Here is a 57,671-nt window from a genome sequence, read left to right on the forward strand (position 1 = left end):
CACTAATGAAGAAGTTAAAGAATTAGTTGAAAAGAACGTTTTCGATAAGTAAGTCGATAGCGAACGCACAATTAGTTGTGATAAAGCACGTTTAGAGTCTTTGGACTGTAGACGTGCTTTTTTATACATATAAAGTACCGAATAGACTCAAGTAGTTTTAAGCGGCTTAAATACGTGGGCAAAAAACTGGTTAACGAGATAAAAACGTCTTTGTGTTGACTATTATGGAGAATATAGGATAATAAAATAAGTTAGAAACGAAAATACGTTTTTAAAGGGAGACGCTGATGCTAATAGATTTTAAAGTAACTAATTTCAGATCTTTTAAAAATGAGCAAGATTTTTCGATGGAAACTGGAAAAAGGTTAAGAAAATTGCAAACATCCAATACCATAGTTTCACAGAGACAAAGACTGCTAAAATCGGTCTTGGTCTTTGGTGCGAATGCAAATGGCAAAACTAATCTGATCAAAGCTTTGTTAATGTTGAAACGGTTAGTGATTAATCCCACGACAGACGAATTACAACATTTAAATACCGATACTTTTGGCTATAATAAAGAAAATAGCAAATTTGAAATTTCTTTTATAGCGAATGAGCAACAATATGACTATCTTTTAGAATACAATTCAGATGAAGTTGTCCATGAAAAGTTAGTAACAGCGGGTCAAGTAATCTTTAATCGGCAAAAACAAAATTTTGTGACGATACCGACACAATTGCGTGCACTGACTGAAAACGTCCGAAAAAATCAACTGTTATTATACTTTGCACAACAAAATAATGAAAAATTTGCTAAAGCAGTTTACAAATGGTTTGTTGAAGATTTAATTATTGTTAGCACTGATCGAATTAAAAATGAACAATTCAAAATGCTGCAGGATGAAAGCTTCAAAACTAGATTTTTGCACTTTTTACAAGCAGCCGACTTTAACATTGTTGATGTTGAAGTTAAGGAAAGAGATGAAAAAATTCCCATACCAGCCTTTCTGCTCAAACAGTTAAATTCTGAAAGTGAAACCGATGAAGAAATTAAGTACATGCATTCAGTTTCATATGATGTCTACGCGACACATCAAGCTGAGAACGGCTCATTTTCGGTCTATTTTAATAATGAAAGTACTGGAACACAAGTCTTTATGTTTTTGGCACTTTATATGCTTAGTAATAGTGAAAAAACGCTGATGATTGACGAATTCGACAGATCATATCACTTGGAACTCGCGCAAGCACTATTGAGGTTGATCAATAATGCTCATCAAACGAATCAGTTTATTTTAACCACACATGAACTATCGCTTTTAGATGCGGGATTACGACAAGATCAGATTTGGTTTGCTGAAAAAAATAGATTCGGCGAGAGTGAACTCTTTAGTATTTTTGATTTCGACGATCCCGCACTTAAGCGAAGCGATTTTAATTATAAGAAGCGGTATTTAGAAGGGGTTTACGGTGCAACACAATTAGTAAATAATAAATTACTTTTGGAGGCACTGATAGGGAATGAGCAGAGAGAAGCGAAGTAGAAAACTTAAGCCTAGAATTTTTTTCTTTGTTGAAGGCAAGACAGAAAAAGTCTTTTTTGACGCTTTATCTCAGCATTATCGGCTTATTGCCGCAAAAACGGTTAAGATTATTGATGCGAGTGGTTCAGACTGGGTTGACAAGGTCGCTAATATGATGAAGAATAATCCTAAATTACGACCTGATGAAAAAACACAAGTCTATATTATCTTTGATAGAGACGATCTTTCCGTAGAAATTGTTAGTAAAATGCAACGTAAAGCCAAAAAAATGGCGATACGGATAGCTGATTGTCAGTTGGGATTCTCTAATCGTTCGTTTGAAGTTTGGCTATTAGCACACTATCGAAAAATGACGGTCAGAGTAGAGGATACACGGCATTTATGTGCAGAATTATCTCAATTTTGGGGGTATGTGTATGTTAAGGGCGATAGTCAACAAATGGAAAGTATTTTAAAGGATGACAAGGTGTTTCAAGCCATTGATAATACGCAAACATTGACAAGTCTGTCAATAGATAAACAGTCCACCAATATCGGGACGATCGTGAGTACCGTCATTAGTTAAAACAGAATTGGATTTAATTGAAAATTGAATTCTTGATAAAAGCCCGCGCTTAGTCTCTTTTGGACGATAAGTGCGGGTTTTAGTCAATCATGCTGATCACAGGGAACTCTTAATTTATCTTAAGATTATTTGCAACTCTGATACCGAACCAATATAATTGTTATAATTAATTATTGAGACTGAAAGGACGCGCTCAATCAGGTGGACTTAAGGACTGATTGAAGCAACGATGACTAATGGTGGTTTAGTTAGTGGTCGGAAATAAAGGGAGAATCTACGTGAATATCGGGATATTTACAGATACGTACTATCCACAAGTTAGTGGGGTAGCAACGTCGATCAAAGTGTTGCGTAATCAACTCGAGCGAGCTGGTCATCAAGTGTACATTTTTACGACCACCGATCCGCATGTTGATAAGAATATTTATGAGCGGAATATTTTCCGTTTCACAAGTATTCCTTTCGTGTCATTTACAGATCGCCGGATTGCCGTGCGCGGCTTATTTAAAGCCTATCAGGTTGCGAAGGATTTGGGCTTGGATATTGTGCATACCCAGACTGAATTTTCGATGGGCATGATTGGTAAATTTGTTGCCAAGCAGTTAAAAATCCCGTGCATTCATACCTATCACACGATGTATGAAGATTATTTGCATTATATTGCCAACGGTAAGCTCTTAAAGCCGTATCACGTGAAAGAAGCCACACGGGCCTATTGTTACCATCTGAATGGTATTGTGGCACCCAGTCATCGGGTTTCAAAAACGTTAAAGGGTTATGGCGTCAAAGCGCCGATCCGGATCATTCCGACTGGGATCGACATCAATCAATATGAGCAAACACCAGATGCCGATTATCGCCAAAAATTAGGTTATGCGGCGGATACACCAGTGTTATTGTCCTTGAGCCGATTAGCGTATGAAAAGAACATTCATGAGGTCATTGCCGCGTTACCCGCTGTGATTGACCAAGTGCCCAACGTGCAACTATGTATCGTCGGTGACGGCCCTGCTCGTGAGACCTTAGAGAATCAGGCGAAGGACGCCGGTTTGAGTGAACATGTGCAATTTACTGGTGAAATTGATAATGATGAAGTGTATAACTATTATCAGATGGCGGATCTGTTTGTGTCAGCCTCTAATTCGGAATCCCAAGGGTTGACGTATATTGAAGCGATGGCAGCCGGGCTGAAAACGGTCGTGGCAGCCAGTCCGTATACGGACCAACTATTAGATGATCCCTCGTTGGGGACAACTTTTAGTAGTGAAGCCAACTTAGTGCGTGATGTGGTTCGTTATTTACAACATCCACATGCGTTTGATGATCCCAAACCACGGCAGAAGAAGTTGTATCAAATTTCGGCCGAATATTTTGGAAAACAGGTCATTAATTACTATCAAGATGTGCAACTGGCCTATTCAGAGACGAATAAGTCGGCGAATGTGAGCGATTAAGGGGACGAATTATGCTAAACATCACCATGTTTTCGAAGGCTGACTCAGTTAAGGGTCAAGGGGTCGGTAGCGCGTATTTAGAATTAATGCGATTACTGCAGACGCATTGGCGCGATGAATTTAAGATCAAAATTAACCGCTACGGGCGTTCGGCAATTTCACATTATCATACGGTCAATCCGATGTTTTATCTCTCGACATTTATGCCGAATCGGGGTCGGAAAATTGGTTATGTGCATTTTTTGCCAGAAACTCTCGAAGGCAGTTTAAAATTGCCTAAACCTTTTCAAGCGATTTTTAATCGTTATTTGATTTCGTTTTATAAACGGATGGATCATATCGTGGTCGTGAATCCCACGTTTATCCCGAAGCTGGAAGCCTACAATATCAGCCGTGCGGATGTGACCTATATTCCCAATTTTGTCAGCAAACGTGAATTTTACGAGATGACAGCTGCAAAACAATTAAAGTTGCGGCAACAGTACGGCTATGACCAAAATAAATTTATGATTTTGGGAACCGGCCAGATTCAGGATCGCAAAGGGGTTCCGGACTTTATTGAACTCGCGCGACGTAATCCTGATATCCAATTCGTTTGGGCGGGTGGCTTCTCGTTTGGACGGATTACGGACGGTTATCAGGCACTGAAGAAAGTTGTCGACAATCCGCCGGCTAACTTGTCATTTCCTGGTATCGTTGATCGTGAGAAGCTCGTTGACTACTACAATATGGCGGACTTGTTTTTGTTGCCGTCATACAACGAACTGTTTCCAATGTCCGTACTGGAAGCTTTCAGTTGTGGGACACCAGTTTTGTTGCGTGACTTAGATTTATACCGGGCAATTATTGACGGCTATTATCAGGCGGCGACGGATGTGAATGACATGCAAAAACAAATCGATCATTTACGTGATAATCCGGCTGGCATGCAGTTTTTGCATGATAAGGCAGTTCTGGCCTCTCAGGATTATTCCGAAGACCGGTTGGCGCGGGTTTGGCATGACTTTTATTTACAACAAGCAAAAGAGGGCTAGCCATGACTAGAAAAAACATGTGGTCATTACTGGTCATGGTGTTACTTGGTGTGGGGATCTCATGGTATTCCTTACGTAACGTCAACCTTGGTAATATGATGACCGATATTGCTCAACTAAATTGGTGGTGGCTCCTCGTGGCGTTAGGCTGTGTTGGGCTATATTTTGGCCTTGAAGCGGTAGTCGTCCAAAAGTTCGTGCGCCATCGTTATAAGAACTATTCTTTTCGTAGCGCGCTCAGAGTGCCATTGGCTGAACAGTTATTTAATGGGATAACGCCATTTTCATCAGGCGGTCAACCGGCACAGATTTTTGTGATGGCACAGTCAGGTATTGATGCTGGCCGTGCCAGTTCCGTGGCGCTGATGAAGTTTGTCGTGTTTCAGGCCATGGTCGTCCTGAACTTCTTGTTTGCCATGTTAATTGGGTTTCATTACTTAGCCGAGAAGTTAAGTTACCTTTCACTGTACGTCTTTTTCGGTTTTTTGATTCATTTTGCCGTCATCGTGGGCTTATTACTCGTGATGTATTGGTATAATTTCACCAAGCGAGCGGTAAAAGTGGTCTTGATTCCGGTTGGCTGGTTTATGAAAGCCGAACGTTTTGCACAGTTTCAAGCAAATATCAGTGAAAAAATTGATTCCTTTTATGAGGAAAGCTTGCGAATGACCAAGGATTGGCGGATGTTGGTCGAAGTTTCAGTGATCACCTTCTTGCAACTATTGTTCTACTATCTGATTCCGTATTTCATTATGCGTGCGATGGGCTATACCGGGGTTAACGTGATCATGGTGACCAGCTTGAATGTGCTGATTTTCTTAGTGACGTCATTGTTCCCGATTCCCGGTGGCGCGGGTGGTGCCGAATTTGGGTTTACGGAATTATTTGCCAAATTCATTCCTAGTCATAGCAAACTGATTCTTGCCATGCTGATTTGGCGTATTTTAACGTACTATCTGGGACTGTTTTTGGGGATGATTGCGATGGCAATGAAACCTGAAAAAGCTGAAGAAATTAAACCTGACCAATTGTCAGAAAAATGATGGAGCGCTAGCAATCAGCCAGCGCTTTTTAGTCTTTAAAGGGGGGCTTATGTTGAAGTTTAGATTGTGGGGGACCGTGCTGTGGTTAGGGCTCGCCTTGATTGTTTGGGGACAATGGCCGCTGAGAGCAACGGCGGCTACTGATCCGGCGACTGAGGTTAAAGCTGCCTACGTGGTGGATGCCAACTCAGGCCAAGCCATTTATGCGGATCACGCGGATAAAAAGTTGCCCATTGCCTCACTGAGCAAGTTGATGACCTTGTATTTGGTCACGCAAGCGGTAAGAAAAGGTCAAGTGAAGTGGACGGACAATGTGCCAATTAGTGCTGACGTTCGTAAATTAGCCGCCAGTCCGACCTTATCGACGATGCCGATGGCTAAAGATGAAAAATTTACTGTAAAAGAATTGTTCGCCGCCACACTTGTGGGGTCTTCCAATAGTAGTGCCATTGCGCTAGGAGAACTGATTGGTGGCAGTAATGCGAAGTTTATTCAATTGATGAATCAGCAGGCAGCTCGTTGGCAACTCGCGGCCCATTTTGTGAGTGCGTCGGGATTAGATAATACCGACTTAATCCGCTATCACTATAATTTACCGGGAACGAGTAATCAAGCCCAAAATCTCGTTTCGGCTCGGGCGATTACGACCGTTGCGCGTCAGCTGATCAAGGACTATCCGGCCGTGATTGACATTGCGAACCACGGCTCGATTAAGATTCATCGTTATCGCGTGGCGACCTTGGTCCAAATTTTAAAGGGGCAGAAGCACTATGATGCTGCGGTGCCGGTAGATGGTTTAAAAACAGGCTATACGGCGCAAGCCGGCGCTTGTCTGGTCGCCACGTTTAAGCAAGGCGGTCGCCGATTAATTGCCACAACGCTAGGTGGAACTTGGAAATATACGGCCAATGCCAAATTACGGTTACAGACGCAACAACAAGAACGGTATCACAATGTTGCACCAGCAACGATGAAATATCGTTTGCCGGGAACGCAGACAACGTTAAAATTGGTCGCCAAGTCATCGGTGAAGCGTTGGGAAAATGTACAACAACCGTTCCGGCAAACCCAGACAGCGGCGGTACCCGTACAGCGTCAGCAAGTAAATTATTTGGCTGCCAACACCACGGTCATGCGGTTACGATTGACTGATCCGAATTCTGGGACGGTCACGACGGTGGCTTATGTTTCACCAAAAGCTCAAATGATTCCTGGTCCGATGCAACAAGTTGCCAAAGCAACAGCGACTAAGCACCAATTAAACTTACCGTTAGCCTTTGCAAATTAAAAAGGATTCGACTGACCATTTGGGGCCAATTGAATCCTTTTTTTGTGGTGATTAAACTTGTTTATTTTCAGGTGCTTGCATGTAGGCAGTTAACCGATCCATTGCTTTTTGTAGCTTTTCCATGCTGGCAGCATAGCTCAAGCGGACGTAGCCTTCACCCTCAGCGCCAAAACCAGTGCCTGGGATAATGGCGAGATGATTTTTGCGCGCTAAATCTTTACAGAAAGCCATTGAGTCTTGATTGAAACCGGCGGGAATTTTGGCGAAAATGTAGAACGCGCCGGTTGGGCGAGCAATCTTGAATCCTAAGCCGTTCATGACTTGATAAACAAAGTCACGGCGCTTTTGATATTCTGCGCGCATTGGCAACGCGTCATCAATCCCGTTGGTCAAGGCTTCGATACCAGCCTTTTGGGCAATCGTTGTAGCGGCCGTGACATAGTATTGATGCACTTTCTTCATTTGGGCGGTGAGTTCCTTGGAAGCGAATAGGAACCCGATCCGCCAGCCGGTCATGGCATGTGACTTTGACAGGCCATTGATTAAAATGGTTTCTTCTGGAATGTAGTTTGCGATGGAGACATGGTCACTGCCATAAGTCAGCTCACTGTAAATTTCATCAGAAACGACCCATAAGTTGTGTCGCTTGAAGCAGGCTGCTAAAGCTTTAACCTCATCTTCAACGTAGGTGACCCCCGTTGGATTGTTCGGATAGTTTAAAACGATGCCTTTGAAATGTTCGTCAGGATGGGCAGCAATGAAATCATCGACCATCTTAGGGGTAATGACGAAATCATTAACGCCAGTGTCCATGAATAATGGCGTGGCGCGAGCTTCCTGAATAATTGGAATGTAGGCCGGGAAGATCGGTGAGGGGATGATGATGGCATCACCGGGGTTACAAATCGTCGTCAAGGCAGTTGCAATGGCTTCGGTGGCACCAACTGTGACCAAAACTTGATCTTTGGCATCGTAGTGATTGCCGTACTTTTTAGCTTGGAAGTTGGCGGCAGCTTCGCGTAATTCTAATAAGCCGGCCATCCCAGTATAGTGTGAAAAGTTGTGGTCGATGGCGTCTTTAGCGGCGTCTTTGACGTGTTGAGGGGTGTTAAAATCAGGTTCCCCAAGGGTGAGCTTCACCATATCGGGGATCGCACTAACTTCTTCATCAAATTGACGGATTGTCGAAACTTGAATTTGTGCAATAGTATCGTTAAGATCATCTCTGAATAGTGTCATGATTAAGACTCCTTTATATTTTTATAACTTGTCTTAATTTTATCACAACTGAGTACCGACTAAGTGGGACATTGCGGTATAATTGTATTGTGAAATTTTACTTTGAAACGGGGCTTTCTGTTAAAAAGGCGTGTTATTAGTCCCATTTTTTGCTAGAATAAAAACAAAACTTAAGGAGCGAGATTATTATAATGGAAAAATCTGAATTATCTGCGATTCTCAAACGACTTGAAGCGATGCGAACGACTGAAGCAACTGAGGTACAATCCCGTCGTTTTGAAAAGGAAGGCGTTGAACGTGGGCAAGTCGCTTACGACCCAGCAACGTCAACTTATACTTTACAAGAATTCAACCCAGATCAAACTTTTGAATTCGATAACATCGACTTAGTTGCAATTGAACTATACGATTTGTTAACGGACAATTAACATTTCCGCCAATTAGATATTTTATAGACTGATCCATATTATGCGTTGAAACTTGAAGAATTGTTGAAGAATTCTTCAAGAGATTGCGATTTAGCACTCAACCGTTATAATATGGATTTGTTAATAGCAATGACGGAGGAATTATGATGCCCAAATTTATAAAAAACACGGTTGGCAAGGTCAACACCACGCTTGGCTTTTTTACCCTGACCGTGGTCTTATTTTGGCTAAAGACGTATATCGCATATCAGCATGAATTTACGTTGGGGGTCAAAGGGACGGTCCAACAATTTCTACTGATTTTAAATCCATTTCCAACAGCCATTGTGCTACTTGGGATTGCGTTATATTTCCGTGGTCGCTTACGGTATTGGTTGTTAATGATCATTGATACCTTACAGACGACCTGGCTTTTTGCCAACATTTTGTATTACCGAGAGTTTTCGGACTTCATGTCTGCTGGCGTGATTAAGAGTTCTGGGGCGGCAAGTAATAATTTAGGGACCAGTTTGGGCCAGATTATTCATGCGACCGACTTCTTAGTTTATGCGGATGTGGTGCTCCTAATTCTGTTGTTAGTTTTCAAGGTTATTCGTATTGATCCGCGGCCGTTTAAGATTCGGTATGCGGCGACGATGACCATGATTGGGGTGGCCTTGTTTGCCGTCGATCTAGGCATGTCGGAACACGATCGTTCTGACTTACTGACACGGACGTTTGATAATAATTATATTGTGAAGTATTTAGGCCTGAACACCTATGCGGGTTATAGTTTCTATCAGACTGAAAAGGAAAGCGCTACGCGTGCCCAAGCCAGCAGTAGTGATATGAAGAGTGTCCTCGCCTACTTGAAGAAAAATCAGGCAGGTGAAAACGTGAAGTACTTTGGCAAAGCCAAAGGAAAGAACGTTTTCGTGATCCATTTGGAAAGTTTCCAGCAATTTTTGATTGATTATAAGGTCGACGGTAAGGAAGTTACGCCGAACCTGAACAAATTCTATCATGATAAGAGCACCCTCAGTTTTGATAATTTCTATCACCAAGTTGCCCAGGGGAAAACCTCTGATGCCGAAATGATGATGGAAAACTCGTTGTTTGGGTTACCAACTGGTTCAGCGATGACTCAATATGGGACTTCGAATACGTTCCAAGCGGCACCAGCTATTTTAGCGCAAAAGGGTTATACGACCGCTGCGTTTCATGGTGACGTCGCCAGTTTCTGGAACCGTGATAACGCCTATAAGTCTTGGGGTTATGATTATTTCTTCTATTCATCTTATTATAAAGAGAAGGCTGATTATAAGATTGGCTATGGCTTGAAGGATAAGATCTTCTTCAAGGACTCTGTTAAATATCTTGAAAAGTTACCTCAGCCATTTTATGCCAAGCTGATCACGTTGACGAACCACTATCCTTATCCATTGGATAAACAAAACGTCAGCATCCAGAAGACGACGACGGGGGATTCCACGGTTGATGGCTATGTCCAAACGGCCCATTATCTGGATCAGGCATTCGCTGAATTTGTCAGTTATCTGAAGAAGGCTGGCCTGTATAAGAATAGTATGATTGTCTTGTATGGGGATCATTACGGGATTTCAAATAATCACCGTGCAGCCATTGCGCAACTATTAGGTAAGAAGTCGATCACTAACTTTGACCTAGCACAGTTCCAAAAAGTGCCATTTATGATCCATTCTGAAGGAATCAAGGGTGGGGTTAACCACACATATGGTGGTGAAATTGATGCTTTACCAACCATATTTGATTTATTAGGAATCAAGAATAAGGGCTATATTCAATTTGGGACTGACTTATTGTCGAGCAAGCATGATCAAACCGTTGCCTTTCGAAATGGGGACTTTGTCTCGCCGACCTATACGAAGTTGGGGAGCACCGTCTACAATTCTAAGACTGGTAAGAAGCTGACTGATATGACGGATACCCAAAAGAAGACAGTCAAGCAGATGCAAAATCATGTCACGACTGAACTCTCACTTTCTGATCGCGTTATTCAAGGAGACTTACTTCGCTTCTATACGCCTAAGGGCTTTAAGAAGGTCAATAAGTCTGACTATAACTATAAGGTCACTAAGACGCTGAAATCATTGAAAGAACTTCAAAAAGAGAAGAAGACGAGTGTCTTGTCGAAGAATAAAGGCAAGTCAACGGTGGATCTCTATCAAACGGATGCACCAGAACTATCTGATTCAAGTAGTTCTAGTAGCAGTTCAAGTAAATAAGCTTTCTGATGTGGGAACGATTACTTCGGTAGTCGTTCTTTTTTATGCCTTTAGGTTGAGTGGAGCGTGCTAAAGCGTACGAAAAAAATCCGGCGGCTATGTAGGTGGATAACAAAGTGGTTAAACCAAAGCGCCTCCAAGCGAATTAGCATGTAGGTGTCGAAGCCAACATTACTAAATCGAAAGGAGACGCTTGAAATGGCGAATAAGCTAAATAGTCTTGCACCGTACCAAATGGTTGTGCAAGTGCCATATCGTATTCACTCCAAAGTATAGAAGAAGACTGATTTATAATCAATATCGTCGTGACTGACAGAGGCATATTAAATTATTGTGCTTCATGAAGTGAGGAGGTTATTTTTACAGGCTATATTGGACAGATGGGTTGTGGTTAGAAGACAGAATGGTCACACTGAATTAAAACATAATTGTGACAAGTGGCTGGATCGTGTGACTGAGGAAGTTGCGGTACTAAGCTTATTCGGCGTTTACTGAAGTAAGATGGGGTGCGTCTTGTGGTAGAACTACCGCTTGAAATCATGATTGAAACGCCGTAAGATGTGTCACGTGACGATATTTGGTTAATTTTTGATCTTTTTCAAAATTAATTGGTTAAAATGCTTGACCCATGTCTCGATTATTGATATTATATTTCTTGTCGTTAAGAACGGCATGCAACATTACTCATGATTTTGAATATATCAGGACGTTTGAAACGTTATCTTGAATTTTTATTCAAAATGATTTATAAAAAGTTGTTGACATGTTCTTCTGATGATGATAAACTTTAATAGTTGTGTTGAGGAATTCAACCAACAAATTAGACCTTTGAAAACTGAACAAAGTTTCGACAAATCAAATGTGTAGGGTCTAGCAATCCTTGTGATTGTTAGCAAAACATTTGCGAAGTCAATTCGTGAAAACAATTAATAAATTTGAACCAACTTTTTAAATGAGCTTTTTTAGAACTCATCATTAATTTGAGAGTTTGATCCTGGCTCAGGACGAACGCTGGCGGCGTGCCTAATACATGCAAGTCGAACGAACTCTGGTAATGATTGGTACTTGTATCATGATTTACATTTGAGTGAGTGGCGAACTGGTGAGTAACACGTGGGAAACCTGCCCAGAAGTGGGGGATAACACCTGGAAACAGATGCTAATACCGCATAACAACTCGGACCGCATGGTCTGAGTTTGAAAGATGGCTTCGGCTATCACTTTTGGATGGTCCCGCGGCGTATTAGCTAGATGGTGGGGTAACGGCTCACCATGGCAATGATACGTAGCCGACCTGAGAGGGTAATCGGCCACATTGGGACTGAGACACGGCCCAAACTCCTACGGGAGGCAGCAGTAGGGAATCTTCCACAATGGACGAAAGTCTGATGGAGCAACGCCGCGTGAGTGAAGAAGGGTTTCGGCTCGTAAAACTCTGTTGTTAAAGAAGAACATATCTGAGAGTAACTGTTCAGGTATTGACGGTATTTAACCAGAAAGCCACGGCTAACTACGTGCCAGCAGCCGCGGTAATACGTAGGTGGCAAGCGTTGTCCGGATTTATTGGGCGTAAAGCGAGCGCAGGCGGTTTTTTAAGTCTGATGTGAAAGCCTTCGGCTTAACCGAAGAAGTGCATCGGAAACTGGGAAACTTGAGTGCAGAAGAGGACAGTGGAACTCCATGTGTAGCGGTGAAATGCGTAGATATATGGAAGAACACCAGTGGCGAAGGCGGCTGTCTGGTCTGTAACTGACGCTGAGGCTCGAAAGTATGGGTAGCAAACAGGATTAGATACCCTGGTAGTCCATACCGTAAACGATGAATGCTAAGTGTTGGAGGGTTTCCGCCCTTCAGTGCTGCAGCTAACGCATTAAGCATTCCGCCTGGGGAGTACGGCCGCAAGGCTGAAACTCAAAGGAATTGACGGGGGCCCGCACAAGCGGTGGAGCATGTGGTTTAATTCGAAGCTACGCGAAGAACCTTACCAGGTCTTGACATACTATGCAAATCTAAGAGATTAGACGTTCCCTTCGGGGACATGGATACAGGTGGTGCATGGTTGTCGTCAGCTCGTGTCGTGAGATGTTGGGTTAAGTCCCGCAACGAGCGCAACCCTTATTATCAGTTGCCAGCATTAAGTTGGGCACTCTGGTGAGACTGCCGGTGACAAACCGGAGGAAGGTGGGGATGACGTCAAATCATCATGCCCCTTATGACCTGGGCTACACACGTGCTACAATGGATGGTACAACGAGTTGCGAACTCGCGAGAGTAAGCTAATCTCTTAAAGCCATTCTCAGTTCGGATTGTAGGCTGCAACTCGCCTACATGAAGTCGGAATCGCTAGTAATCGCGGATCAGCATGCCGCGGTGAATACGTTCCCGGGCCTTGTACACACCGCCCGTCACACCATGAGAGTTTGTAACACCCAAAGTCGGTGGGGTAACCTTCGGGAGCCAACCGCCTAAGGTGGGACAGATGATTAGGGTGAAGTCGTAACAAGGTAGCCGTAGGAGAACCTGCGGCTGGATCACCTCCTTTCTAAGGAATATTACGGAAACCTTACACATGATTGTTGAAACTTTGTTTAGTTTTGAGAGGTCTAACTCTCAATTTAATAACGCTTTTGGGCCTATAGCTCAGTTGGTGAGAGCGCACGCCTGATAAGCGTGAGGTCGATGGTTCGAGTCCATTTAGGCCCATCGAGAACGCATAGTTCTTGTATCACTATGGGGAATTAGCTCAGCTGGGAGAGCACCTGCTTTGCAAGCAGGAGGTCAACGGTTCGATCCCGTTATTCTCCATTGACGACATTGGTCGTCAACGAAACTTGTTCTTTGAAAACTAGATAATATCAAATATATTTTTTCATAATGAAACCGAGAACACCGCGTTTTTTGAGTTTTTTAAAAGAAGTTTAATCGCTAAACTCAATTAATCGTATTTTCCTTTGGAAAATAAGGTTAAGTTAACAAGGGCGCATGGTGAATGCCTTGGCACTAGGAGCCGATGAAGGACGGGACTAACACCGATATGCTTCGGGGAGCTGTACGTAAGCTATGATCCGGAGATTTCCGAATGGGGCAACCCAGCAGTTTTAATCAACTGTTACCGCTAGATGAATTCATAATCTAGTCGGAGGTAAACGCTGTGAACTGAAACATCTCATTAGCAGCAGGAAAATAAAGAAATTTCGATTCCCTAAGTAGCGGCGAGCGAACGGGGAACAGCCCAAACCAGAGAGCTTGCTCTTTGGGGTTGTAGGACTGAACATTTGAGTTACCAAAAAGTTTGATAGTCGAAGGATTTGGGAAAATCCGCCATAGATGGTGATAGCCCAGTAGATTAAATCAAGCTTTCTCAGTTCAGTATCCTGAGTACGGCGGAACACGTGAAATTCCGTCGGAATCTGGGAGGACCATCTCCCAAGGCTAAATACTACCTAGTGACCGATAGTGAACCAGTACCGTGAGGGAAAGGTGAAAAGCACCCCGGAAGGGGAGTGAAATAGTTCCTGAAACCATGTGCCTACAATAAGTCAGAGCGCGTTAATGCGTGATGGCGTGCCTTTTGTAGAATGAACCGGCGAGTTACGATCCCGTGCAAGGTTAAGACTGAAAAGTCGGAGCCGTAGCGAAAGCGAGTCTGAAATGGGCGTTTTTAGTACGAGGTTGTAGACCCGAAACCAGGTGACCTATCCATGTCCAGGTTGAAGGTGCGGTAAAACGCACTGGAGGACCGAACCCGTGTAAGTTGAAAATTGCTGGGATGAGGTGTGGATAGCGGTGAAATTCCAAACGAACTTGGAGATAGCTGGTTCTCTCCGAAATAGCTTTAGGGCTAGCCTCGGATTAAGGATCATGGAGGTAGAGCACTATTTGGACTAGGGGCCCGTCTTGGGTTACTGAATTCAGATAAACTCCGAATGCCATTGATTCATATCCGGGAGTCAGACGATGAGTGATAAGATCCACCGTCGAAAGGGGAACAGCCCAGATCACCAGTTAAGGTCCCTAAATGTATACTAAGTGGAAAAGGATGTGGAGTTGCATAGACAACTAGGATGTTGGCTCAGAAGCAGCCACCATTTAAAGAGTGCGTAATAGCTCACTAGTCGAGTGATCCTGCGCCGAAAATGTACCGGGGCTAAGTATACTACCGAAACTGTGGATGTGACCATTAGGTCACGTGATAGGAGAGCGTTCTAAGGGCGGTGAAGCAAGACTGTAAGGACTTGTGGAGCGCTTAGAAGTGAGAATGCCGGTATGAGTAGCGAAAGATGGGTGAGAATCCCATCCACCGAATGACTAAGGTTTCCTGGGGAAGGCTCGTCCTCCCAGGGTTAGTCGGGACCTAAGTCGAGGCCGAGAGGCGTAGACGATGGATAACAGGTTGATATTCCTGTACTAGTTAAATGCGTTTGAACGATGGAGGGACGCAGTAGGCTAAGATGTGCATTCTGTTGGATTAGAATGTCCAAACAACAAGTCTTGTGAAGAGTCAAATGCTTTTCACTTTAAGGACAAGTTGCGATGGGGAGCGAAATTTAGTAGCGAAGCGTCTGATGTCACACTGCCGAGAAAAGCTTCTAGTGAGTATTTAACTACCCGTACCGCAAACCAACACAGGTAGTCGAGGAGAGAATCCTAAGGTGAGCGAGTGAACTCTCGTTAAGGAACTCGGCAAAATGACCCCGTAACTTCGGGAGAAGGGGTGCTGATCGAAAGATCAGCCGCAGTGAATAGGCCCAGGCGACTGTTTATCAAAAACACAGGTCTCTGCAAAATCGTAAGATGACGTATAGGGGCTGACGCCTGCCCGGTGCTGGAAGGTTAAAAGGATGGGTTAGCTTCGGCGAAGCTCAGAATTGAAGCCCCAGTAAACGGCGGCCGTAACTATAACGGTCCTAAGGTAGCGAAATTCCTTGTCGGGTAAGTTCCGACCCGCACGAAAGGCGTAACGATCTGGGCACTGTCTCAACGAGAGACTCGGTGAAATTATATTGTCCGTGAAGATGCGGACTACCCGCGACAGGACGGAAAGACCCCATGGAGCTTTACTGTAGCTTGATATTGAGTGTTTGTACAGCTTGTACAGGATAGGTAGGAGCCATAGAAACCGGAACGCTAGTTTCGGTGGAGGCGTTGGTGGGATACTACCCTCGCTGTATGACCACTCTAACCCGCGCCACTAATCGTGGCGGGAGACAGTGTCAGGTGGGCAGTTTGACTGGGGCGGTCGCCTCCTAAAAAGTAACGGAGGCGCCCAAAGGTTCCCTCAGAATGGTTGGAAATCATTCGCAGAGTGTAAAGGCACAAGGGAGCTTGACTGCGAGACAGACAGGTCGAGCAGGGACGAAAGTCGGGCTTAGTGATCCGGTGGTACCGTATGGAAGGGCCATCGCTCAACGGATAAAAGCTACCCTGGGGATAACAGGCTTATCTCCCCCAAGAGTCCACATCGACGGGGAGGTTTGGCACCTCGATGTCGGCTCATCGCATCCTGGGGCTGTAGTCGGTCCCAAGGGTTGGGCTGTTCGCCCATTAAAGCGGTACGCGAGCTGGGTTCAGAACGTCGTGAGACAGTTCGGTCCCTATCCGTCGCGGGCGTAGGAAATTTGAGAGGAGCTGTCCTTAGTACGAGAGGACCGGGATGGACATACCTCTGGTGTACCAGTTGTGCCGCCAGGCGCATCGCTGGGTAGCTACGTATGGATCTGATAAACGCTGAAAGCATCTAAGTGTGAAACAGACCTCGAGATGAGATTTCCCATTCCTATATGGAAGTAAGACCCCTGAAAGATGATCAGGTAGATAGGTTAGAAGTGGCAGCACGGTGACGTGTGAAGCGGACTAATACTAATCGGTCGAGGACTTAACCAAGCAATTGGTGTTCAGGTTCATAGGAGAAATTATTTGATATTAGCTAGTTTTGAGGGCACAAGTTCTCAATAGTGTGGCGACGATGGCAAGAAGGATACACCTGTTCCCATGTCGAACACAGAAGTTAAGCTTCTTAGCGCCGAGAGTAGTTGGGGGATCGCTCCCTGCGAGGGTAGGACGTTGCCATGCGAATATTCCGACATAGCTCAGTTGGTAGAGCGCTTGACTGTTAATCAAGATGTCGACGGTTCGAGCCCGCCTGTCGGAGTTATCTACGTAAGCCATGGAGAGTTGTCCGAGTGGCTGAAGGAGCAGCATTGGAAATGCTGTAAACGGGTTATACCTGTTTCAAGGGTTCGAATCCCTTACTCTCCGTTAAGTTAGATACTATATGACCCCTTGGTCAAGTGGTTTAAGACACTGCCCTTTCACGGCAGTAACATGGGTTCGAATCCCGTAGGGGTCATCATGGAGGATTAGCTCAGTTGGGAGAGCGTCTGCCTTACAAGCAGAGGGTCACAGGTTCGAGCCCTGTATCCTCCATATGATGAGATTTCATTCATCAGAAAAATTTAATAAACTTCATCATGAAAGATTTTGGCTCGGTAGCTCAGTCGGTAGAGCAATGGATTGAAGCTCCATGTGTCGGCGGTTCGATTCCGTCCCGCGCCATTTATGGAGGGGTAGCGAAGTCTGGCTAAACGCGGCGGACTGTAAATCCGCTCCTTCGGGTTCGGTGGTTCGAATCCACTCCCCTCCATTTTTCATAGGGATATAGTTCAATGGTAGAACAATGGTCTCCAAAACCATCGATGTGGGTTCAACTCCTACTATCCCTGCCATGATGGCGGTATTGGCGAAGTGGTTAACGCACCGGATTGTGGCTCCGGCACGCGTGGGTTCGATTCCCACATACCGCCCTTTGATTGGGTTATAGCCAAGTGGTAAGGCAATGGACTTTGACTCCATCATGCGCTGGTTCGAATCCAGCTAACCCAATTTGGGTTGGGCAAAATGATGGTGGTATAGCCAAGTGGTAAGGCAGAGGTCTGCAAAACCTTCATCACCGGTTCAAATCCGGTTACCACCTTTTCCTGATGGGAATAGTAACCTAATCAGCAATAAGTCCAATTCTTTATTATGCCGGCGTGGCGGAATTGGCAGACGCGCTGGACTCAAAATCCAGTTCCCGTTGAGGGAGTATCGGTTCGACCCCGATCGCCGGTATCATTGTAGTAGTAACGTATTTATTACGTTACTACTTTTTTTTTACAAAAAAACTATTTTAAAGGATCATCGATAATTATTTAATTTTTTGCTAGATGATTGGAGATCGTAAGAGGAGGTCGGTATCGATATGAGTAAAACAAAAGTTATCGTGATTAGTGGGGTCACAGCAGGCGGGAAGACGACATTGGTGACTGCTTTAAGCCAATGCATTGATAATGTCTGTGTCCTGTCGTTTGATGATTATAGTATTGATGCATTACCGTCTGCGCCAACCGTCAATCAAATGGTGGCGAATTTTCATGAAGCGGTCAATCAATATGATATTACAGCGTTAATGACAGACTTAGTATTAGCGATGGAGACTAATCAGTTTAGCGTTATTTTGATTGATTTTCCATTTGGCTATGTTCATGCTGTGTTAAGACCTTATATAGAGACGGTCATCTATTTACGAACGCCACTAGATATTGCATTTGCCAGACGATTAATCAGAGACTTTTCCGAAAGTAGTCAAAACGAGATTATGACTTGGACGAGAACGTATTTGAATGAGGTTCGACCACTGTTTTTAGCACATGACCAGCTTGTCTCAGCTACAGCTGATTATGTCTTGGATGGCACTGCTAGCACAGCGGAACAAATTACTCAGCTAAAAGGCTTTAATGTCATTTAGGAATCCATGCACTAGACAGGGGAAAGTAAGCTGAATAGCTGTCTGAAGTGTCTGTTAATTGTCATAGTTGGCGCATACAAATAAATCGAGTAGGCGACCGTGCTTTTAAGAAAATGTAACCGTTGTCCAATGTCTGAATTCGACAGTGTGCGCGAATCTTCATTCAGTCACTGGGCCTGGCTATACTTAAAATTGACTCTCAAGCTATAGAAACTTCAAAATGAATACAGAAATCCCTGCAATAGCGGCTGTTAGCCAGACTAGTGCAGGGACTTCGTGGTTACTTGATCAATTTTTCATAAACGTAACAAACGTCATCTAAATGGTAAACGCCGACCATTTCGCCAACACGTTTAAATTGCATTTTATCAATTAAATGTTGCATGGCATGGTTATCAGCGTGTGTATCAATCCGGACACTCTGAATTTCAGGGTGTTCCTTTGTGATGTGCGCAATAATTTTCTCAAATAGTTGGGTTGCGTAGCCGTGACCAGCATGATTAGAATGGATGGCGACCCGGTGAATGACAACATAGGGACCTGTCGTATTCAGCCAATCTGCCTTCGCAGTATCGTAAGTCGCGTCTGGCGAAGGCACAACGGCGACTGCGCCAACCGTTGCGTCATCGTCTGAGTTGAATAAATACGCAGCACCTTGCATAATATCTGCGGTGATTTGCTTGCGTGATGGGTAGTCACCTTGCCATTGGTTGACGCCAGCTTCTGCCAATTGGTTGCGACCATCACTTAAAATATCAATAATGGCGTCGATATCGTCTAAAGTTGCTTTCTTAAAATACATTGTTCTGTGGCTCCTCTCTTAAAACCAACCGTCATAAAAACGGCTGACTTTAACAGTATACAGAAATGAAGCCAGAATGAAACTATTTTCTCTCGTTTTCTCAGCTTTTTTTCATGAACCCAATTTCATTAAAATAGCTCGAGCTTGCGCAGCCAACTGATGCTTGATATTGTAAGCGGCAACCGCACTAGGGGTGTATTGGTAAGCATTCGTTCGTAAGGTAGCCGCATAGAAGTCCAAATAGGGCAAGTTGTTGGCAGTAGCAATCTGAATGGCCCGTTGCCAATCGAAATCGACGCGCCGATAATCAATGGCCTGTAAGCCTTGGTCATCAATCGTTAGAATTAAATACATCGCCCGAGGTTGTCTTAGCGCTGGGCGGACCGCTGTTGGTAAGCCAATCGTCCCGGCGTTTAAAATCAATTGACCACGAGTTGAATAACGCATGATGGGTTGGTGAGTATGAGCATAGATCACGATATCGGGTTCACCAGTCGTCGCTTGATCGAAGTTTGCTTGGGCTTCTGTGGGTGCTAGACTATGACCACTGACGAAATTCGGCAACACATGTTGTAAACGAATCGTAAGCGGGCCTACTTGCTTGGTTTGCGTCATTGGTAGTTGCAATAGTTGTTGAAAGTGGGTTGTACTTAATTGTTGGTGATCATAAGCCGTTAAAATTGTGGCCATGATTTGTTTCGGTTTGGTAAAGGTTGTTGGATCAGCGTGCAACACCTTTTGATAATTTTGCTCATGATTGCCGAGCACTGCGGCAGTGGGGTGGACTTGATCTAACAACTGCATACAGCGTTCAGATTCGGGACCGCGAACCGTATTATCACCAACGGTCCAGTAGTCTGTGACTTGTTGAGATTGAGCATCCGCAAGCACCGCTTCAAGTGCGGTGGCATTGCCATGAATGTCAGATAAAATAGCAATTTTTGGCATAAAAAGACTCCTTTGAACACAAATTCATGTCATAAGTAAGTAAACTTCACTATTGATAAGAAATGGTTAGCATGTTATGGCCGAGTAAATACAATCGCCATAAAATCTGTTATAATAGTTTTGAAACGAAGTAATATATTAGCACGTATATTCAAGCCAATTCGTTTCGAGGTCGTTGTTATCCTTGTGATAGCAACGGCTTTTATTTTAGCATACTGTTTGAAAAGAGTTGTGAAAGAATTAGATTAAAATGAAATTAGTATTGACATCTTAAAATGAGAATGTTTTAATATAAACAACAACTTAACGGAAAGGACAGATTATTATGACTCAGCTATTACCAACTAACGCGTATTATTTCGGCTTCTATTACTTTAGGTAACGTCCGGATCGGTTTCTTAGATGCGGACGTCCACACGTCCGTGTCTAAGGTTAGCGAAGTCAGATTTGTCTTGGCCAGCTAGACACGTTGAAAGTCTAGCTGGGATGATATTACCCGTTCAAATACTGAATGGCTTAGCGCCAGCTAGATTTTCATAATCTAGCTGGCGTTTTTTTACCCGTAATTTCAGTTGCAAATTGAGAAGGAGTGACATCATGAGTAAATCAACTCGGCGTCAATTATCAGCGAGCCTGTACTTAAACTACTTAGTACACGGCTTGGGCCTCATTATCTTAGCACAAAACATGCAGGCCTTGAGTCAGCATTGGCAAACCCCGATTGCGACAGTTTCATACGTAGTTTCAGGTGTGGGCATTGGTCGTTTGTTAGCATACTTTATTTTCGGTAGTCTATCCGATCGCTATGGTCGTAAAGTTTTTGTAAATATTGGCATGCTGAGCTACTTAATCTTTTTCGTAGGCATGGCGTTCGTGAAAAATATTCAGGTCGCCTACGCATTAGCGATGTTAGCCGGAATTGCGAATTCAGCGTTGGATTCAGGAACTTACACAACTTTCATCGAAATGGGCGGTAAACAAGGGTCGGCGAACATTTTATTGAAGGCCTTTATCTCAGTTGGCGAATTCGTTTTGCCGTTACTGGTCGTGAGCCTTGAAGCCAAGCAATTGTGGTATGGCTGGTCCTTCATGTTACCGGCAGCCATTTTAATCGTTAACTTCTGGTTTCTTAATCGCCAAGCCTTTCCCGCTAAAAATCAAGCCGATGCCCAAACTGCGGAAACGGCTGCGGGGTTGTCCAAGCTGCGCCGCTGGTTAGCAACGATTGGTCTGGCCGGTTACGGTTACACTTCAATGGCCCTCATGATTTTATACACGCAATGGATCAGCTTGTTTGTCACTACGGAAATGGGCTACCACCAAGTCGTGGCACATTTACTCTTATCGCTTTACAGCATCGGTTCAATCACCGGCGTCTTAGTTATTTTCTTACTATTACGGTTAGGGTTAGCGGAAAAGCACTTGCTAATTCCGATGAATGTGATTTCGTTAGTGGCGTTGCTCGTTGTCAGTGAGACGCATTGGGCCTGGCTATCAATGCTGGCCTCGTTTATATTCGGTTTCGCGGCGGCTGGTGGGGTGCTACAAGTTGGGGTGAACTTGTTACTCAAACTTTACCCACGGATCAAAGGGCGCATGACGGGGCTCTACTTCACTTGTGGGAGTGTTGCTTCGTTCACGATCCCACTGATCACCGGCTGGTTGTCCAAACAAAGTATTGGCGCTGCAATGCGTTTTGACTTAGTCATTGGTTTTGCTGGCTTGGCTTTGGTGCTCTTAACCGTGTGGGCACTGGGGCCTAGCCGATCATTAGCCCACGAGCGCCGGCAAATCAATCAGATTGATCAACAAATCGTGAAATTACTCAATCAACGGTTTGAAACGGTGACCGTGATTGGTGAGTTAAAACAAGCTTCACAATTACCAGTTTTAGATGCTAAACGTGAAACAATCGTTCTGGACCGCGTGGCATCACAGAGTCGAAAGGCAGCGCACACGCCATATCTACAAGCGATTTACCAAGCTATTATGGCCAATTCACGCGATTACCAAACACAGCGCAACACGCAGGCAGCGGCTCAGCCAACGCCGAAGTCAACTAAGGAGGAACTTTCAAATGATTGATTACATGACTGCCGGGGAATCACATGGCCCGGAACTTACTGGGATCTTAACCGGCATACCGGCCGGATTAAAATTAGATATCGATGCCATTAATGCTGGCTTAACCGCTCGGCAAGGCGGCTTTGGCCGCGGTAATCGCCAACAGATCGAACATGACATGGTGACGATTACGGGTGGTTTACGGCATGGCGTGACCTTGGGATCGCCGATTGCGTTGACGATTCAAAACCGGGATCATGCTCATTGGCAGCAGATTATGGACCCGGTCAGTCCCGCAACGCCTGAAAATACCTTGCGTCGGGTGACCCGACCACGACCAGGACACGCTGATTTGGTTGGTGGTATGAAATATGGTCATCGAGATCTGCGAAATGTGTTAGAGCGTTCCTCAGCACGTGAAACGGCGATGCGAGTGGCAATTGGTCAAATTTGCAAGCAACTTTTAGCGCAATTAGAGATCCAATTAGTCGGTTATGTGCAACAAATTGGGGCCATTAAAGTGGACCCAGCGGATGAGTTAGATGTGGCTACCCTGACGCATGCCGTGGCACAAAACGACTTGCGTTTGGCAAGTTCAGATCAGGTCGCCGCAATCCATGAGTTGATTATGGCGACGAAAAAAGCTGGGGATACGCTTGGTGGTGTTATTCGAGTCGTGGCTGAGAACGTACCCGCGGGACTAGGCAGTTACACTAATTGGCAAACGAAACTTGATGGTCAGCTTGCTGCAGCGGTGATGGGTGTGAACGCAATGAAGGGGGTAGAAATTGGCGATGGCTTTGACGCGGCAGCCCATTACGGCAGTCAGGTCATGGACGAAATTGATTGGGATGCTGAAAATGGCTGGTCGCGGTTATCGAATCATTTGGGCGGTTTTGAAGGCGGGATGACCAATGGGATGCCAATTATTTTGAAAGCGGCGATGAAGCCCATCCCAACCTTATACAAACCGTTACAAAGTGTGGATATTCAAACCAAAGAGGTTAAGAAAGCCAGTGTGGAACGTTCCGATACCACGGCAATCGTGCCCGCTTCAATCGTGGTTGAAAGTGTGGTTGCGATTGAATTAGCTCGCGCAATCACGGCCACGTTTGATGGCAGTAATCTGACTCGATTGCAAGCCATGTTGAAGACATACCGCACTGAATTGCGGGATTATTAACATGCGCTTGCATACCCTTGGACCCGCAGCTACGGATAGTTTTGCGGCCGCAATCACTTATCAGCAAGCACATCCGCAAAGCCACTTTGAACTCATTGGTCATCCGAGTTTTGAAACAATCTTAACGCATTTAGCGGCTTATGCGGGGGATTGGTTGCTTATTCCGGCGGCTTTTAAATCGACGACGTTGCAAGCCAGCTGGGGAGATGTGCATTACGCGTTACTGGCGCAATTAACGTTAAAGGATTGTTTCATCACGCAATTAGACCCGCTAGTCGTGGTGCAACGGTTAGATGCCGATAATCGGATCGGTTACACACATGCCGCGACCGCCCAGTTGCTACAACGGATCGTGCAACCAGTGACGATTCAGACGGCTAGTAGTAAGTACTTAGCGTATCAGGCTTATCAACAAAATCGCGCCGCTTATGTGTTGACTAATTTAAAAAATGTGACTTTAACGCCACAAGAACGGCTTATCAAACAACTGGCACCTGCGATGGTGTGGTGTGTTTATCAAATTAATGAGGAGACAATTAAATGAAAACATTAATCACGAGACCGGCAAGGGGTCTCCATGGCAGCTTGACTGTTCCGGGGGATAAGAGTATTTCCCATCGTAGTTTAATGATCGGCGCCATCAGTCATGGCATGACCACGATTCAGCATTTTTTGCCTGCGGCGGATTGTCTCTCGACCTTAACGGCGCTACAGCAGGTAGGTGTCCAAATCACGCGGCAAGCGACGACGGTTCAAGTCCAGGGGCGTGGCTTAACGGGACTCATTGCGCCAAAAAAAGCCTTACAAATGGGAAACGCAGGGACTGCGACCCGTTTGCTAATGGGGCTATTGGCCGGACAAGCCTTCGACAGTACGTTGATTGGTGATGCGTCGTTAAGTCAACGGCCGATGGCGCGAGTTAGCGAACCGTTACAAACGATGGGAGCTGAGCTGACGCTAACTGACGGCCATTTGCCAGTGACGATTCATGGCCGGCCTTTACAGGGAACACATTACGATATGACGGTTGCCAGTGCGCAAGTTAAAAGTGCTTTGATCTTGGCAGCATTACAAGCAAAGACACCTAGCACGATCGTTGAACAGTTACCGACCAGAGACCATACGGAACGGTTACTCAACGCGTTTGGGGCCAAAATTACGACGGCCGTTGATCACCGCACGATTACCGTGCAACCGCAGCCGCAACTTCAGGGACAGACGGTGACGGTTCCAGGTGACCTGTCATAAGCAGCGTTTTTCATCACGGCCGCGAGTATCGTGCCGGGTTCGAAAATCACATTGAAACGGGTTGGACTTAATCCAACGCGCACAGGCTTACTCGATGTCTTAGCGCGAATGGGGGGCAAAATTGAGATTGAGCGTCTCCAAAATCCCGGCGAGCCATTGGGTAATCTAACCGTGACCGCGGCCAAATTACAGCCAATCGACCTTACGGCAGCCGATATTCCTGCCGTGATTGACGAATTACCTTTAGTGGCACTGCTAGCTGCCACGGCCGACGGAGTGAGCCATATTAGTGGTGCTGGCGAATTACGCGTTAAGGAAACGGATCGTATTAGCACTATTTGTACGGAATTGCGGAAGTTGGGTGTGGCGATTACGGCACAACCGGACGGCTTCATAATTGACGGTCGGCAACCTTGGCGGCTACAAACGACCCAGATGGACAGTCACGGTGACCATCGCATCGGGATGATGGTGGCGATTGCGGCGTTGAGATTAACGACTTCGTTACAATTAGCGCAAGCGACGGCGATTAATATCTCTTACCCAACGTTTTTTGAAGATCTTCGGCAATTACTGCCGGCAACGGAGGTCTTAGCATGACACAAGTGGTCATTCATGGCTTAGGGCTGATTGGTTGCTCGTTAGCGCGAGCGATTAAATTGGGACATCCAGACGTCACTATTGTGGGCAGTGACGTTCAGCCAGCCAGTTTAAGTTATGCGAAACAGCATCAATTCGTTGATGAAGTGACGACTGATTTCTCAAAGGCAGCGTTAGACGCAGAAGTGATCATTTTGGCAGGACCCGTTAGTGTGATTACGGCTGATTTGGCTACTTTAGCGCAACTGACTTTAAAACCGAACGTTATCGTGACGGATGTTGGGAGTACGAAACAAACAGTGATGGCGGCAGCACAACCGCTCCAGCAACAAGGCATCACGTTTATCGGCGGGCACCCGATGGCGGGATCGCATAAATCAGGTGTTGCAGCCGGCCGTGCAGATCTGTTTGAAAACGCCTTTTACTTTTTAGTTCCCGGAGTCGCGTCAAAAACTGCGGTAGCTCAATTGCAGGAATTGTTAGCGGCCACTAAAGTGAAATGGCTGACGGTGACGCCGAGACAGCATGATCGTTTGGTGGGGCAATTGAGCCATTTGCCACATGTGGTCGCCGCCGCGTTGGTGAATCAAACGCAATTAGCGTTAGCCGATTCACCCATGGGACTACGTTTAGCCGCGGGAGGTTTCAAAAGTGTTACCCGGATTGCGTCATCAGATCCGACGATGTGGACCGCCATTCTATTGAACAATCCAACGGTAGTGGTCAGTCAATTGCAGGCGTTCAGCGCTGAATTGGCGACGGTCACTACGGCGATTGAAGCCGGCGATGGGCAAGCGTTAACCGAATTTTTTACGGCCGCCAAAACGACACGGGATCATTTAGGACCCGAACATTTAGGCAGTTTACCAAACTTTTACGATTTATTTATCAATATTCCGGATCGAGCGGGGGCGATTGCGGCGGTGACGCAGCGTTTAGCTCAGGCAAATTTAAGTTTAGTCAATATTCATATTTTAGAGATTCGTGAAGAAGTGGATGGGGTGCTACAGCTGACTTTTGGCAACGCTGCGACCCATGATGCTGCGGTGGCGTTGTTAGCTGCCGCCGACTATCAGATTGTGAGGAAACGTTAATGGAAGCAATTTTAATTGGATTTATGGGTAGTGGCAAGACGACGGTGGGCCGCTTGTTAGCGCAACAGTTGCAAACGACGCACGCCGATTTAGATGAGTTGATTGTGGCACGTGCGGGGCAGCCGATTACGGCAATTTTTGAGCAGCAGGGTGAGGCTTACTTTCGGCAAGCGGAACATGTGACCCTCAAAGCGGCTTTAAAACAGCCCGGAATACTTTCCACGGGCGGTGGCACGGCCACAATTGCAGCGAATGTGGCGATTTTGATGGCGAGTTCGACCCCGGTGATTTGGTTGGATGCGACCGACGCAACGATTTTAGCGCGGGTCGCGGCGGATGCTGGTCGGCCATTAGTGAATTCGTTGGATTTGGCAGCGTTGCTACAATTGAAGCAGCAACGTGCAGCATGGTATGCTCAGGCCGCCGACTTAGTGATATCGACGGATGCGTTAACGCCGGCAGAAATTTGTCATGAGATTGTGACTTGGCTGGCACAGCCCACACAACTTGCTGCACAGGGATAGACCTAAAAAAGTTGCGACTGATTTAGTCAGACGCAACTTTTTTAGTAGGATAGAATTCCGGTAAAGCTTGTTCAATCATGCGACTGACAAACTGTACCGTGAATTCAACGCAAGCGGGATCATCAGCATTGAGTAAAGCTGGTTTTACGAGTAAACCAATCATACCGTTTAGCAAGAAATCAAGCTTGATATCATTGGTTTGGTTGGGAGTGAGCTTTCCAACCGCATAGATTGCCTGCTTAAAAGCGGCTAACAGGACTTGTGGGAAATCAGTTGCAAAACGGCTGTTCTCAGGCTTCAACAGCGCCAATTGATCGGCTGTTGGTGTTGGCGTGTCACCAAATAAAAATTCACGGACAAAGGTGCGACTATGCGTAAATAATAATGGATAAGCTGTGGAATTTGCGGCACTTTGCTGCGCGAATTCTGCCAACACTTCATCATAAAGAGCATAAATATCAGGGTAATGTAAGTAAAAGGTGCCTTTATTGATCAAGGCCAGCTGCGTGAGTTCAGTAATCGTAATTTTATTGACTGGCTTTTTAACGATTAACTGGTTGAAGGCGGTCTTGATGGCCCGCTTAGTTTTGATCACGCGTAAATCAGTTTTAGCCATGAGGAGTCCCTTCTGAGTTAATGAACAATTTTAACGAAGTGTTCATTAAACATCGTTTGGTTGATTATGTCGATTGTTCAGCGGCACTTAATTTTGTAAACTAAGGCTATCGTTAAAACACAAGGAGTGATAAAAATGTTAACAAAATATCAAATTGGTGATCTCGTCAACGCAAAAATCGGTAAGGCAACATTAGTCGGGGTGATTGTTTACAAAGATACCAAACATGAGCGATACTTAGTGCGCGTAAACGGCACCCAACAACTATATTACACTGAAACGGAATTAACGCCATATTTAAAGCATTAAACTAGGGGACCATAGATCCCCAAATTAGCTTGCCACTTCGGTTGGGCTGGACTGATGCTGGAACGTGGTGGCCACGTTTGTGAGCCAAAAGGCGGTCTCACAAGCCGGGCTTTCTCTAAGCTGGAAAACCACCAGCCAAGAGAAACTTCACCACTGAGCATCATCCAGCCCAACCTGCGCTAATCAGTGCTTCTTAATATCAATTGAATTTTGGAGATACTAAGATTACCAATACTTTGATTACAACCACTATCTAACGTCGGAGTGGACCAGTTCGTTTGCCGTGTCGAGATACTTAGCTGGGTGAGTTTACCCAGGTTAGTGTCTGGCCGACTTTTAAAACGTGATTTTCGGTTTGAAAGCGCCCTGCAGACCGGTTTTTGGCTGCAGGTCTGCCTCACAGCAAACGTACTGGTCCACGTAGACGGACAATTAATGTACTATTTTAATAAGATGCGCCCATTTGCCTACAAACTGATTATTAGGTAAATATTCAAAGCAGTGATAATCGTTGCTAGGAGATAGCCAAAATTAGTCGTTAACTTGGAATTGACGTGTTTACCCATCAATTTAGTTTGGCTAGTGAGGGCGACCATCGGAAACAAAGTGAATGGCAACGCAACACTTAACGCAACTTGCGCCGTAATAATTAAATTTTCAAAAGCCTGATCACTAAAACCGACCAACCCGCCAATAATCAAAATTGGAATCAATGTGACCAACCGAGTTAATAGCCGGCGTTGCCACAAAGGTAAGCGAATGTGAAGATAACCTTCCATCACAATTTGTCCGGCTAGGGTACTGGTAATTGAAGAAATCAGACCAGTAATGAGTAGGGCAAAGGCAAAGAGGCCGCTCATCAGCGAGCTGGCTAAATGACCTACCATGGCTGGATTCTTTAGCCCGTTGAACACAGCTTCAAGACTGGCAAGATGTGACGTCTGACCGAAAAACAAGGCGCCACCAAGAATCAATAATAAGGCATTGATTAAGAAGGCGGCAATCAGGTGCACCGTCGAATCCCAGTTGGCAAAGCGTAATGCTTCTTGAACTTGGGCTGGATTATGGGTATCGTAACGGCGACTCTGAGCTAGGGACGAGTGCAAGTACAAATTATGCGGCATGATGGTCGCCCCTAAGATGCCTAGGCTTAAAATCAAGGCTTGATGGTTTTTAAAAATGAGGGAACTTGGAAGTAATCCGGTGGCAACTGCGCCAGCTGCCACGTGTGCTCGGCTGACTTCGATCCCGAAAATAATGCCAACGGTCAGGATGGCTGCGAGTACAATAAATTCAATACGGCGAATGCCAAATCGTAAAAACACCAGGACAATCAGGACATCGCCAATGGTGAGTAGGATGCCGAATAACAGTGGTAAACCAATCAATAACTTTAGCGCAATGGCGGTCCCAATCACGCCAGTTAAATCGGTGGCCATCATGGCAATTTCATTTAAGATCCAGGCAGCGTAACGAATCGGTTTTGGCAAGTGGCTGGCGATTGCTTGCGCTAAATCTTGTCGGGCCACCACGCCTAATTTAATGGCAAGTGCCTGCATAAACATGGCGACGATGATGGCTAACGCCAGCACGGACAGCAGTCGATATTGAAATTGACCGCCACCGGCTAACGAGGTCAACCAGTTGCCTGGGTCCATATAACCCACGGCAACTAGCGCTCCCGGACCACTATAGGCAAGAAACTTTTGCCAAAAAGCGGTTTGATAAACGTCTGGTACGGCAACACTCTGATTAATTTCCGCAAGACTTTTTTCAGTTGGTTTCGACATGTTGCGATTGCGCCTCCCACCAACGCCGTGCTAAGTCGGCTAAAAATTGGCTGAATTTAGGATCAGCGTTCATTGGTGAAACGAGGTCAAAACGATCGCCGCCGGTAGCTTTAAAGGTCTGATAATTTTGAACATAGTCTTCCTCAATGGTTTCCAAACAGTCCACCACAAATGAAGGGGTCACAATGAGAACGTCACGTTTACCAAGTTCGACCAGTTGCATTAATTCATTTTTTAAATAAGGCTTTAGCCACGGCATTGGGCCAAATTTGGATTGATAAGCGGTGATCACTTTATCTGCTGGTAAGTCCGGTAAAAGGGCGCAAGTTTTGGCCGTGGTGGCGAGACATTCTTGTTGATACGGATCGCCATGGCGGACCATTGCGGTTGGGATACTATGGTAGCTAAAAATAACCGCATCATAATGATGTTGTTGATAAGCCTGCCACACTTTGTGAGCTAGCAACTGCAAATAAACGGGCTCTTCATAAAAATGTTTAATAATGGTGATGGGGACGCCGGCTGCTTCGGCTTGGCTAATGATACCTTGATGCGTACTTTGAGTGAATTGTGGGAAAAGCGGCAAGACAATCGTTTGTTGACAACCAGCGGCGGCCATTGATTTCAAGGTTGTGGCAATGTTGGGCTGACCATAAGTCATGGCAAGGCGTACATCAAAATCGGGCAGGTCGGCTTGGACTAGGTCACGAATCGCTTGCGTATGGACAATTAATGGCGAACCAGCGGGCAACCAACTGTCGCGATAAAAAGTCGCCGAACGCCAAGCCCGTAATGGTAAAATAATCCCTCGTAGCAGGGGTTGCCAAAGCGCGGCCGGCATTTCGATCACGCTGGGGTCACTCAAGAATACTTTCAAATATTGCTTCACATCCGCAGTTTCGGGTGTTGCCGGCGAACCAAGATTGACTAATAATAAACCCTTTTCCATTGCAATCCCTCCCAAAAATTTACTCGCTTTTATCATAGCATAATTATTTTTATTAAGTGGGTGAAAGGTGACGACTGGCAACGGTTATCAGGTGATAACTGCTAGCTTAGTTGGTTAGGATAACAAAAATTCAGTTTGTCGGACTAAAAAATGATCGAGTGGGCCAACTCAAGGCCGTCTCGATCATTTTTAAGGCTGGTGACGAAATTGCGAACTAAAGGCGAATCGTGGTATTACCCAGCTTTTTGATGAGTTTCAAATTTTCACGATAATCAACCGGAACCGTGATGATATGCACACCAGTCTTGGCAGCGACCGCCGTCGCCAACATCTGTTTAAAGTCGGCGGCGTGTTCAACACGATAACCCACTGCACCGAAACTTTCGGCGTATTTGACAAAGTCGGGATTATTAAAATCGACTTCATCGTGGTGCTGCAATTCCATATCCATCTTCCATTTGATGAGGCCGTACGAAGCATCCTCCCAAATGACGATGACCAAATGTAGCTTTTCACGGATGGCGGTTTCGATCTCTTGTGAATTCATCATGAAACTGCCGTCACCCATAACTGCGACCACGGTTCGGTCAGGATAAGCCAATTTGGCACCGAGTGCGCCAGGTAACGTCCAAGCCATTGTGGAGAGACCGTTATCAATCAAACAAGTATTTGGCAGGTAGGTCTGATAAAGTCGCGCCATCCACATCTTCACTGCTCCCGTATCAACCAAGACGATGTCATCGTCTGCTAAAACGGCACGCGTATCATTGACTATTTTTTGTGGCAGCATTGGAATCGCGTCACTCTTAGCACCGGTGGCCAATTCTTTTTGAATCATTTCACGAATCAGTGGTTTACGATGATCAAAATGAATATCTTGTTCCTGTAAGGCTTGAATTAAGGCAGCCAAGCTTGGGCGGATATTGGCGATGATATTCAACGTCACATCGTAGTGACTATCCGTGTCCTGACGAAACATATTGATATGAATGATTTTTTTATCGCCCCGCGGATTGATCTTTTTGGGATCAAACTGCTGGATGGAAAAACCAATTGCGATAATCAAATCGGATTCTTCGAAGGCAAAGTTCTCGTAATCTTTACGCATAAAACCGACGACGCCTAAGGCATTCTTATGGCGATCAGAGAGGACGCCCTTACTCATGAAAGTCGTGGCAACCGGAATATTTAATAGCTCGCTAAGTTGTTGGACATATTGTTCAGCGTGCTTCCAAGTGACGCCATCACCCGCCAAAATGATGGGGTGCTTGGCCGCCGCGATGAGTTTGACAGCCCGGTCGATATCACTAGCCGTTGGTTGGGTAACCGAAATTGGCGCAATCGGCAGCGGTCGACTAGTCGGATCAGCAGGTGCTACTTCGACATCTTGCGGGATCGATAGGTACGTGGCCCCAGGTTTGTCACGTTTTGAAATGGAGAAAGCTTTACGAACCATTTCTGGCACTGCACGAGTGGTGAGGACCATCCGTGCGTATTGGGTCACCGGCTTGAACATGGAAACGAGGTCAATGACTTGATGGGATTCCTTGTGGAGTCGATCCAACCCACCTTGAGCGCTGATGGCAACGAGCGGGGTGGAATTCGTTTCAGCATCGGCAACGCCTAATAACAAGTTAATGGCACCCGGACCCAGAGTAGCCACGCAGACACCAGGATTTCCCGTGAGTCGACCATAAACGCTAGCCATAAATGAGGCGCCTTGTTCATGGCGCGTGAGAATAAAAGTAATTTTTTCAGAGTGATTGATGGCATCGACGAGATGAATATTTTCTTCGCCAGGAATACCAAAAACGTACTTCACTCCTTCATTTTCTAAACAGTCAACCAATAACTCAGCAGTATTCTTACTAATAGTTTCCATAATTAGCCCTCTTTATGTGATTTGAGTTTTTGACTTACATAGTAACCAAGGTAACAAATTAACACGAATGGGACGGTATAATAGAGCGCAATACGTTGATTGGGATCAAACCAGATCAGTAGACAAGAGAGACCACTCAAAATGAAAGCGAGCCAAGGTACAACCGGATAACCGGGTGTTTTGTAAGTTAGGTCAGCGAGCTTTTTACCACTTTTAAGGTAAGCTTTGCGGAAATTGAGTTCTGACAGGGCAATCGCCATCCACACGATGACCACGGCTAACCCAGAAATAGAAACCAAGACCAAGTAGACCGAGCCGGCAGCGTAAACACTGGATAATAAGGCCAAAATACCGCCGAGCATACTGGTAATGAGGGCAACTAACGGAACTTCTCGTTTAGTGGTTCGTTTGAAAATCTTGGGAATCGTGCCTTCATTTGCCAGCGACCATAACATCCGTGTTGAAGCGTAGAGTCCAGAATTGGCGGCAGACATGATGGCGGTCAAGACGACAAAGTTCATGATGTCAGCGGCATAAGGAATGCCCATTTCTTTGAAAACAAGGACGAACGGACTTTGGGTCACCCCAGCTTGTTGATAGGGAATTAAGGCCGCCATCACAAACATACTCCCCACGAAGAAAATGATTAGTCGCCAAAGTGTCGTTCGAATCGCGGTGGGAATCGTATGCGCTGGATCTTTCGTTTCACCAGCCGTGATGCCGATTAGTTCAGTCCCAGAAAACGCGAAGTTAACCGTCAGCATGGTGGTAAAAACGCCACCAAAGCCATTCGGAAACCAACCATTTTTCGTGTAATTAGATAATAAAGGTGCGGTTGACTGCCCATGCAAAGGTAACCAGCCGACAATTGCTAAACTGCCAAGTACAATAAACGCGATAATTGCAACTACTTTGATGCTGGCAAACCAAAATTCCGCTTCAGCGAACCAGCGGACGGACATCGCATTGACGGTGAAAATAACGACCATGAAGAGGAGACTCCAGAGCCAAGTTGGACTGTGTGGAAACCAGGTTTGCATAATCAGGCCAGCTGCGGTGAACTCGGAACCTAGGGCAATTGTCCAGGTGAGCCAATATAAAATGGCGACCGTAAAGCCGGTCCCTGGACCAATATATTTTTTGGCATAAACGTGAAAAGCCCCTGTATAGGGCATGGCGACGGCGAGCTCACCAAGGCACAACATGACGAGGTAGACCAGAATAGCCCCAATCGTATAGGCCAATAAAGTCCCGACTGGACCAGCTTGGTGAATGGTATAGCCTGAACTTAGAAACAGCCCGGTCCCAATCACGCCACCAAGTGAAATCATCAAGACGTGTCGCGATTCCATTTGTCGGTTCAAATGTGTTTGTTTTGACATGAAAAGAACTCCTTGCAGACTTGGATTAATTAGAATAAGATGAGATAATCATAATCTAAGCATGGAAAGGAAACTGATTATGCAAGTTTCATCAATGAAAACGTTATTACAGCGCGGCCCGGTCGTCTCGGATGGTGCGATGGCAACGGAATTAGAAAAACGTGGGGTGGATACTGACAGTGCTTTATGGTCAGCTACAGCGATGATCGATCATGCGGCTGCCATTTATGCGGTCCATCAAAGTTATTTTGCAGCCGGGGCGCAATTGGCGACAACCAACACCTACCAAGCTAATGTACCAGCTTTTGTGACTGCCGGCCTTACCGCTGAATCGGCTCGTAAGTTAACCCAACAAGCCGTGCAAATTGCCAAACAGGCACGGGACGATTATGCGGCCCAACATGCCGACTTTACAGGCTTAGTGGCAGGGAGTATTGGACCATACGGCGCCTATTTGGCGGATGGCAGCGAATATACCGGTGCTTATCAACTGAGCAAAACAGCGTATCAAGCCTTTCACCGCGAACGTCTCCAATTAGTGACTGGGATGGGTGTCGATGTTTTGGCGTTAGAAACGATGCCTAATTTTGAGGAAGTTCAAGCGTTAGTTTCACTAGTGACGACTGAATTTCCAACTCAAGATTATTGGGTCAGTTTTAGTCTGAAAGATCCAGCAACTTTATGTGATGGGACCTCTTTAGCCGTTGCTGCCAAATGGGTTGCCGTCCAGCCACGGGTTGTGGCCGTGGGGGTCAACTGTACCAGTCTAGAAAATATTGAACCAGCATTAACCATTTTAAGGGCCGCGGTGACGATTCCCTTAATCGTTTATCCCAATTCAGGGGATGAGTATGATCCAGTGACTAAGACTTGGCAGGCCACGAATCTAAGTCATACTTTTGATAGCTTTGTTCCCAAGTGGTTAGCGGCCGGGGCACAAATTATCGGTGGGTGTTGTCGTACGACACCGAGTGATATTGCAACAGTCCATCGTTTACTTTCACGATAAAAAAACGTGGGCAAGCGGCAATGACGGCCGCTTGTTCCACGTTGCGATATAATTATCAGGACTAACAAAAGCGTCTGGGAGAAAAACCAGACGCTTTTTGGCTAATAAAGTAAGAACATTAAAATTAATTGAATGCCAGTATTGATCATCAAATGTAAGCGCAAGCGCCCAAAGGACTGTTGGCTAAACCAGACGGCGATCGTGATGATAATTGCAGTAATCGTTTGCCAAGTGATGGGCTGTAAAAAGATTGTTATGACCAAGATGGCGCCAGTAATGGCAGAAATCAGCTGGTTAATTTGTCGTTGCTTGCTAAAGGTTGGGACATACAGGAAAACATAACTGGCAACTAACGGCAATAACTTCCATAAAAAGGTCGTCGATAAGTACTCATTTTGTAAGTAAAAAACGGCAACTGGAATCGTATACGACATGACGAGACTAAAAACGACCAAGCCAAAATAATTTTGCATGCCGAAACGTGGGATTGCCATGACGAACAACCAGACGCTACAAGTCAATAACAAATATAAGAGTTCGGACTCGCTGGCGATGATATTTGTGAAGGCAAACGCGACCGAGACCCCAATGGCAATCAAACTCCACTGAGCGGGGATGCGGCGATCCAAGATAATAAAAATAGTTGCGGAAATGGCTAAGGTATAGCCGATCAACGGTAACTGGGCCGCAGAAAACTTAGCCGTTTGAAACGAGCGACCATAATCGAGTGCGGCCCACCAACTGATGATGCTCTGGATAATGGTAAACAGGGCCAGATGGACATAATCACGTTTTAATTTAATTTTTCCAATTCGAATCATACGGCAACATCTTTCTGATAAGGTTTATTTCAATCCTACCGATAGACGGTCAAGCAGTCAATAATTTGATAAGATTCTTTAAAAAAAATGATGATTGTGATAGGCTGGTATAGTTATGAGCAGTTCCCGAAAGGATAAGAGGCACGTTTCGACGAGGGTTGAAACGTGCAAAAAACGGCTGCGAGCTCCGTTTAGCTACGCTTAGTCACGGATGCTTAAAACCGCATCAGCAACTAAGCTAGGCTATACTCGCTAGCAACCCGCCGTTTTTTACACTCTTAGATGCCTTGTAACCGAAATTTTTCAAGGGGGAATTTTAAAGTGAGTGAAAGACACCTATTTACATCTGAATCCGTTTCTGAGGGCCATCCTGATAAAATCGCGGATCAAATCAGTGACGCTATTCTAGATGCTATGTTGGAACAAGACCCGCAAGCCCGGGTTGCCGTTGAAACTTCTGTGACAACGGGATTAGTGCTCGTCTTTGGTGAAGTATCGACCAAAGCCTACGTAGATATTCAAAAGGTCGTGCGTGACACGATCAAGTCAATTGGCTATGTTGATGGCCAATATGGCTTCGACGGTGACAACTGTGCCGTTTTGGTTTCATTGGACGAACAATCACCTGATATCGCGCAAGGGGTCGATGATTCCTTGGAAACCCGTGAAGGTGACGAGGATCCATTGGATAAGATTGGTGCTGGCGATCAAGGGATGATGTTTGGCTATGCCATTAACGAAACGCCCGAACTCATGCCACTACCCATTGCATTGAGCCATCGTTTGATGCGTAAGATTGCTGAGTTGCGTAAGAACGGGACCATCAAATGGTTACGGCCTGATGCTAAAGCCCAAGTGACGGTGGAATATGATGAACAAAACCAACCACAACGTGTGGATACGGTTGTGTTATCAACCCAGCATGATCCTGATGTTGATTTAGCGACCATCCGTCAAACGGTGATCGATCAAGTCATCAAAGCAGTTATCCCAGCCAGTTTGTTGGATGCGAAGACGAAATACTTGGTTAACCCAACCGGTCGTTTCGTCATCGGTGGGCCACAAGGGGATGCCGGTTTAACTGGTCGAAAAGTTATCGTGGATACCTATGGTGGTTTTGCCCATCATGGTGGCGGGGCATTTTCTGGTAAGGATGCGACCAAGGTCGACCGTTCAGCCAGTTATGCCGCACGTTACATTGCCAAAAACATTGTGGCTGCCAAGTTAGCTGATCGGGTTGAAGTCCAATTAGCTTACGCCATTGGTGTTGCGGAACCCGTATCAATCGCGGTTGATACGGCAGGGACTGGTAAGGTCAGTGAAGAAGCTTTAATTGCGGCTATCCGTAAAAACTTTGATCTGCGTCCAGCCGGCATTATTAAGATGTTGGACTTACAACGTCCAATTTACCGTCAAACGGCGGCGTATGGTCATTTTGGTCGAACAGACATTGACTTACCATGGGAACACACGGATAAAGTTGATGCCTTACAAGCTGAATTCAGTGAAGTTGAACTTAATAAATAAACGTGACGAGCTTACGGGCTATCACGGTCTGTAGGTACTCGACGCTAAAAGCGACCTTTTTATAAGGGCCGCTTTTTTTGCGGCCTAGAGTGTTTGGCGCAACGGGTTGCTCCTAAGCATTGCCTAAGCAAGGACAAAATGCGTTTTGTGCATTGTGTCCTTGGTGTAGCAAGCGGAGGGCGCAGTTGTGCCGAACACGTTTCGACTATTCAGTTTAGAACCGCTAAAGTTACAAAACGCTATCAAACTAATAGTGTTGTCTATTACAATAACTTGTCATTAAGCGATTCCGAGAACTTGAAAGCGGCGCTTAATCTAATTCTAAATAGTTGATTAATGGTCAGTCTCCGTTGACCAGAACTTGTCGTAAGCGATGCAGCCTAAAAAATTAGTCGGCGGGGTGTTTTAAGCTGATCAAGATACGGAATTGGTTCACGCCAACACTAAGGTCGCTGATTAGCGCGGGGCGGGCTGGATGATGCTCAGTGGTGAAATTTCTCTTGGCTGGTGAATTTGCCAGCGTAGAGAAAGCCCGGCTTGTGAGACCGCACTCTGGCTCACAAACGTGGCCACCACGTTCCAGCATCAGTCCAGACCAACCAGAGCGGCAAATTAAATGGATCAAAGTCGCCGTATCACAGCAACATGTATGTAACAAATGTAAACAGAGAGAGGAAGCAACTATGCAACAACGTAAAACGAACGTGGTGGCGGTAACCATTGCCATCTACGTTGCGACATTTATGAGCGCCATTGAAGGAACTATTGTGTCAACGGCGTTACCAACGATTGTCGGGGATCTCCATGGCGTGGCCTTGATGAATTGGGTCTTTTCAATTTATTTGTTGACCAATGCCATGATGACGCCAATTTATGGTAAGCTAACCGATTTGGTTGGTCGCAAGCCAGTGATGCAAGCGGGGCTAATAATTTTCATCGTAGGGTCAATGATGAGTGGCTTATCAGACTCGATGCCAGTATTGATCTTCTGGCGCGCCGTCCAAGGTATCGGTGCGGGCGCATTAATGCCAGTTTCAATGACGATCATTGCGGATATTTATTCCTTTGAACGCCGCGCAAAAGTGTTGGGTTTTAACAGTTCTGCTTGGGGTATTGCTTCGGTTTTAGCCCCATTGATTGGTGGGTTAATCGTTGATAAATTGAGTTGGCACTGGATCTTCTTTATTAACGTGCCAGTTGGTTTGATTACCTTATTTTTATTCCAATTTTATTTACGAGAACCTAAACGGCATAATAATGTCAAAGTGGATTACCTTGGGAGTTTTTGGTTAATGCTATTTTTGCTCTGCTTAATGCTGAGCTTCCAATTATTGGGTAATGCAACCATCAGTTGGGCCGCGGTTATCATTGCTTGGGTCGTGAGTGGTCTAAGCTTGTGGCTGTTCATTCGGCGCGAAAGTCATACGCCAGAACCCGTTATTTCGTTGCAATTGTTTAAGAATCACACCTTCGTGATTCAAAATGCCGTCGCCGCCTTGATTAGTGGTTTCTTGATGGCGGTAGAAGTTTATATTCCAACTTGGACACAGGGGATTCTTGGTGTCCCAGCTTCCTTAGCCGGTTTTGCCGTTACCCCAAGTTCTTTAATGTGGATTATTGGGTCATTTGTCACGGGTCGCTTATTAGCAAAATGGGCACCACGACGAATTCTCTATCTGAGCTTGGTTTTCATTCTGGTAACGGGTGTTTGTTTAGCCTTGATTCCAGTCTCAACGCCGTTTATTTGGTTCTTTGCCATCACAGCGGTCGGTGGGATCGGTTTTGGGATTACCATTACGGCGACAACTGTCACGTCACAACATCTTGTTTCACCCAAAAATGTTGGTGTGGCGACCTCGTTTAATACCCTAAGTCGGACGATTGGTCAGACTTTGATGATCTCAATCTTTGGGATCGCCTTAAATGTCGGAATGAATCGTGGTATCTCACAGCATCCCGGAACGAACATGGCGATGATGAATAAATTGATTAATCCACAAACTGCCACAGAATTGCCAGCCAAATTATTACCAACATTGCGCGGCATTTTATATACCGGTTTACACTGGGTTTATTTAATCGGGTTGGCCTTGATCATCTTCGCGTTTATCGTGAATAGTTTTGATCGTGGCAAACAGATGACTGCCGCACAACATGCGGAACGATTGAAGCGAGAATAGTCTATGAAAAAACGATTTAAGATTTTAGGCATCAGTCTTGCGGTGCTAGTGTTGGGATTGCTAGTAGCGATTGGCCTGGTGCAAACAAAAACGTATGCGCCGTCAGCAACGGCCGCTAAAATTGCCCGCCAAGCGACTAAGACGACGCACGATTACACTTACTTTAAAGGCGATCCGGCTAAAACAGCGATCGTCTTTTACCCTGGGGCGTTAGTTGATCCGGCCAGCTACAGTATTTGGGCGGCACAATTAGCGGAACAGGGGCATTCAGTCTATGTCATGCATTTTCCTTTGGATTTGGCTGTCCTAGCTGGAAACCGTGCTGAGATGGTCCCCAAAGCCGCGCGTCAGAATTACGTCATTGGTGGTCATTCACTTGGAGGTGTGATGGCGAGTCGTTATGCGGCAAAACATCAAACTACTGGGTTGAAAGGTGTTTATTATTTGGCGAGCTATCCGGATAAAAAGGGCAGTTTGCAATCAAGTTCATTGCGGGTCCTCTCAATCACGGCGTCGCGTGATGGTGTCTTAAATTGGCAACATTATCGTGAGAATCGGCGTTACTTACCGAAAAAGACACAGTATCTAACGATTAGAGGCGGCAATCATGGTGGTTTCGGGAGTTATGGGCATCAAAAAGGTGACCACCAAGCCACCATCACCCGTGCCAGTCAGCAACGACAAATTAGTACGGCTTTAATTAATTGGTTGAAATAAGGAAAGCATCTGGGATGAAAGGCTTTGCTTGGTTACATCAAAGTCTTTTGTGACTTGAATTTAAGTCGTCAGTCAAAAAAGTAGTTGGGTTACCCGGTTTGGTAACTCAGCTACTTTTTTAACGTTTTTGAATAGCAATCAATTCTGGTGGAAAGTGAATCTGGTTCATAAAGCCGTAATGTAAAACTTGAAATTGATGTTGATCTAACTGGCGGGCATAGTCAGTCACGGCCTGTGCCTCTTGTTTCCCACCAGGATGGCCTGCGTAAACGAGTAAGATAATGAGGCCGTTTGTCGTTAGGCGCTTCTGAATGCTTTGAATCGCGGTCAAGGTTGTCGCTGGTTTGGTGATAATATTTTTATCGCCACCAGGTAAATAGCCTAAATTAAAAATGGCACATTTGATGGGCTGTTTAGCTGCAATCAATTCGTCAATGGTTTCGTGACCGGCGTGGGTCAGGGTGACCTGGCGTTCCAGTTGTTCTGCTTTGAGTGCAGCCGTGGTGTTCTCAATCGCCATTTGTTGGATGTCAAAACCATAAACTAAGCCACGTGGTCCAACTAATTTGGCTAAATAGACGGTATCGTGACCGTTACCCACGGTGGCATCAATGACGGTATCGCCTGGATCAACGACTTGATTCATCAAAGCATGACTGAAAGTTAATGCTGAACTGAGTTGGATTTGAGGTCCCTCCCTTGACTGATTAAATTCATGATTGGTGGTGTGTTTTAAATTTGAAATTACCGCGACGATGGCCTTGGCTGACACGTAGACTGAGATAAGTTAAACAAGTGCCGAGCATTAAGCCGCCAACGGTGTCGCTTGGATAGTGGACGCCGACGACAATGCGGCTGATCATCATCAATAAAATTATAGCGACTCCGAGTCCAAATAACCAACGTTTGAGCTGGCGACTTTTGAGTAGGTCATAGGCAATGACTAATAGGCTACCAACCAGGACGGTGGTTGTAGTGGAATGTCCACTAGGATAGCTGTAGCCACCAATTTGGACTAACCGCCAAGCAGTAGGCCGGGGGCGCTGTATCAGCTGTTTAACGAAATAATTCCCATAACCGGCTAAGATCCAAGTATTGATCCAGAAGAAAACGGCCGCTTTACTCTCACGGCTAAGGATCAAGAGTACGCCAATCATCGTTGTGATCATGGTAATGTTGCGGGGGTCACCAAAGTGCGTATAACTGACCATCGCGGTTTGAAACCATTGTGGACTATGATGTAATGGTAAAGCGATAGCCTGATCAAACCAGGTGATAACCGCCGCTTGCTGCCACACCGCTATGCTCCAGCCCAACCAGGCCAAAGCTAAAATAAGCATGCCAATATCTCGTCGGCGCCAGGTTGTGAAAGTCATTGCGATTCCTCCGATAAAAAATTTTCTTCGATTATTATAGCATGTTTTATAAATAGATTAATCATTCATAACTAAAATGACCGGTTTGCAGGTCGTTACCCCTTGAAAAAGGGACGAGGGTTTGCTAGTATGAGTATCAATAACTTACGACTCTGACAAGGACTAGTAGGTCGCGATGTTTTACAGAAACCCCGTGGGTGTTGCAAACGAGGATTCATCGTGACCGAACTCACCTTCGAGTTTTCCGGCTGAAAGTTTACTTGTAGGCACGGACGTGGTTTCGCGTTAAGAATCTCAAGAGGCCACGCTAGACGTGGAATCATAGGTGGTACCGCGGAACCTTGTTTCGTCCTATAAGCGCTTTTTGCTTATGGGGCTTTTTTTGTAGAGTGTTCGCTAAGCCGGGTTGCTGGTGAGCATTGCCTAGCTAATGACCTAATGCGGTTTTAGCATTCGGTCATTAGTGTAGCAAGCGGAACTCGCAGGCTTAGCGAACACGTTTCGGCTATCAAGGTAGCAAGCTCAGGCTAAGCGAACATGTTCAGCGTCCCTCCAAAATCAACCAAACTCAAGCACAAAGGTCGTTCAAGTTAAAGTCGTATTTGCTAGGTTACATAGCAGAAGAAAGGGGCACCACTATGGCATATAACCATAAAGTCATTGAACACAAATGGCAACATTATTGGAAGGAAAACAAAACTTTCAAAGCTTTAGATCAAACGGACAAGAAAAAATATTACGCCTTAGATATGTTCCCATATCCATCTGGGCAAGGACTACACGTTGGTCATCCCGAGGGATATACCGCCACAGATATTATGTCACGGATGAAACGGATGCAAGGGTTTAACGTCCTCCATCCAATGGGTTGGGATGCGTTCGGTTTACCCGCAGAACAATATGCTTTAAAGACAGGGCATAACCCGAAAGATTTCACTGCTAAAAATATTAAAAACTTTAAGCGACAAATTCGGTCACTTGGTTTTTCATACGACTGGGATCGTGAAGTAAACACCACTGATCCAAGTTACTATAAATGGACGCAATGGATCTTTGAACAACTTTACAAAAAAGGCTTAGCTTACGAATCTGAAACGCTCGTTAATTGGGCACCAGATATGATGGGCGGCACCGTGGTCTCTAACGAAGAAGTTATTGATGGGAAGACGGAACGTGGGGGTTATGATGTTTACCGCGTGCCAATGAAGCAATGGAGTTTGAAAATCACTGCTTATGCGGACCGGTTAATTGATGACTTAGATGACATTGATTGGCCAGAAAATATCAAAGAACAACAACGTAATTGGATTGGCCGGTCAATTGGTGCCGCTATTCGGTTTAAGGTTGCTGGTCAAGAAGATAAGTCGATCGAAGTCTTTTCAACCCGTCCAGATACGCTGTATGGTGCCACTTATATGGTCTTAGCACCTGAGCATGACTTAGTGGACGCCTTAACGACACCAGAACAAGCCGCAGCGATTAAAGCCTATAAAGCTAAGATTGCCAGCAAGTCTGATCTCGAACGGACCGATTTGAATAAAGATAAGACCGGGGTCTTCACCGGGAGTTATGGGATTGACCCAGTTAATGGTGAAAAATTACCAATCTGGATTGCCGACTATGTCCTTGCCTCATATGGGACCGGGGCCATCATGGCTGTACCGGCACATGATGATCGTGATTATGAATTCGCAAAGAAGTTCGATTTACCAATCAAACCAGTGATTGCTGGTGAGAATGATTATGACGCGCAAGCCTATACCGGCGACGGCGAACACATTAATTCTGGTTTGGTAGACGGCTTACAAAAGCAACCAGCCATTGATAAAATGATCGACTGGTTAGTTGAACATGATTGTGGTGAAAAGAAAGTCAATTACCGGTTACGTGACTGGATCTTCTCACGGCAACGTTATTGGGGCGAACCAATTCCTGTGATCCATTGGGAAGATGGCGAAACGACCTTAGTGCCAGAAGACGAATTGCCATTACGCCTGCCTGCCACGAAGAATTTGGAACCTTCTGGGACCGGCGAAAGTCCGTTAGCCAATATTGATGATTGGGTGAATGTGGTTGATAAAAATGGTCGTAAAGGTAAACGCGAAACCAACACGATGCCACAATGGGCTGGGAGTTCATGGTACTTCTTGCGTTACGTTGATCCACATAATCCAGATGCACTTGCAGACTACAAGAAGTTGGAATACTGGTCACCAGTCGACTTATATGTCGGTGGTGCCGAACACGCAGTCTTGCATTTGTTGTATGCTCGTTTCTGGCACAAGTTCTTGTACGATATCGGTGCAGTGCCAACCAAAGAACCTTTCCAGAAGTTGGTTAATCAAGGGATGATCTTAGGCGACAATCACGAAAAGATGTCGAAGTCGCGTGGTAATGTGGTTAACCCAGATGATATTGTCGAACAATATGGGGCTGACACGCTCCGGTTGTACGAAATGTTCATGGGACCACTCGAAGCGTCCATTCCTTGGAGTACCGATGGCTTGCATGGTGCCAATAAGTGGATCGAACGGGTTTGGCGTTTGATTATTGATGAAAATAATCATGTTCGTGATCGGGTCACAACGATTAATGACGGTAAGTTGACGAAAATTTACAACGAAACAGTTAAAAAAGTCAGCGAAGATTACGAAGCAATGCGCTTTAACATCGCCATCTCACAAATGATGGTTTTCGTGAATGAAGCGTATAAAGTCGACGATCTACCGATTGTCTATATTGAAGGCTTGGTTAAATTGTTAGCACCAATCACACCACATTTATCCGAGGAACTCTGGTCATTATTAGGCCACGATAAGACCATCACGTATGCAACTTGGCCAACTTATGATGAATCAAAGCTGGTTGAAGATACGGTTCAAATCGTCTTACAAGTCAATGGTAAAGTGCGTTCACACGCTGAAGTTTCTAAGGACACTACTAAGGATGAACTTGAAAAGTTAGCGTTAGCTGACGAAAAAGTGCAAGAATTTACGGCTGGTAAAACGGTCCGGAAAGTTATTGCGATTCCTGGTAAATTAGTTAATATCGTTGCCAATTAAGCGCAATTGATTGGAACACCTTGTCATCACGTTATATTGTGATGATAGGGTGTTTTTTTGAGTGGGGAAGCGTTGGTTGCTTAAGGTTAGTTTAAACTCACCTAGAAGGTTGAAATTGAATTGCAACTTACCGCTATTTCCTCTAAAATGGTTAAGATTGAACTAAGAAAGTAGGTACGGGACAATGTCTGAGGAACCAAAGGCTAAGCAGCCACAGCAGACCCATGTTAATTCTGAAGCGGATGCCCATAAAAAAATGGTGCAAGGTTCCGCTTGGATGACGGCTGGGAGTCTATTTTCACGAATTCTGGGAGCTGTTTATATAATTCCCTGGGTCATTTGGCTGGGCAGCCATTCGCAACAGGGGAACGCGCTGTATGCGAAGGGCTACAATATCTACAGTTTCTTTCTATTAGTGGCGATTGGCGGGATTCCGTCGGCCATTTCGAAACAAATTTCTGAATATAATGCGATTAATGAATATGGGGTTGGTCAACGGCTCTTCAAACGGGGGTTATTGTTGACAACGGCTCTCGGTATTCTTAGTGGCTGTATTTTGTGGTTTGGCGCTAAGCCGATTGGGTTCATTTTCGGTGGCGGCGATCCTAATGTGATTCCCGTTTTACGGGCTTTAGCGATTGCGCTAGTGATTATTCCCTCAATGTCTTTAACCCGTGGCTTTTTCCAAGGCTATCAGCAGATGGCGCCATCCGCCATTTCACAGTTCGTGGAACAGGTCTTTCGGGTCGTTTATATGTTGGGCGCGACTTACTTTATTATGCGTGTCCAAAATGGGGACTGGGTCAACGCCATTACCCAATCGACATTTGCGGCCTTTGTAGGGGCTGCCGCGAGTTTTATGTTACTCGGACTATATTATTATCGGCAACGGCCAGAATTAAATCAGTTGGCTGCTCAAAGTGATGACAAATTAGTGATTCCAGTTTGGCAGTTGTTCCGTGACATCATTGTGCAGGCGATACCGTTTATCGTGATTGACACGGCGACGACGGTCTTTAACTTATTAGATCAAGCGACCTTCCAACCAATTATGCAGATGACGTTTCATACGAAGATTGCAGTGATCAATGATTTATACGCCTTGTTCGCGTTCAATGCCAACAAATTGGTCATGATCATTGTTTCGTTAGCTTCGGCGATTGCGGTGACGGTGGTGCCACTGTTATCAGAATCGTTGGCGGCACATAATCGGCGTAATATTCGAAAGCAACTAGAAGATGCGTTCACTTTATTCCTATTCATTATGATTCCGGGAGCACTCGGCATGGCTGCTGTGGCGCAACCGTTGAATACGTTATTTTATGGTTACAGCAAGGCCGGTACCATGATTCTTGAAATTTCGGCATTTACCGCCATTGTCTTGGGCTTGTTTACGGTTGCGTCGGCCTTGATGCAAGGCTTGTCCCGTAATCGAGACATTATTCGGTTTTATTTGATTGGTTTAGCAGTGAAGCTAGTGGTCCAATGGCCATGTATTTACTTCCTGTCAGCGGCGGGGCCATTGGTCGCAACGGCGATTGGGATGCTTGTGGCCAGCATTATGGCATTGTACGATCTGGAAGTGAACTTTGGCGTCCGTTACGTGCAACTATTGCCAAAAATAAACCGTATTCTGATTTTCTCAATTTTGACTTATATTTCGGCGGCTTTAGTGGTGCATGGTTTGAATCTCTTATTAAATGAACAAAGCAAAACTCAGGCGTTTGTGATCGTGATGTTAGCAGTTGCCGTGGGCGGCGCAGTCTATGCTTATTTTGCCCTCCGTTCACGCTTGGCTGATCTGATGATTGGTGAGCGAGCAGCTGGGTTACGGCGCAAACTTCGGATTAAGTAGGTGAATTATGCGAATTGATAAATTTTTACATGCGATGCGAGTCGGGACGCGGACCCAGGTCCGGCGTTTAATTAAAGACGGCCATATTACCACTAATGGTGAGCCGGTGCTATCCGGTAAGCAACAAGTGAATCCCGGCAGCGATACGGTCTTGTTAGATGATCAACAGGTGCGCTATCAACAATATTTTTATTATGTGTTGAACAAGCCAGTGGGGGTTATTACGGCGACGACCGATGCGCAAGCAAAAACGGTCTTGGATTTATTTAATACGACGGATTATCGTGACGACTTGTTCCCGGTCGGACGGTTGGATAAAGATACGGAAGGTGTGCTAGTGATTACGAATGATGGGGCGTTGTCACATGCCTTGTTAGCCCCAGCACATCACGTGACCAAAGTCTATGAAGCCGAAGTGACTGGTGAGATTACGCCAGCGCAAGTGGCTGGATTTAATGATGGCATCACGTTAAAGGATGGCACCCAATTACAACCGGCGCAAGCTGAAATTGTGGCTTTCCATGAAATCGAAAACTTTACGACGATCCAAATCAAGATTCATGAAGGCAAGTATCATCAAGTTAAGCGAATGATTGGCACCCTTGGCGAACGAGTTGTTCAATTACGTCGGATTTCGTTTGGGTCCTTAACCCTACCGGTAGGGCTTTTAGCCGGTAATTATCGCGCGTTAACCGATGATGAACTGACCGCACTCAAAGCAGATGCGGATCAAACAATAACTAACGATTAAATCAAAAAATCACTTGAAATTAAGCTGAAAAGCTCATTTCAGGTGATTTTTTTGATCTGGTTGTGCTAAGCAAGACTAGCGCGGTGCATGTACTTGGGGATTTCAGCGCTGATCTGATGGGGCAAGACGACGTAGCGCGATTGCGCAAGGTCGTCGGCAACTTCACTGTGCAAATAAACGGCACTCAAAATAGCGTTGGTGAAATCTGGAAATTGTGCCGCGAAGCCACCAACCATGCCGGCAAGCGTATCACCCATGCCACCGGTCGCCATTGCTGGCGTCCCGCCGGGGTTAAACCAAACACGGTCATTAGTGTAAACCGTTGTATGATGGGCCTTGACCACGGCAATGGCGTGCAAGTGTTGTTGGGCTTGGCGATTCGCGGTTGGCGTTTGATCAGCAATTTTTAGCCCACTCAGTCGTTGCCATTCCATTTGATGTGGGGTGACCACAATCTGAGCGTCCGGCAGTGACTGCTGACGAGCGGCTAGTAACGTTAGCGCAGAGCCGTCGATAACGAGTCGCTGATGAGCTTGAACGTGAGTCAGCACCGTCGTTAGCAAGTTTGCCGCTAACTGGTCCGTGCCCAAGCCTGGGCCAATGATGATGACATCCATCGTTTGTAATAATTGGGTGACATAAGCGGTCTGGCGATAGTCGACGACCATGGCTTCCGGTAATTGCGCGTGCAGGCTCGTAAAGTTACTCGCATCGGTCGCGACCGTCACGAGTCCGGCGCCGCTGTAGATTGCCGCAGTCGCCGCCATAATGATGGCACCACCGAAGTTTTGATTCCCGCCGATCAACATGAGCCGCCCGTAAGTGCCCTTATGCGATTCGGCTGGTCGGCGCGTAATCGTTTGATGAACTAATTCTGTCGTGATTGATTGCAAATGAAGACCAGCTTTCGATTGTTTTCTTCGAGTATACCATGATTGTTTGAGAGCGGTTGCTTCCAATTATTAACTTATGGAAACCTATGCTAAAATTAAGCTATAAACGATTGGGAGGAATCACACATGACAATTGATTGGCAAGCAGAAGCCGCAAAACACCAAGCGGACTATCTAGCTGATTTAACGACAATGTTACGAGTACCAAGTTTTCGCGATGACAGTCAGGCAACTGCGGATGCGCCACTAGGACCAGGACCCAAACAAGCCTTGACAACCTTTTTAGCGATTGCTGAACGGGACGGCTTTAAAACTAAAAACATCGACAATTTGGTTGGTTATGCGGAATACGGTGAAGGTGATGAAACGTTAGCCGTTTTGGCACACGTTGATGAAATGCCCGCAGGAAACGGTTGGGATACCGATCCGTTTGAACCAACTATGAAGGATGGCAAACTCTATGCGCGTGGGGCTTCAGATGACAAAGGCCCTGGTATGGCGGCTTATTACGGCTTGAAAATGGTTAAAGAACTCGGCTTGAAATTAAATAAGAAAGTTCGGTTCATCGTTGGGACGGATGAAGAAAGCAATTGGACGGGCATGAAGCGTTACTTTGAAGTAGAACCCGCCCCTACGTTAGGCTTTTCACCAGATGCGGAGTTCCCATTGATCAATGGTGAAAAAGGAAATGTCAGTCTACAAGTGAAATTTGGAAAGCAAGCGCAAGGCGACTATGTCTTGACTACATTTGATTCCGGCTTGCGGGAGAACATGGTGCCACGCGAGGCCACGGCCACATTGACGGTGCCAGATCCTGAAAAAGTTAGCGCTGATTTTACTGCTTTCTTGGCGGCTCAACCGGTGACTGGTACGGTCAGTGACCAAACTGCGACAGGTTTGACGTTGGCAGTTGTCGGTAAAGCGGCACATGGGATGGAACCGCGCAACGGGATTAATGCCGGAACTTATTTGGCTACTTTCTTGAATCAATACGCGTTTGCGGCGGATGCCAAGGCGTTCCTAACCTTTATTGCCACGAAGTTGCATGATGATTCTCGGGTTAAGCAACTTGGTTTAGCTTATAAGGACGATGTGATGGGCGATTTGACTATGAATGTCGGGCTATTACATTTTGACCAACAAGCTGGTGGGGCGTTGACCTTGAACTTCCGCTATCCTAAAGGCATCGAACCAGCTGATTTGACCAATGGGGTGACGACACAACTACCCGCTGGTGCAACGGTTAGTCAGGGCGACTTCATGGTGCCACACTACGTTGATCCTGATGATCCAATTGTGAAGGACTTAATGGCTGTTTATCGCCGTCAAACTGGTGATGAAGCCTCACAACCAGAAATTGTCGGCGGTGGGACGTATGGTCGGATGATGAAACGCGGCGTGGCGTTTGGCGCCTTGTTCCCACACACGGCAGATACCATGCACCAAGCCAATGAATTTCAACCAGTGGCTGATTTAATGGCGGCCATGGCGATTTATGGTGAATCCATTGCCGTTCTCGCTACGGAATAGACACGACTCGTAAGATCATTTAAAAGGGGGATGCTGATCATGACCGGCTATCAAAAGATACTCGTGGGTATTGATACGTCGCCGCAATCGCAACTGGCTTTAGCACGTGCCATCGCGCTTGCCAGTCAAATGAAGGCCACATTAGATATTGTGACGATCATTAATACGGAAAAGTTTATTGGGATTACGCAAGGGCCGATGGGATTTGGTGCGGCCACACCGCAAGTGCTAGATGAACTAACGGGCAAACTCAAAGCTAATTTAGTGCGAGCACGGCACACTGCAGTGGCTGCGGGAGTGCCAGATGTGCAAGTTCATTTGCATTCGGGCAACTCCAAAACCTTGTTAGCCACGACTTTGCCAACGCGTTATGGGACCGAGTTGATCGTCTTGGGCGCGACTGGTCTAAATGCGGTTTCACGGTTTCTGATTGGGTCAAATGCAGCCTATGTCACTCGTAATGCCCCTTGTGACGTTTTGGTTGTGCGGACAGATCAGCAACATCAACCTGTTAAACATGGGACACGGTTAACGCGCCGCCTTTAAAATGAAAATAAGATTGAAAGCCTGCTTGACAGTAAAATGTTGAGTAGGCTTTAATTTTTGGCTAAAAACGGTTTATGAACACAACTTTTTACGCAAGCCATACATAAACTTTACAGCAAGTCGACACGATTGAAACGTTCATCTGGCATGATTTAGGAAGTGATTAATTAGTTTAAATCACGAATAAATTTGTTTAAGGGAGCAGGACAGACATGGGAATCGAATTGAAAGGCATCACTAAGACTTATGATCGTGGCGATAAGCCAGTATTGAGTGAGGTCAATGCCGAAGTTCAAGATGGCGAATTATTCGTTATCGTTGGGCCGTCTGGTTGTGGAAAGAGTACGTTATTGCGGATGGTTGCGGGGATCATTCCAATTTCTGATGGGATCTTAAAAATTAATGGTCAAGTCATGAACAGTGTCCCACCGAAGGACCGAAATTTATCGATGGTCTTCCAAAGCTATGCCCTATATCCATTTTTGAGTGTGGCAGATAACGTGGCGTTTGGGTTAAAAGCACGTAAAATGGCTGCCGCAGAGATTACGCAACGGGTAGATGACGCGTTAAAGATGGTCAACTTAACCAAGTATCGTGATCGCAAACCGCGTGAACTTTCCGGTGGTCAACGACAACGGGTCGCTTTAGCACGGGCAATTGCCAGTGATTCTAAAATCTGCTTGATGGATGAACCTCTGTCTAACTTAGACGCACAATTACGTGTTCGGATGCGTTCTGAAATTCGTGAATTACAACGTAAATTAGGCTTAACTTTGATTTATGTAACGCATGATCAAACTGAAGCGATGACGATGGCGGATCATGTGATGGTGTTGCATGACCAACACGTTCAACAAATTGATTCACCATTAGGGATTTATAATCATCCAGCGAATCATTTTGTGGCTCAATTCTTCGGTACGCCACAAATCAACTTGCTCACTGCAACGACTAGTGGTAAAGGGACGTCACATCAATTGATTGTTGACGAACAGTTACAAGTTGAATTGGATGCGCCGATTGCGGCTGGTACGTATACGGTTGGGATTCGACCAAATCAACTCGGCATGAAAACTGTCGCTGCTAACAATGGTAATGCGACGGTCATCAATGTTGAAGCACTTGGAGACCAAACGATCATTGAAGCCGTTATGGATAATGATGTTGAAGTTCGCATCGTTAAAGATGGTCAGGTCAAAATTGCGTTAGATCAACGCGTCGCTGTTACTGCGCTGGGACCAGCATTTGTTTTTGATGATAATGAAAGCTTAATTGCGGAACAAGGAGGCGTTAATCATGATCGAATCGTTGCCGTCAACTAAGCAGAAACCTAAAAGCCCGCAAGCAAAACGCGATCTGACGGCTAAGGTGAAGTCTTTTGAATTAAAGAAGAATGATAAGTATTATGCTTGGCTGTTTTTAGGACCATCAATTTTATTATTAGCGGTATTCGTGTTTTATCCAATGTTACGAACACTATATTTGAGTTTGTTCTTAACCGACACATTTGGTAAACCAACCGTTTTTGTTGGTTTAAAAAATTATGCCACTTTGCTTAAATCAGCGCCATATATGGCAAGTTTGAAAGCAACTGGAACCTATGTGGTCAGTGTTTCCGCATTCACAATTATTTTTGGGCTGTTACTGGCTGCTTTAGCCAATCAAAAATTGCGCGGTATTGGCTTTTTCCGTAATATTTTTACGGCCACGATGGGTGTCTCAGTATCAGTGTCCGCAGTTTTCTGGTTATTTATGTTTAATCCATCGATTGGGATCTTGAATAAAGTGGTAACTGCTTTTGGGGCCCATCCAATTAATTGGTTAACAACACCAGGTTGGGCGATGACCGCCGTGATTGCGACCACCGTTTGGATGCATTTAGGCTTTACTTTCTTGCTATTCTTTGGTGCTTTGCAAGCCGTGCCGAAAAGTTTATATGACGCCGCCGATGTGTCTGGGGCATCATCACGATATCAATTTTGGCATATTACTTTGCCGATGATTTCACCAACCATGTTTTTCGTGGCCGTGATTACACTGATTTCAGGTTTCAAGAGTTTTGGCTTGATTGATTTGATGACTGCTGGTGGCCCAACGAATGCGACTAATTTATTGGTCTATCGGGTCTACCAAGATGCCTTCATGAATGGAAATTATGCCCAAGCTAGCACGGAAGCCATTGTGTTAACGATTATTATTGCAATTATTACTTTTGTTCAATTTAAGCTCTTAGCAAAGCGGGTGAATTACTAATGGAAAATACCTTAGTGAAACAAGCTGCCAAGAAACGGCTCCTTGGTAACACGTTCAAATATATCCTTTTAGCAATATTAGCTTTCATCGTTATTTTTCCGTTTGTTTTAGGTATCTGGACCAGCTTCTTACCTTCGATGGATATTGCCAAAGGAACTTTATGGGGTGGCGGGCAGTTGACGCTGCACAATTACGTCACCGCATTTACCCAAACAAAAATTTTACGATACCTTTTAAATAGTTTGGTGATTGCAACCTTGGTGACGATGGCTCATTTGTTCTTTTGCTCATTAGGAGCCTATGCCTTCGTTTTCCTAGATTTCAAATATCGCAATTTATTGTTTTACGTGGTTTTAGGAACCATGATGTTGCCATTTGAAGCAGAGGTGATCCCCAACTTTACGACCGTAAAAGTGTTAGGACTGTTAAATCATTATTCTGTAATGGTGATTCCATTCTTAACGTCGGCATTCGGGATTTTCATGTTACGACAAACTTTCAAACAAATTCCACGAGACTTGAAGGAAGCTGCTGATGTGGATGGCTTATCGCATTGGCAATTTTATTGGAAAGTTGTCATGCCATATTCGAAAATTAGTTTATGTACATTGGCAGCCTACAGCTTCTTAGGGGCTTGGAATCAATATTTATGGCCAATGTTAACGACTTTTAGTGACCACTTAAGGCCCGTCCAAGATGGCTTGCGACAACTGCAATCAGAAGAAACTTTCAATGATTGGGGTATGGTACAAGCCAGTGCAGCAATTGTCGTTGTGCCAACGTTGATCGTGTTATATATCGGGCAACATTACTTCAAATCCGGTTTAAATGAGGGCTCAGTCAAATGAAAAAATTTAGTCAGTTATTTAAACGCTACTGGCAAGTTTTCAGTGCGGTTGGCGTCGTTATTATCATTGCTTTGGGTGTTTTTGGCTATTCTAAGTCACAAGTGCATGCGGCTTCGGGGCGGACACGGGTTGTATTTTGGCATGAAATGAAGGGACCAGGTCAAAAGAAACTGGTGACCTTTATTAATGAATTTAATAAATCCCAATCAAAATATGAAGTGGTGCCACAATTCCAAGGTAGCTATAACGCTGTCATTCAAAAAATCATGAATACACATGGTACGGATGCTTCACCAGCCATTTTCCAATCAATGGATATTTCAACAAGTCAGATGTACCATAGTGGTTTTACGGTACCAATGCAGAAATTCATCGATAAAGATAATTATGATATTTCGCAAATCGCTTCGGTTGCACGAGGTGTGGCAACACGTAATGGTCAGTTATTAGCAATGCCATTTAATACATCGCAAACGACTTTGTATTACAATGCGGGTCTACTGAAAAAGTATAATATTACACCACCACCAGTTAATCCAACCTATAGTGATATTACACGGGTTTCTAAACAACTATATGATCGTTCGAATCATAAAGTTAAAGGGATTAGTGTCGAAGCCTATTCTTGGTTATTCGAACAATTTCTTTCAAATGCTAACGAAGAATTTGCCAACAAGCATGATGGACATACTGGCATCTCAACGAAGGTGAACTTTACTGGGCCAACCGCAATCAAATCGATGACTTGGGTTCAAGATCGGGTTAAGTACGGTGATTTCATGAACTTCGGTTCGCATAAGAATGAAATGGCTGCTTTCCTATCTAACAAGTTGGGTATCTATATGCAGACTTCTGCTGATATGAGTGTTTTGGCCAAAGGTTTGGGTAAGAATTTAGGTGTGACCTATTATCCACGGCCAGATGGTGTGAAAGCCAACGGTATCTCAGTTGGTGGGGCCTCACTCTGGATTTCAAATGATAAGTCGGAAGCTGTTCAACAAGGTGCTTGGGAATTCACGAAATTCTTGATTAATCCTAAGAACCAAGCTCGTTGGGAAAAGGCGACAGGTTACTTAGCCTTGAATAAGGATTCTGCCAATGAACCTATCTTGAAACAATCCTATGAAAAGTTACCAATGCTCAAGGTTCCTAGTGATCAATTGAAGAGTGCCAAGGCCAATGACACGAATTCCGGGATCTTTGTGGATGGGGTAGTTGCGGCGCGGTCATTAATTCAAAATGCCATGCAACAAATTTATGCTGGCAAAGATGTTTATCAGTCATTGAAAACAGCTGAAAATTCTTACAATAAAGTGTTAGAATCAAACAATAAAGCCAATGGCTGGACGAAATAAGTGAAAAGAGTTGAAAGATAATGACAAGTAAATCGTTAATTTACGGTCATCGAGGGGTACCAGTGAAGTTTCCAGAAAATTCATTAGCTGGGTTTGCCTATGCGGTGAGTCAAAAGATTGATGGTTTGGAGTTTGATGTGCATTTGACGAAGGACAATGTCCCGGTGATCATGCACGATGAGAAACTTGATCGTACCACGGATGGGCAAGGGAAAATTTCTGAATATACCTATGCGGAATTACGTCAATTTTCGTTGGCCAATGGTGAACCAGTTCCGGCACTGTCGGAATTATTGGACTTAGTAAGTGGTGAACCAGTGCACTTAAACTTGGAATTTAAGACAGATAAGCATTACTATCAGGGGATTGAACGAATTGTCTTGCGGTTAATTCAGCAAGCAGATCTTGTTTATCCAGTGGTCTTTTCATCGTTTAATTTGCATAGCCTAGAACGTGGCTACAAGATCGATCCGAGTCAAAAGTATGCGTTTCTTTCTTCGGCGCACATTGGTGACCCGGAAGGTTTCTGCGCGAGTGAACATTTGGAAGGCTTACACTTGGAACACTATCAAACGATGCCACACGTCTCTGAACGGGTCTGGACAGTCGATGATCCCGATGAAATGCGTCAATTGTTTGATAAACAAGTGAGTGCTGTGATTACGAACAATTTTGAATTAGCACGTGATGTGCGGGCTGTGAGCTAAGCTAGCCTAAAAAAAGTCCCACTGTTTACGGAATTTCCGTGACAGTGGGACTTTTTTTGAGTTAAGCGTTCGCTGGTTTGCGAATCTTGCCGAGTTCAGCATCAATTTGAGCTAAGACAGCTTGTTGGTTTTCTGGCTTTTCCAAGTCATAGTGTTGTAAGTCAATCTTCATCTTTGGACTAGCATCATATTCCTTGAACCATTTACGATAAGCCGTCCACATTTTGTAGTAGTAAGATTCCAATTCGGGATTATTATCGAATTGTTCGTAATCACGACCACGTTTTTTGATACGATAAAGAATTGTATCAAAATCTGTTTCAGAATAAACCATCAAATCTGGCGCCTTTTTAGGCAATTCAGTTAATTCTGTCATCATGTTATCCAACAATTGTAGATAAACATTTAATTCAGTGTCTGAAATATTACCTTCAGCGTTGTTTTCTTTGGTAAAGAGGGCGTCTTCGTAAATCGAACGGTCGAGGACATTGTTGTCATCGGCCAAGGCCTTCTTGATCATTCCAAAACGTTTATTTAAAAAGTAAATTTGTAGTAGGAAACCGTAGTTTTTGGGATCCGAATAGTAAAGTGGCAAGACTGGATTGTCACCAACGGGTTCGTAAAATGCTTTTGTTCCAAGGTGGTCGGCAATTAAACCTGTTAAAGTAGTTTTGCCGACCCCAATCATTCCTGCTGTTATTATCACCATGATAGCCCCTCTTTATAGAAAATTGCACTACATATTGTATAACAAAAAGGGCCTTTATACCATATATATCATGCGGTTTGATATCGAATTTTAATAATGTCCCACAAAACATCCCACAGTTAAAATCCGACAATCTTATCAATCTTTAGCGCAATTTCGCTATCGCTTCCGTCTAAAGCGTGAGCGTAAATGCCTAAAGTGATATTTGCGTTTGAATGTCCCAGACGTTTAGCAACATCAACGGGGTTGATACCAGAGTTGAGCAAGTACGTTGCGTGAGTGTGACGTAGACAATGGACCACGTACTTGTATTTTTCAACACCGGCTTCTTCAAGCGCAATATGAAAATTATAGTCGACGGCTGCACTGGTTGCAAGCGAGTTATGTTTAGAAGACGTGAAAACGTAGTGATCAGGATCGAAAGACTGTGCGAATTTTAAGCATAATTCTTTTTGGTGTAGCCTATAATGTTTGAGTTGCTTAGTCAGTGTAGCTGTCATCGCGATGGTCCGTGTACCAGCCGTAGTCTTGGTTGGTCCAACACCAAAGGATCCACGGGATTTGTTGATACGAACAGTCTCATTATGAAGATTGATGTCAGTCCAAGTTAGACCGAATGCTTCGCCTAGACGCATTCCAGTCAACTCTAATAACATGAAGAGGGTTGTGTACTCTGGATCAAGTTTAGGCAGATGCTTATTGAATTTAGCCAAATCTTCTCTGCTTAGGGCTTTACGTGGCTCGGTTTTTGGAAACTTGATTCCTTTAAGCTTGTTTTTGGCTAAGATATCATTTTCAACGGCACAATTCATCAACGACATCATGATACGATTATGATTTTCAACAGTGATGGGTGATAGTTTTAGCATTAATGGATCAATATATAGTCGTTGATACTTTATCCGAGTTAATTTTTCTAACTGTTCATTTCCCAGTAAAGGGATCACATATTTATTAAACGAATTCAGATAGTTCTTTTTGGTGCTTGGGCGCCAACGGAGTTTATTTTGTTCAATGAATTGTGCGACCCACTCTGAAACTTTCATGCTGGAGTCAACAATTTGCTGTACGTCATTATTTGCATACTTGATTTCTAATGCAAGCTCGGCCTTATAAGCTAGCAGCTCAGTCTTAAATCCACGTTCTTGTTTTTCTCGACGCTTACCGTTCAAATCATAGTAGGTGAAGCGAACGGCATATAAGGTACCTTTTTTAGCCACGTATGAATAGACATTCTTATATTTATTTGATCTTTTTAATTTCATTGTATTAGCTCCTTAATTGAGCGCGGGCAGCGTCAATTTAAGAAAGGGCTTGCGGGCATCACCTTCTTTCAGTATTAATTTAAGTAAATTGCTTGGCTCAATTTTTATTTCACATGTTATAATACTCTTACGAAGTCAGTTAATTGTAGGAGGTGTAGACGATGTTTAACTTTGTAAGAGTCATTTCAAGGATTAATGTGGCAGTTACTGCTGTACCGAAAGTTGTTAAAGCTTTTTCCGTGAATCCCAAAAATATTAGAGGTTCTGAAA

At 45.0% G+C, this 57,671-nt stretch carries 45 protein-coding genes, 13 tRNA genes, 3 rRNA genes, 2 pseudogenes and 1 other annotated feature (2 of these 64 only partly in view); of the genes and pseudogenes, 49 read left to right on the plus strand and 14 right to left on the minus strand.

The genetic code is table 11. The features are described 5' to 3' along the window. The 7 genes from ptsP to RA086_RS05105 all read left to right on the plus strand — a co-directional run. Window positions 1-52 carry the 3' end of a phosphoenolpyruvate--protein phosphotransferase gene (gene ptsP, locus RA086_RS05075; protein WP_308702794.1) on the plus strand. 1,679 nt of this gene lie to the left of the window's left edge, so 52 of the gene's 1,731 nt are visible here — the last part of the coding sequence; its start codon lies off the left edge, out of view; it ends in the stop codon at window positions 50-52. Window positions 53-347: 295 nt separating this feature from the next. Continuing rightward, window positions 348-1,526 (plus strand): AAA family ATPase, encoded by a 1,179-nt coding sequence (locus tag RA086_RS05080; RefSeq protein WP_308702795.1) that lies wholly within the window; start codon window positions 348-350, stop codon window positions 1,524-1,526. After that, window positions 1,504-2,091 carry an RloB family protein gene (locus tag RA086_RS05085; protein WP_308702796.1) on the plus strand — a complete coding sequence of 196 codons (588 nt, stop codon included), beginning with the start codon at window positions 1,504-1,506 and terminating at the stop codon, window positions 2,089-2,091. Before RA086_RS05080 ends, RA086_RS05085 begins: the two co-directional genes overlap by 23 nt. Window positions 2,092-2,369: 278 nt before the next feature. Beyond that, window positions 2,370-3,545, plus strand: coding sequence for a glycosyltransferase family 4 protein (locus RA086_RS05090; protein WP_308704417.1), 1,176 nt, complete (start codon window positions 2,370-2,372; stop codon window positions 3,543-3,545). Window positions 3,546-3,556: 11 nt separating this feature from the next. Beyond that, complete coding sequence (locus tag RA086_RS05095; protein ID WP_308702797.1) at window positions 3,557-4,579, plus strand: glycosyltransferase family 4 protein; 1,023 nt, start codon at window positions 3,557-3,559, stop codon at window positions 4,577-4,579. Window positions 4,580-4,581: 2 nt separating this feature from the next. Beyond that, window positions 4,582-5,622 carry a lysylphosphatidylglycerol synthase transmembrane domain-containing protein gene (locus RA086_RS05100; protein ID WP_308702798.1) on the plus strand — a complete coding sequence of 347 codons (1,041 nt, stop codon included), beginning with the start codon at window positions 4,582-4,584 and terminating at the stop codon, window positions 5,620-5,622. 49 nt (window positions 5,623-5,671) lie between these two features. Further along, the gene (locus RA086_RS05105) at window positions 5,672-6,910 is read left to right on the plus strand and encodes a D-alanyl-D-alanine carboxypeptidase family protein (RefSeq protein ID WP_308702799.1); all 1,239 of its coding nucleotides are present in this window, start codon (window positions 5,672-5,674) and stop codon (window positions 6,908-6,910) included. A gap of 51 nt (window positions 6,911-6,961) precedes the next feature. Here RA086_RS05105 and RA086_RS05110 read toward each other — a convergent pair whose 3' ends face one another. Beyond that, complete coding sequence (locus tag RA086_RS05110) at window positions 6,962-8,149, minus strand: pyridoxal phosphate-dependent aminotransferase (RefSeq protein WP_308702800.1); 1,188 nt, start codon at window positions 8,147-8,149, stop codon at window positions 6,962-6,964. A 191-nt stretch (window positions 8,150-8,340) separates the two neighbouring features. Here RA086_RS05110 and RA086_RS05115 point away from each other — a divergent pair, with 191 nt between their 5' ends. The 20 genes and pseudogenes from RA086_RS05115 (at window position 8,341) to RA086_RS05210 (ending at window position 18,606) form a co-directional block, all read left to right on the plus strand. Beyond that, complete coding sequence (locus tag RA086_RS05115) at window positions 8,341-8,577, plus strand: YkuJ family protein (protein ID WP_137617178.1); 237 nt, start codon at window positions 8,341-8,343, stop codon at window positions 8,575-8,577. 146 nt (window positions 8,578-8,723) lie between these two features. After that, window positions 8,724-10,820, plus strand: a complete 2,097-nt coding sequence (locus RA086_RS05120; RefSeq protein ID WP_308702801.1) for an LTA synthase family protein — start codon at window positions 8,724-8,726, stop codon at window positions 10,818-10,820. 214 nt (window positions 10,821-11,034) lie between these two features. Then, window positions 11,035-11,130, plus strand: a pseudogene (locus tag RA086_RS05125) (IS200/IS605 family transposase); the annotation flags it as partial. A 666-nt stretch (window positions 11,131-11,796) separates the two neighbouring features. After that, window positions 11,797-13,362 (plus strand): 16S ribosomal RNA (locus tag RA086_RS05130). Window positions 13,363-13,449: 87 nt separating this feature from the next. Further along, window positions 13,450-13,523, plus strand: a tRNA-Ile gene (locus RA086_RS05135). Window positions 13,524-13,552: 29 nt separating this feature from the next. Continuing rightward, window positions 13,553-13,625, plus strand: a tRNA-Ala gene (locus tag RA086_RS05140). Between the two features lie 157 nt (window positions 13,626-13,782). Beyond that, a 23S ribosomal RNA gene (locus RA086_RS05145) occupies window positions 13,783-16,703 on the plus strand. A 72-nt stretch (window positions 16,704-16,775) separates the two neighbouring features. After that, window positions 16,776-16,892, plus strand: a 5S ribosomal RNA gene (gene rrf / locus RA086_RS05150). Together the 16S, 23S and 5S rRNA genes with 13 tRNA genes alongside form the textbook arrangement of a ribosomal RNA operon. Before the next feature lie 6 nt (window positions 16,893-16,898). Continuing rightward, window positions 16,899-16,971, plus strand: a tRNA-Asn gene (locus tag RA086_RS05155). 17 nt (window positions 16,972-16,988) lie between these two features. Continuing rightward, window positions 16,989-17,078, plus strand: a tRNA-Ser gene (locus RA086_RS05160). A gap of 18 nt (window positions 17,079-17,096) precedes the next feature. Continuing rightward, window positions 17,097-17,169, plus strand: a tRNA-Glu gene (locus tag RA086_RS05165). 4 nt (window positions 17,170-17,173) lie between these two features. Beyond that, window positions 17,174-17,246, plus strand: a tRNA-Val gene (locus RA086_RS05170). 56 nt (window positions 17,247-17,302) lie between these two features. Continuing rightward, window positions 17,303-17,375, plus strand: a tRNA-Phe gene (locus RA086_RS05175). A gap of 5 nt (window positions 17,376-17,380) precedes the next feature. Then, window positions 17,381-17,463: transfer RNA gene (locus tag RA086_RS05180), tRNA-Tyr, on the plus strand. 8 nt (window positions 17,464-17,471) lie between these two features. Continuing rightward, a tRNA-Trp gene (locus RA086_RS05185) sits at window positions 17,472-17,545 on the plus strand. Window positions 17,546-17,550: 5 nt separating this feature from the next. Continuing rightward, window positions 17,551-17,623: transfer RNA gene (locus RA086_RS05190), tRNA-His, on the plus strand. 7 nt (window positions 17,624-17,630) lie between these two features. Continuing rightward, window positions 17,631-17,702: transfer RNA gene (locus RA086_RS05195), tRNA-Gln, on the plus strand. A 20-nt stretch (window positions 17,703-17,722) separates the two neighbouring features. After that, window positions 17,723-17,793: transfer RNA gene (locus RA086_RS05200), tRNA-Cys, on the plus strand. 52 nt (window positions 17,794-17,845) lie between these two features. Then, a tRNA-Leu gene (locus RA086_RS05205) sits at window positions 17,846-17,930 on the plus strand. Between the two features lie 130 nt (window positions 17,931-18,060). Further along, entirely contained in the window at window positions 18,061-18,606 is a 546-nt protein-coding gene (locus RA086_RS05210) for a nucleoside/nucleotide kinase family protein (RefSeq protein ID WP_308702802.1), read from the plus strand. Between the two features lie 280 nt (window positions 18,607-18,886). Here RA086_RS05210 and RA086_RS05215 read toward each other — a convergent pair whose 3' ends face one another. Together RA086_RS05215 and RA086_RS05220 are read right to left on the minus strand one after the other, a co-directional pair. After that, the gene (locus RA086_RS05215) at window positions 18,887-19,408 is read right to left on the minus strand and encodes a GNAT family N-acetyltransferase (protein WP_308702803.1); all 522 of its coding nucleotides are present in this window, start codon (window positions 19,406-19,408) and stop codon (window positions 18,887-18,889) included. A 111-nt stretch (window positions 19,409-19,519) separates the two neighbouring features. Further along, window positions 19,520-20,356 (minus strand): metallophosphoesterase family protein, encoded by an 837-nt coding sequence (locus RA086_RS05220; protein WP_308702804.1) that lies wholly within the window; start codon window positions 20,354-20,356, stop codon window positions 19,520-19,522. A 597-nt stretch (window positions 20,357-20,953) separates the two neighbouring features. On the opposite strand from RA086_RS05220, the gene RA086_RS05225 reads away from it, so the two are divergent. The 6 genes and pseudogenes from RA086_RS05225 (at window position 20,954) to RA086_RS05250 (ending at window position 27,069) form a co-directional block, all read left to right on the plus strand. Then, on the plus strand, window positions 20,954-22,441 hold the full coding sequence (locus RA086_RS05225; RefSeq protein WP_308702805.1) for an MFS transporter: 1,488 nt from the start codon (window positions 20,954-20,956) through the stop codon (window positions 22,439-22,441). Beyond that, complete coding sequence (gene aroC, locus RA086_RS05230) at window positions 22,434-23,603, plus strand: chorismate synthase (protein WP_308702806.1); 1,170 nt, start codon at window positions 22,434-22,436, stop codon at window positions 23,601-23,603. Before RA086_RS05225 ends, aroC begins: the two co-directional genes overlap by 8 nt. 1 nt (window position 23,604) lies before the next feature. Then, the gene (locus RA086_RS05235; RefSeq protein WP_308702807.1) at window positions 23,605-24,147 is read left to right on the plus strand and encodes an amino acid biosynthesis protein; all 543 of its coding nucleotides are present in this window, start codon (window positions 23,605-23,607) and stop codon (window positions 24,145-24,147) included. After that, a pseudogene (gene aroA / locus RA086_RS05240) lies at window positions 24,144-25,451 on the plus strand (3-phosphoshikimate 1-carboxyvinyltransferase). The gene RA086_RS05235 and the pseudogene aroA overlap by 4 nt, the downstream one beginning before the upstream one ends. Further along, on the plus strand, window positions 25,448-26,545 hold the full coding sequence (locus RA086_RS05245; RefSeq protein WP_308702808.1) for a prephenate dehydrogenase: 1,098 nt from the start codon (window positions 25,448-25,450) through the stop codon (window positions 26,543-26,545). The pseudogene aroA and the gene RA086_RS05245 overlap by 4 nt, the downstream one beginning before the upstream one ends. Further along, window positions 26,545-27,069, plus strand: a complete 525-nt coding sequence (locus RA086_RS05250) for a shikimate kinase (protein WP_308702809.1) — start codon at window positions 26,545-26,547, stop codon at window positions 27,067-27,069. The genes RA086_RS05245 and RA086_RS05250 overlap by 1 nt, the downstream gene beginning before the upstream one ends. Before the next feature lie 22 nt (window positions 27,070-27,091). Here RA086_RS05250 and RA086_RS05255 read toward each other — a convergent pair whose 3' ends face one another. After that, the gene (locus RA086_RS05255; RefSeq protein ID WP_308702810.1) at window positions 27,092-27,685 is read right to left on the minus strand and encodes a TetR/AcrR family transcriptional regulator; all 594 of its coding nucleotides are present in this window, start codon (window positions 27,683-27,685) and stop codon (window positions 27,092-27,094) included. Between the two features lie 135 nt (window positions 27,686-27,820). Here RA086_RS05255 and RA086_RS05260 point away from each other — a divergent pair, with 135 nt between their 5' ends. Then, the gene (locus RA086_RS05260; protein WP_308702811.1) at window positions 27,821-27,994 is read left to right on the plus strand and encodes a hypothetical protein; all 174 of its coding nucleotides are present in this window, start codon (window positions 27,821-27,823) and stop codon (window positions 27,992-27,994) included. Between the two features lie 467 nt (window positions 27,995-28,461). On the opposite strand, the gene RA086_RS05265 is transcribed toward RA086_RS05260, so the two are convergent. The 4 genes from RA086_RS05265 to RA086_RS05280 form a co-directional block, all read right to left on the minus strand. Beyond that, window positions 28,462-29,784 carry an Nramp family divalent metal transporter gene (locus RA086_RS05265; RefSeq protein ID WP_308702812.1) on the minus strand — a complete coding sequence of 441 codons (1,323 nt, stop codon included), beginning with the start codon at window positions 29,782-29,784 and terminating at the stop codon, window positions 28,462-28,464. Further along, the gene (gene hemH, locus RA086_RS05270; RefSeq protein WP_308702813.1) at window positions 29,768-30,733 is read right to left on the minus strand and encodes a ferrochelatase; all 966 of its coding nucleotides are present in this window, start codon (window positions 30,731-30,733) and stop codon (window positions 29,768-29,770) included. Before hemH ends, RA086_RS05265 begins: the two co-directional genes overlap by 17 nt. 214 nt (window positions 30,734-30,947) lie before the next feature. Further along, window positions 30,948-32,615 carry an acetolactate synthase large subunit gene (locus RA086_RS05275; protein ID WP_308702814.1) on the minus strand — a complete coding sequence of 556 codons (1,668 nt, stop codon included), beginning with the start codon at window positions 32,613-32,615 and terminating at the stop codon, window positions 30,948-30,950. A gap of 2 nt (window positions 32,616-32,617) precedes the next feature. Further along, complete coding sequence (locus RA086_RS05280) at window positions 32,618-33,997, minus strand: amino acid permease (protein ID WP_308702815.1); 1,380 nt, start codon at window positions 33,995-33,997, stop codon at window positions 32,618-32,620. A 79-nt stretch (window positions 33,998-34,076) separates the two neighbouring features. On the opposite strand from RA086_RS05280, the gene mmuM reads away from it, so the two are divergent. Beyond that, on the plus strand, window positions 34,077-35,006 hold the full coding sequence (mmuM, locus tag RA086_RS05285; RefSeq protein WP_308702816.1) for a homocysteine S-methyltransferase: 930 nt from the start codon (window positions 34,077-34,079) through the stop codon (window positions 35,004-35,006). A gap of 101 nt (window positions 35,007-35,107) precedes the next feature. Here the strand turns inward: mmuM and RA086_RS05290 are convergent, their stop codons facing one another. Next, window positions 35,108-35,827 (minus strand): hypothetical protein, encoded by a 720-nt coding sequence (locus RA086_RS05290; protein ID WP_308702817.1) that lies wholly within the window; start codon window positions 35,825-35,827, stop codon window positions 35,108-35,110. A 321-nt stretch (window positions 35,828-36,148) separates the two neighbouring features. Here RA086_RS05290 and metK point away from each other — a divergent pair, with 321 nt between their 5' ends. From metK to RA086_RS05305, 3 genes are all read left to right on the plus strand, one after another. After that, complete coding sequence (gene metK, locus RA086_RS05295) at window positions 36,149-37,354, plus strand: methionine adenosyltransferase (protein ID WP_308702818.1); 1,206 nt, start codon at window positions 36,149-36,151, stop codon at window positions 37,352-37,354. A 683-nt stretch (window positions 37,355-38,037) separates the two neighbouring features. Next, window positions 38,038-39,534: an MDR family MFS transporter gene (locus RA086_RS05300; RefSeq protein ID WP_308702819.1), complete on the plus strand. Its 1,497-nt coding sequence runs from the start codon at window positions 38,038-38,040 to the stop codon at window positions 39,532-39,534. Window positions 39,535-39,537: 3 nt separating this feature from the next. Further along, entirely contained in the window at window positions 39,538-40,251 is a 714-nt protein-coding gene (locus tag RA086_RS05305; RefSeq protein ID WP_308702820.1) for an alpha/beta hydrolase, read from the plus strand. 118 nt (window positions 40,252-40,369) lie between these two features. Here RA086_RS05305 and RA086_RS05310 read toward each other — a convergent pair whose 3' ends face one another. Together RA086_RS05310 and RA086_RS05315 are read right to left on the minus strand one after the other, a co-directional pair. Beyond that, window positions 40,370-40,897 carry a tRNA (mnm(5)s(2)U34)-methyltransferase gene (locus RA086_RS05310; RefSeq protein ID WP_308702821.1) on the minus strand — a complete coding sequence of 176 codons (528 nt, stop codon included), beginning with the start codon at window positions 40,895-40,897 and terminating at the stop codon, window positions 40,370-40,372. Window positions 40,898-40,964: 67 nt separating this feature from the next. Beyond that, entirely contained in the window at window positions 40,965-41,627 is a 663-nt protein-coding gene (locus RA086_RS05315) for a phosphatase PAP2 family protein (RefSeq protein ID WP_308702822.1), read from the minus strand. Between the two features lie 143 nt (window positions 41,628-41,770). Then, window positions 41,771-41,984 (plus strand) — a binding site (T-box leader). 281 nt (window positions 41,985-42,265) lie between these two features. Here RA086_RS05315 and leuS point away from each other — a divergent pair. The 3 genes from leuS (at window position 42,266) to RA086_RS05330 (ending at window position 47,295) form a co-directional block, all read left to right on the plus strand. Further along, a complete protein-coding gene (gene leuS, locus RA086_RS05320; RefSeq protein ID WP_308702823.1) occupies window positions 42,266-44,689 on the plus strand; it encodes a leucine--tRNA ligase in 2,424 nt (807 codons plus the stop codon). A gap of 184 nt (window positions 44,690-44,873) precedes the next feature. Next, on the plus strand, window positions 44,874-46,544 hold the full coding sequence (locus tag RA086_RS05325) for a putative polysaccharide biosynthesis protein (RefSeq protein ID WP_308702824.1): 1,671 nt from the start codon (window positions 44,874-44,876) through the stop codon (window positions 46,542-46,544). Window positions 46,545-46,551: 7 nt separating this feature from the next. Beyond that, window positions 46,552-47,295: a pseudouridine synthase gene (locus tag RA086_RS05330; RefSeq protein WP_308702825.1), complete on the plus strand. Its 744-nt coding sequence runs from the start codon at window positions 46,552-46,554 to the stop codon at window positions 47,293-47,295. Between the two features lie 65 nt (window positions 47,296-47,360). Here the strand turns inward: RA086_RS05330 and RA086_RS05335 are convergent, their stop codons facing one another. Next, window positions 47,361-48,188, minus strand: a complete 828-nt coding sequence (locus tag RA086_RS05335; RefSeq protein WP_308702826.1) for an NAD(P)H-hydrate dehydratase — start codon at window positions 48,186-48,188, stop codon at window positions 47,361-47,363. Window positions 48,189-48,314: 126 nt separating this feature from the next. Here RA086_RS05335 and pepV point away from each other — a divergent pair, with 126 nt between their 5' ends. The 7 genes from pepV to RA086_RS05370 all read left to right on the plus strand — a co-directional run bounded on the left by pepV (window position 48,315) and on the right by RA086_RS05370 (window position 55,427). Next, on the plus strand, window positions 48,315-49,718 hold the full coding sequence (gene pepV, locus RA086_RS05340; RefSeq protein WP_308702827.1) for a dipeptidase PepV: 1,404 nt from the start codon (window positions 48,315-48,317) through the stop codon (window positions 49,716-49,718). A 39-nt stretch (window positions 49,719-49,757) separates the two neighbouring features. After that, window positions 49,758-50,264: a universal stress protein gene (locus RA086_RS05345; protein ID WP_308702828.1), complete on the plus strand. Its 507-nt coding sequence runs from the start codon at window positions 49,758-49,760 to the stop codon at window positions 50,262-50,264. 212 nt (window positions 50,265-50,476) lie between these two features. Continuing rightward, on the plus strand, window positions 50,477-51,586 hold the full coding sequence (locus tag RA086_RS05350) for an ABC transporter ATP-binding protein (protein ID WP_308702829.1): 1,110 nt from the start codon (window positions 50,477-50,479) through the stop codon (window positions 51,584-51,586). Continuing rightward, window positions 51,561-52,517 carry a carbohydrate ABC transporter permease gene (locus tag RA086_RS05355; RefSeq protein WP_308702830.1) on the plus strand — a complete coding sequence of 319 codons (957 nt, stop codon included), beginning with the start codon at window positions 51,561-51,563 and terminating at the stop codon, window positions 52,515-52,517. The genes RA086_RS05350 and RA086_RS05355 overlap by 26 nt, the downstream gene beginning before the upstream one ends. After that, window positions 52,517-53,365 carry a carbohydrate ABC transporter permease gene (locus RA086_RS05360; RefSeq protein WP_308702831.1) on the plus strand — a complete coding sequence of 283 codons (849 nt, stop codon included), beginning with the start codon at window positions 52,517-52,519 and terminating at the stop codon, window positions 53,363-53,365. The genes RA086_RS05355 and RA086_RS05360 overlap by 1 nt, the downstream gene beginning before the upstream one ends. After that, on the plus strand, window positions 53,362-54,720 hold the full coding sequence (locus RA086_RS05365; RefSeq protein ID WP_308702832.1) for an ABC transporter substrate-binding protein: 1,359 nt from the start codon (window positions 53,362-53,364) through the stop codon (window positions 54,718-54,720). Before RA086_RS05360 ends, RA086_RS05365 begins: the two co-directional genes overlap by 4 nt. Before the next feature lie 20 nt (window positions 54,721-54,740). Continuing rightward, window positions 54,741-55,427 carry a glycerophosphodiester phosphodiesterase gene (locus RA086_RS05370; protein WP_308702833.1) on the plus strand — a complete coding sequence of 229 codons (687 nt, stop codon included), beginning with the start codon at window positions 54,741-54,743 and terminating at the stop codon, window positions 55,425-55,427. A 61-nt stretch (window positions 55,428-55,488) separates the two neighbouring features. Here the strand turns inward: RA086_RS05370 and RA086_RS05375 are convergent, their stop codons facing one another. Next, window positions 55,489-56,136: a deoxynucleoside kinase gene (locus tag RA086_RS05375; protein WP_308702834.1), complete on the minus strand. Its 648-nt coding sequence runs from the start codon at window positions 56,134-56,136 to the stop codon at window positions 55,489-55,491. 119 nt (window positions 56,137-56,255) lie between these two features. Beyond that, on the minus strand, window positions 56,256-57,401 hold the full coding sequence (locus tag RA086_RS05380) for a tyrosine-type recombinase/integrase (RefSeq protein ID WP_308702835.1): 1,146 nt from the start codon (window positions 57,399-57,401) through the stop codon (window positions 56,256-56,258). A gap of 161 nt (window positions 57,402-57,562) precedes the next feature. Between RA086_RS05380 and RA086_RS05385 the strand changes: the two genes are divergently transcribed. Further along, window positions 57,563-57,671: the beginning of a hypothetical protein gene (locus tag RA086_RS05385; protein WP_308702836.1), read on the plus strand. It continues 122 nt past the right edge of the window; only the first 109 of its 231 coding nucleotides appear in the window; its start codon is at window positions 57,563-57,565; its stop codon lies off the right edge, out of view.

Source organism: Lactiplantibacillus brownii (assembly GCF_031085375.1).
Lineage (GTDB): Bacteria > Bacillota > Bacilli > Lactobacillales > Lactobacillaceae > Lactiplantibacillus > Lactiplantibacillus brownii.

Coding starts and splice junctions, on each gene's coding strand:
- RA086_RS05085 (WP_308702796.1), top strand. CDS start 1,504: ATGAGCAGAGAGAAGCGAAGTAGAAAACTTAAGCCTAGAATTTTTTTC.
- RA086_RS05275 (WP_308702814.1), bottom strand. CDS start 32,615: ATGGAAACTATTAGTAAGAATACTGCTGAGTTATTGGTTGACTGTTTA.
- RA086_RS05280 (WP_308702815.1), bottom strand. CDS start 33,997: ATGTCAAAACAAACACATTTGAACCGACAAATGGAATCGCGACACGTC.
- RA086_RS05315 (WP_308702822.1), bottom strand. CDS start 41,627: ATGACTTTCACAACCTGGCGCCGACGAGATATTGGCATGCTTATTTTA.
- RA086_RS05265 (WP_308702812.1), bottom strand. CDS start 29,784: ATGTCGAAACCAACTGAAAAAAGTCTTGCGGAAATTAATCAGAGTGTT.
- RA086_RS05365 (WP_308702832.1), top strand. CDS start 53,362: ATGAAAAAATTTAGTCAGTTATTTAAACGCTACTGGCAAGTTTTCAGT.
- RA086_RS05310 (WP_308702821.1), bottom strand. CDS start 40,897: ATGAATCAAGTCGTTGATCCAGGCGATACCGTCATTGATGCCACCGTG.
- RA086_RS05095 (WP_308702797.1), top strand. CDS start 3,557: ATGCTAAACATCACCATGTTTTCGAAGGCTGACTCAGTTAAGGGTCAA.
- RA086_RS05220 (WP_308702804.1), bottom strand. CDS start 20,356: ATGCCAAAAATTGCTATTTTATCTGACATTCATGGCAATGCCACCGCA.
- RA086_RS05380 (WP_308702835.1), bottom strand. CDS start 57,401: ATGAAATTAAAAAGATCAAATAAATATAAGAATGTCTATTCATACGTG.
- RA086_RS05115 (WP_137617178.1), top strand. CDS start 8,341: ATGGAAAAATCTGAATTATCTGCGATTCTCAAACGACTTGAAGCGATG.
- RA086_RS05210 (WP_308702802.1), top strand. CDS start 18,061: ATGAGTAAAACAAAAGTTATCGTGATTAGTGGGGTCACAGCAGGCGGG.
- RA086_RS05345 (WP_308702828.1), top strand. CDS start 49,758: ATGACCGGCTATCAAAAGATACTCGTGGGTATTGATACGTCGCCGCAA.
- hemH (WP_308702813.1), bottom strand. CDS start 30,733: ATGGAAAAGGGTTTATTATTAGTCAATCTTGGTTCGCCGGCAACACCC.
- aroC (WP_308702806.1), top strand. CDS start 22,434: ATGATTGATTACATGACTGCCGGGGAATCACATGGCCCGGAACTTACT.
- RA086_RS05300 (WP_308702819.1), top strand. CDS start 38,038: ATGCAACAACGTAAAACGAACGTGGTGGCGGTAACCATTGCCATCTAC.
- RA086_RS05325 (WP_308702824.1), top strand. CDS start 44,874: ATGTCTGAGGAACCAAAGGCTAAGCAGCCACAGCAGACCCATGTTAAT.
- RA086_RS05260 (WP_308702811.1), top strand. CDS start 27,821: ATGTTAACAAAATATCAAATTGGTGATCTCGTCAACGCAAAAATCGGT.
- RA086_RS05360 (WP_308702831.1), top strand. CDS start 52,517: ATGGAAAATACCTTAGTGAAACAAGCTGCCAAGAAACGGCTCCTTGGT.
- RA086_RS05305 (WP_308702820.1), top strand. CDS start 39,538: ATGAAAAAACGATTTAAGATTTTAGGCATCAGTCTTGCGGTGCTAGTG.
- mmuM (WP_308702816.1), top strand. CDS start 34,077: ATGCAAGTTTCATCAATGAAAACGTTATTACAGCGCGGCCCGGTCGTC.
- RA086_RS05215 (WP_308702803.1), bottom strand. CDS start 19,408: ATGTATTTTAAGAAAGCAACTTTAGACGATATCGACGCCATTATTGAT.
- pepV (WP_308702827.1), top strand. CDS start 48,315: ATGACAATTGATTGGCAAGCAGAAGCCGCAAAACACCAAGCGGACTAT.
- RA086_RS05355 (WP_308702830.1), top strand. CDS start 51,561: ATGATCGAATCGTTGCCGTCAACTAAGCAGAAACCTAAAAGCCCGCAA.
- RA086_RS05225 (WP_308702805.1), top strand. CDS start 20,954: ATGAGTAAATCAACTCGGCGTCAATTATCAGCGAGCCTGTACTTAAAC.
- RA086_RS05255 (WP_308702810.1), bottom strand. CDS start 27,685: ATGGCTAAAACTGATTTACGCGTGATCAAAACTAAGCGGGCCATCAAG.
- leuS (WP_308702823.1), top strand. CDS start 42,266: ATGGCATATAACCATAAAGTCATTGAACACAAATGGCAACATTATTGG.
- RA086_RS05100 (WP_308702798.1), top strand. CDS start 4,582: ATGACTAGAAAAAACATGTGGTCATTACTGGTCATGGTGTTACTTGGT.
- RA086_RS05350 (WP_308702829.1), top strand. CDS start 50,477: ATGGGAATCGAATTGAAAGGCATCACTAAGACTTATGATCGTGGCGAT.
- RA086_RS05120 (WP_308702801.1), top strand. CDS start 8,724: ATGCCCAAATTTATAAAAAACACGGTTGGCAAGGTCAACACCACGCTT.
- RA086_RS05375 (WP_308702834.1), bottom strand. CDS start 56,136: ATGGTGATAATAACAGCAGGAATGATTGGGGTCGGCAAAACTACTTTA.
- RA086_RS05080 (WP_308702795.1), top strand. CDS start 348: ATGGAAACTGGAAAAAGGTTAAGAAAATTGCAAACATCCAATACCATA.
- RA086_RS05250 (WP_308702809.1), top strand. CDS start 26,545: ATGGAAGCAATTTTAATTGGATTTATGGGTAGTGGCAAGACGACGGTG.
- RA086_RS05330 (WP_308702825.1), top strand. CDS start 46,552: ATGCGAATTGATAAATTTTTACATGCGATGCGAGTCGGGACGCGGACC.
- RA086_RS05370 (WP_308702833.1), top strand. CDS start 54,741: ATGACAAGTAAATCGTTAATTTACGGTCATCGAGGGGTACCAGTGAAG.
- RA086_RS05235 (WP_308702807.1), top strand. CDS start 23,605: ATGCGCTTGCATACCCTTGGACCCGCAGCTACGGATAGTTTTGCGGCC.
- RA086_RS05290 (WP_308702817.1), bottom strand. CDS start 35,827: ATGATTCGAATTGGAAAAATTAAATTAAAACGTGATTATGTCCATCTG.
- RA086_RS05105 (WP_308702799.1), top strand. CDS start 5,672: ATGTTGAAGTTTAGATTGTGGGGGACCGTGCTGTGGTTAGGGCTCGCC.
- RA086_RS05245 (WP_308702808.1), top strand. CDS start 25,448: ATGACACAAGTGGTCATTCATGGCTTAGGGCTGATTGGTTGCTCGTTA.
- RA086_RS05110 (WP_308702800.1), bottom strand. CDS start 8,149: ATGACACTATTCAGAGATGATCTTAACGATACTATTGCACAAATTCAA.